This is a genomic window from Streptomyces sp. NPDC051320, from assembly GCF_040682175.1.
GTDB lineage: Bacteria > Actinomycetota > Actinomycetes > Streptomycetales > Streptomycetaceae > Streptomyces.
Genome location: NZ_JBFBAL010000006.1, coordinates 227517 through 282323 on the forward strand (window position 1 = coordinate 227517; position 54807 = coordinate 282323).

Annotated in this window: 59 protein-coding genes (2 of these 59 running past the window's edge); 27 read left to right on the forward strand and 32 right to left on the reverse strand. The window is 69.6% G+C overall.

The window, feature by feature from the left end:
• From AB0M87_RS15810 to AB0M87_RS15820, 3 genes are all read left to right on the forward strand, one after another.
• Nucleotides 1–214 carry the final stretch of an SWF or SNF family helicase gene (locus AB0M87_RS15810; RefSeq protein WP_365853056.1) on the forward strand. The gene continues 1127 nt to the left of window position 1, outside the view, so only the last 214 of its 1341 coding nucleotides appear in the window; its start codon lies beyond the left edge, outside the window; it ends in the stop codon at nt 212–214.
• A gap of 160 nt (nt 215–374) precedes the next feature.
• Complete coding sequence (gene xylB, locus AB0M87_RS15815) at nt 375–1838, forward strand: xylulokinase (RefSeq protein ID WP_365853058.1); 1464 nt, start codon at nt 375–377, stop codon at nt 1836–1838.
• A gap of 506 nt (nt 1839–2344) precedes the next feature.
• Nucleotides 2345–3250, forward strand: coding sequence for an arabinan endo-1,5-alpha-L-arabinosidase (locus AB0M87_RS15820; RefSeq protein ID WP_365853429.1), 906 nt, complete (start codon nt 2345–2347; stop codon nt 3248–3250).
• A 31-nt stretch (nt 3251–3281) separates the two neighbouring features.
• Here the strand turns inward: AB0M87_RS15820 and AB0M87_RS15825 are convergent, their stop codons facing one another.
• Entirely contained in the window at nt 3282–5051 is a 1770-nt protein-coding gene (locus AB0M87_RS15825; protein ID WP_365853060.1) for a SpoIIE family protein phosphatase, read from the reverse strand.
• Between the two features lie 369 nt (nt 5052–5420).
• On the opposite strand from AB0M87_RS15825, the gene AB0M87_RS15830 reads away from it, so the two are divergent.
• The gene (locus AB0M87_RS15830) at nt 5421–6431 is read left to right on the forward strand and encodes a YihY/virulence factor BrkB family protein (RefSeq protein ID WP_365853062.1); all 1011 of its coding nucleotides are present in this window, start codon (nt 5421–5423) and stop codon (nt 6429–6431) included.
• Nucleotides 6432–6449: 18 nt separating this feature from the next.
• Here the strand turns inward: AB0M87_RS15830 and AB0M87_RS15835 are convergent, their stop codons facing one another.
• Nucleotides 6450–7658: an MFS transporter gene (locus AB0M87_RS15835; RefSeq protein ID WP_365853064.1), complete on the reverse strand. Its 1209-nt coding sequence runs from the start codon at nt 7656–7658 to the stop codon at nt 6450–6452.
• A 200-nt stretch (nt 7659–7858) separates the two neighbouring features.
• Between AB0M87_RS15835 and AB0M87_RS15840 the strand changes: the two genes are divergently transcribed.
• The 3 genes from AB0M87_RS15840 (at nt 7859) to AB0M87_RS15850 (ending at nt 9747) form a co-directional block, all read left to right on the forward strand.
• On the forward strand, nt 7859–8263 hold the full coding sequence (locus tag AB0M87_RS15840; protein ID WP_365853431.1) for an SPW repeat protein: 405 nt from the start codon (nt 7859–7861) through the stop codon (nt 8261–8263).
• A gap of 180 nt (nt 8264–8443) precedes the next feature.
• Nucleotides 8444–8614: a hypothetical protein gene (locus AB0M87_RS15845; RefSeq protein ID WP_365853066.1), complete on the forward strand. Its 171-nt coding sequence runs from the start codon at nt 8444–8446 to the stop codon at nt 8612–8614.
• Between the two features lie 236 nt (nt 8615–8850).
• Nucleotides 8851–9747: a DMT family transporter gene (locus tag AB0M87_RS15850; protein WP_365853068.1), complete on the forward strand. Its 897-nt coding sequence runs from the start codon at nt 8851–8853 to the stop codon at nt 9745–9747.
• Here AB0M87_RS15850 and AB0M87_RS15855 read toward each other — a convergent pair.
• Genes AB0M87_RS15855 through AB0M87_RS15865 form a run of 3 tightly spaced genes read right to left on the reverse strand, consistent with a single transcriptional unit; the run spans nt 9696 to nt 12340 of the window.
• A complete protein-coding gene (locus AB0M87_RS15855; RefSeq protein WP_365853070.1) occupies nt 9696–10514 on the reverse strand; it encodes a polysaccharide deacetylase family protein in 819 nt (272 codons plus the stop codon). The two genes, AB0M87_RS15850 and AB0M87_RS15855, sit on opposite strands and share 52 nt — an antisense overlap.
• On the reverse strand, nt 10514–11509 hold the full coding sequence (locus AB0M87_RS15860; RefSeq protein WP_365853072.1) for a DMT family transporter: 996 nt from the start codon (nt 11507–11509) through the stop codon (nt 10514–10516). Before AB0M87_RS15860 ends, AB0M87_RS15855 begins: the two co-directional genes overlap by 1 nt.
• A gap of 12 nt (nt 11510–11521) precedes the next feature.
• Nucleotides 11522–12340 (reverse strand): SDR family NAD(P)-dependent oxidoreductase, encoded by an 819-nt coding sequence (locus AB0M87_RS15865; protein WP_365853074.1) that lies wholly within the window; start codon nt 12338–12340, stop codon nt 11522–11524.
• Nucleotides 12341–12635: 295 nt separating this feature from the next.
• Between AB0M87_RS15865 and AB0M87_RS15870 the strand changes: the two genes are divergently transcribed.
• The 3 genes from AB0M87_RS15870 (at nt 12636) to AB0M87_RS15880 (ending at nt 14706) form a co-directional block, all read left to right on the forward strand.
• On the forward strand, nt 12636–13751 hold the full coding sequence (locus AB0M87_RS15870; protein WP_365853076.1) for a galactosyldiacylglycerol synthase: 1116 nt from the start codon (nt 12636–12638) through the stop codon (nt 13749–13751).
• 119 nt (nt 13752–13870) lie between these two features.
• Nucleotides 13871–14272 (forward strand): phage holin family protein, encoded by a 402-nt coding sequence (locus AB0M87_RS15875; protein ID WP_365853078.1) that lies wholly within the window; start codon nt 13871–13873, stop codon nt 14270–14272.
• A gap of 50 nt (nt 14273–14322) precedes the next feature.
• Complete coding sequence (locus AB0M87_RS15880; RefSeq protein WP_365853080.1) at nt 14323–14706, forward strand: hypothetical protein; 384 nt, start codon at nt 14323–14325, stop codon at nt 14704–14706.
• A 39-nt stretch (nt 14707–14745) separates the two neighbouring features.
• Here AB0M87_RS15880 and AB0M87_RS15885 read toward each other — a convergent pair whose 3' ends face one another.
• The 5 genes from AB0M87_RS15885 to AB0M87_RS15905 form a co-directional block, all read right to left on the reverse strand.
• Entirely contained in the window at nt 14746–15399 is a 654-nt protein-coding gene (locus AB0M87_RS15885) for an endonuclease (protein WP_365853082.1), read from the reverse strand.
• Nucleotides 15400–15404: 5 nt separating this feature from the next.
• A complete protein-coding gene (locus tag AB0M87_RS15890; RefSeq protein WP_365853084.1) occupies nt 15405–15776 on the reverse strand; it encodes a VOC family protein in 372 nt (123 codons plus the stop codon).
• A gap of 71 nt (nt 15777–15847) precedes the next feature.
• Complete coding sequence (locus AB0M87_RS15895) at nt 15848–16036, reverse strand: hypothetical protein (RefSeq protein ID WP_365853086.1); 189 nt, start codon at nt 16034–16036, stop codon at nt 15848–15850.
• Between the two features lie 110 nt (nt 16037–16146).
• Nucleotides 16147–16839 carry an HAD family hydrolase gene (locus AB0M87_RS15900; protein ID WP_365853088.1) on the reverse strand — a complete coding sequence of 231 codons (693 nt, stop codon included), beginning with the start codon at nt 16837–16839 and terminating at the stop codon, nt 16147–16149.
• Between the two features lie 64 nt (nt 16840–16903).
• Nucleotides 16904–17959, reverse strand: a complete 1056-nt coding sequence (locus tag AB0M87_RS15905; RefSeq protein ID WP_365853090.1) for an FUSC family protein — start codon at nt 17957–17959, stop codon at nt 16904–16906.
• A 384-nt stretch (nt 17960–18343) separates the two neighbouring features.
• Between AB0M87_RS15905 and AB0M87_RS15910 the strand changes: the two genes are divergently transcribed.
• Both AB0M87_RS15910 and AB0M87_RS15915 read left to right on the forward strand, forming a co-directional pair.
• The gene (locus tag AB0M87_RS15910; RefSeq protein ID WP_365853092.1) at nt 18344–19318 is read left to right on the forward strand and encodes an LLM class F420-dependent oxidoreductase; all 975 of its coding nucleotides are present in this window, start codon (nt 18344–18346) and stop codon (nt 19316–19318) included.
• A 58-nt stretch (nt 19319–19376) separates the two neighbouring features.
• On the forward strand, nt 19377–20186 hold the full coding sequence (locus AB0M87_RS15915) for a VOC family protein (protein ID WP_365853094.1): 810 nt from the start codon (nt 19377–19379) through the stop codon (nt 20184–20186).
• 27 nt (nt 20187–20213) lie between these two features.
• Here the strand turns inward: AB0M87_RS15915 and AB0M87_RS15920 are convergent, their stop codons facing one another.
• On the reverse strand, nt 20214–20570 hold the full coding sequence (locus tag AB0M87_RS15920; RefSeq protein WP_365853096.1) for a DUF6479 family protein: 357 nt from the start codon (nt 20568–20570) through the stop codon (nt 20214–20216).
• Between the two features lie 94 nt (nt 20571–20664).
• Here AB0M87_RS15920 and ctaD point away from each other — a divergent pair, with 94 nt between their 5' ends.
• From ctaD to AB0M87_RS15960, 8 genes are all read left to right on the forward strand, one after another.
• Nucleotides 20665–22425 carry a cytochrome c oxidase subunit I gene (ctaD, locus tag AB0M87_RS15925; RefSeq protein WP_365853098.1) on the forward strand — a complete coding sequence of 587 codons (1761 nt, stop codon included), beginning with the start codon at nt 20665–20667 and terminating at the stop codon, nt 22423–22425.
• Nucleotides 22422–22811, forward strand: coding sequence for a cytochrome c oxidase subunit 4 (locus AB0M87_RS15930; RefSeq protein WP_365853100.1), 390 nt, complete (start codon nt 22422–22424; stop codon nt 22809–22811). The genes ctaD and AB0M87_RS15930 overlap by 4 nt, the downstream gene beginning before the upstream one ends.
• Nucleotides 22812–22851: 40 nt before the next feature.
• Nucleotides 22852–24513, forward strand: coding sequence for a cytochrome bc complex cytochrome b subunit (locus AB0M87_RS15935; protein ID WP_365853102.1), 1662 nt, complete (start codon nt 22852–22854; stop codon nt 24511–24513).
• 67 nt (nt 24514–24580) lie between these two features.
• Entirely contained in the window at nt 24581–25180 is a 600-nt protein-coding gene (locus AB0M87_RS15940) for an NAD(P)H-dependent oxidoreductase (protein WP_365853104.1), read from the forward strand.
• Between the two features lie 23 nt (nt 25181–25203).
• Complete coding sequence (locus tag AB0M87_RS15945) at nt 25204–26181, forward strand: iron-containing redox enzyme family protein (RefSeq protein WP_365853106.1); 978 nt, start codon at nt 25204–25206, stop codon at nt 26179–26181.
• A 77-nt stretch (nt 26182–26258) separates the two neighbouring features.
• A complete protein-coding gene (locus AB0M87_RS15950; RefSeq protein WP_365853109.1) occupies nt 26259–26942 on the forward strand; it encodes a HemK2/MTQ2 family protein methyltransferase in 684 nt (227 codons plus the stop codon).
• Nucleotides 26926–27126 carry a CDGSH iron-sulfur domain-containing protein gene (locus AB0M87_RS15955; RefSeq protein WP_365853111.1) on the forward strand — a complete coding sequence of 67 codons (201 nt, stop codon included), beginning with the start codon at nt 26926–26928 and terminating at the stop codon, nt 27124–27126. The genes AB0M87_RS15950 and AB0M87_RS15955 overlap by 17 nt, the downstream gene beginning before the upstream one ends.
• A 56-nt stretch (nt 27127–27182) precedes the next feature.
• Nucleotides 27183–28073, forward strand: a complete 891-nt coding sequence (locus tag AB0M87_RS15960; RefSeq protein WP_365853113.1) for an SDR family oxidoreductase — start codon at nt 27183–27185, stop codon at nt 28071–28073.
• 13 nt (nt 28074–28086) lie between these two features.
• Here AB0M87_RS15960 and AB0M87_RS15965 read toward each other — a convergent pair whose 3' ends face one another.
• From AB0M87_RS15965 to AB0M87_RS16010, 10 genes are all read right to left on the reverse strand, one after another.
• Nucleotides 28087–28407: a gas vesicle protein K gene (locus AB0M87_RS15965; protein ID WP_365853114.1), complete on the reverse strand. Its 321-nt coding sequence runs from the start codon at nt 28405–28407 to the stop codon at nt 28087–28089.
• An 8-nt stretch (nt 28408–28415) separates the two neighbouring features.
• Complete coding sequence (locus AB0M87_RS15970; RefSeq protein WP_365853116.1) at nt 28416–28643, reverse strand: gas vesicle protein; 228 nt, start codon at nt 28641–28643, stop codon at nt 28416–28418.
• Nucleotides 28640–29488, reverse strand: a complete 849-nt coding sequence (locus tag AB0M87_RS15975) for a GvpL/GvpF family gas vesicle protein (RefSeq protein WP_365853118.1) — start codon at nt 29486–29488, stop codon at nt 28640–28642. The genes AB0M87_RS15970 and AB0M87_RS15975 overlap by 4 nt, the downstream gene beginning before the upstream one ends.
• Entirely contained in the window at nt 29485–29883 is a 399-nt protein-coding gene (locus tag AB0M87_RS15980; protein WP_365853120.1) for a gas vesicle protein, read from the reverse strand. Before AB0M87_RS15980 ends, AB0M87_RS15975 begins: the two co-directional genes overlap by 4 nt.
• A 35-nt stretch (nt 29884–29918) precedes the next feature.
• Nucleotides 29919–31025 carry an SRPBCC family protein gene (locus AB0M87_RS15985; protein ID WP_365853122.1) on the reverse strand — a complete coding sequence of 369 codons (1107 nt, stop codon included), beginning with the start codon at nt 31023–31025 and terminating at the stop codon, nt 29919–29921.
• Complete coding sequence (locus AB0M87_RS15990; protein ID WP_365853124.1) at nt 31018–31533, reverse strand: hypothetical protein; 516 nt, start codon at nt 31531–31533, stop codon at nt 31018–31020. The genes AB0M87_RS15985 and AB0M87_RS15990 overlap by 8 nt, the downstream gene beginning before the upstream one ends.
• A 25-nt stretch (nt 31534–31558) precedes the next feature.
• Complete coding sequence (locus AB0M87_RS15995; RefSeq protein ID WP_365853126.1) at nt 31559–31816, reverse strand: gas vesicle protein GvpG; 258 nt, start codon at nt 31814–31816, stop codon at nt 31559–31561.
• 37 nt (nt 31817–31853) lie between these two features.
• Nucleotides 31854–32567 (reverse strand): GvpL/GvpF family gas vesicle protein, encoded by a 714-nt coding sequence (locus AB0M87_RS16000; protein ID WP_365853128.1) that lies wholly within the window; start codon nt 32565–32567, stop codon nt 31854–31856.
• Between the two features lie 6 nt (nt 32568–32573).
• Nucleotides 32574–33020 carry a gas vesicle structural protein GvpA gene (locus tag AB0M87_RS16005; protein WP_365853130.1) on the reverse strand — a complete coding sequence of 149 codons (447 nt, stop codon included), beginning with the start codon at nt 33018–33020 and terminating at the stop codon, nt 32574–32576.
• Between the two features lie 79 nt (nt 33021–33099).
• Nucleotides 33100–33411 (reverse strand): gas vesicle protein, encoded by a 312-nt coding sequence (locus AB0M87_RS16010; protein ID WP_365853132.1) that lies wholly within the window; start codon nt 33409–33411, stop codon nt 33100–33102.
• A 223-nt stretch (nt 33412–33634) separates the two neighbouring features.
• Between AB0M87_RS16010 and AB0M87_RS16015 the strand changes: the two genes are divergently transcribed.
• From AB0M87_RS16015 to AB0M87_RS16035, 5 genes are all read left to right on the forward strand, one after another.
• The gene (locus AB0M87_RS16015; protein ID WP_365853134.1) at nt 33635–34591 is read left to right on the forward strand and encodes a TIGR03557 family F420-dependent LLM class oxidoreductase; all 957 of its coding nucleotides are present in this window, start codon (nt 33635–33637) and stop codon (nt 34589–34591) included.
• A 165-nt stretch (nt 34592–34756) separates the two neighbouring features.
• Nucleotides 34757–35083 carry a plasmid stabilization protein gene (locus tag AB0M87_RS16020; RefSeq protein WP_365853136.1) on the forward strand — a complete coding sequence of 109 codons (327 nt, stop codon included), beginning with the start codon at nt 34757–34759 and terminating at the stop codon, nt 35081–35083.
• A 135-nt stretch (nt 35084–35218) separates the two neighbouring features.
• Entirely contained in the window at nt 35219–38314 is a 3096-nt protein-coding gene (locus AB0M87_RS16025; protein WP_365853138.1) for an FAD-linked oxidase C-terminal domain-containing protein, read from the forward strand.
• Between the two features lie 46 nt (nt 38315–38360).
• On the forward strand, nt 38361–40142 hold the full coding sequence (locus AB0M87_RS16030; protein WP_365853140.1) for a glycoside hydrolase family 15 protein: 1782 nt from the start codon (nt 38361–38363) through the stop codon (nt 40140–40142).
• 27 nt (nt 40143–40169) lie between these two features.
• The gene (locus AB0M87_RS16035; protein WP_365853142.1) at nt 40170–41192 is read left to right on the forward strand and encodes an SDR family oxidoreductase; all 1023 of its coding nucleotides are present in this window, start codon (nt 40170–40172) and stop codon (nt 41190–41192) included.
• 11 nt (nt 41193–41203) lie between these two features.
• Here AB0M87_RS16035 and AB0M87_RS16040 read toward each other — a convergent pair whose 3' ends face one another.
• The 4 genes from AB0M87_RS16040 to AB0M87_RS16055 all read right to left on the reverse strand — a co-directional run bounded on the left by AB0M87_RS16040 (nt 41204) and on the right by AB0M87_RS16055 (nt 45635).
• Entirely contained in the window at nt 41204–42673 is a 1470-nt protein-coding gene (locus AB0M87_RS16040) for an FGGY family carbohydrate kinase (protein ID WP_365853144.1), read from the reverse strand.
• 97 nt (nt 42674–42770) lie between these two features.
• Complete coding sequence (locus AB0M87_RS16045) at nt 42771–44096, reverse strand: MFS transporter (protein WP_365853146.1); 1326 nt, start codon at nt 44094–44096, stop codon at nt 42771–42773.
• A gap of 94 nt (nt 44097–44190) precedes the next feature.
• Nucleotides 44191–44994, reverse strand: a complete 804-nt coding sequence (locus tag AB0M87_RS16050) for a DeoR/GlpR family DNA-binding transcription regulator (RefSeq protein ID WP_365853147.1) — start codon at nt 44992–44994, stop codon at nt 44191–44193.
• Nucleotides 44991–45635 carry a histidine phosphatase family protein gene (locus tag AB0M87_RS16055; RefSeq protein WP_365853149.1) on the reverse strand — a complete coding sequence of 215 codons (645 nt, stop codon included), beginning with the start codon at nt 45633–45635 and terminating at the stop codon, nt 44991–44993. The genes AB0M87_RS16050 and AB0M87_RS16055 overlap by 4 nt, the downstream gene beginning before the upstream one ends.
• 161 nt (nt 45636–45796) lie before the next feature.
• Here AB0M87_RS16055 and AB0M87_RS16060 point away from each other — a divergent pair, with 161 nt between their 5' ends.
• Nucleotides 45797–46840 carry a 2-hydroxyacid dehydrogenase gene (locus AB0M87_RS16060; protein WP_365853151.1) on the forward strand — a complete coding sequence of 348 codons (1044 nt, stop codon included), beginning with the start codon at nt 45797–45799 and terminating at the stop codon, nt 46838–46840.
• Nucleotides 46837–48312 (forward strand): FGGY-family carbohydrate kinase, encoded by a 1476-nt coding sequence (locus AB0M87_RS16065; protein WP_365853152.1) that lies wholly within the window; start codon nt 46837–46839, stop codon nt 48310–48312. Before AB0M87_RS16060 ends, AB0M87_RS16065 begins: the two co-directional genes overlap by 4 nt.
• Before the next feature lie 16 nt (nt 48313–48328).
• Here the strand turns inward: AB0M87_RS16065 and AB0M87_RS16070 are convergent, their stop codons facing one another.
• The 7 genes from AB0M87_RS16070 to AB0M87_RS16100 form a co-directional block, all read right to left on the reverse strand.
• Nucleotides 48329–48523, reverse strand: a complete 195-nt coding sequence (locus AB0M87_RS16070) for a hypothetical protein (RefSeq protein ID WP_365853154.1) — start codon at nt 48521–48523, stop codon at nt 48329–48331.
• Between the two features lie 127 nt (nt 48524–48650).
• Nucleotides 48651–49745, reverse strand: a complete 1095-nt coding sequence (locus tag AB0M87_RS16075) for an acyl-CoA dehydrogenase family protein (RefSeq protein ID WP_365853156.1) — start codon at nt 49743–49745, stop codon at nt 48651–48653.
• Complete coding sequence (locus AB0M87_RS16080) at nt 49742–50944, reverse strand: acyl-CoA dehydrogenase family protein (protein WP_365853158.1); 1203 nt, start codon at nt 50942–50944, stop codon at nt 49742–49744. Before AB0M87_RS16080 ends, AB0M87_RS16075 begins: the two co-directional genes overlap by 4 nt.
• On the reverse strand, nt 50941–51909 hold the full coding sequence (locus tag AB0M87_RS16085; protein WP_365853160.1) for an NADPH:quinone oxidoreductase family protein: 969 nt from the start codon (nt 51907–51909) through the stop codon (nt 50941–50943). Before AB0M87_RS16085 ends, AB0M87_RS16080 begins: the two co-directional genes overlap by 4 nt.
• Before the next feature lie 137 nt (nt 51910–52046).
• Complete coding sequence (locus AB0M87_RS16090) at nt 52047–52778, reverse strand: PIG-L deacetylase family protein (RefSeq protein WP_365853162.1); 732 nt, start codon at nt 52776–52778, stop codon at nt 52047–52049.
• Between the two features lie 32 nt (nt 52779–52810).
• Nucleotides 52811–54163, reverse strand: coding sequence for an alpha/beta fold hydrolase (locus tag AB0M87_RS16095; RefSeq protein ID WP_365853164.1), 1353 nt, complete (start codon nt 54161–54163; stop codon nt 52811–52813).
• Between the two features lie 12 nt (nt 54164–54175).
• Nucleotides 54176–54807 carry the 3' end of an L-fucose/L-arabinose isomerase family protein gene (locus AB0M87_RS16100; protein ID WP_365853166.1) on the reverse strand. Its footprint extends 793 nt past the window's final position, so only the last 632 of its 1425 coding nucleotides appear in the window; the start codon falls outside the window, past its right edge; its stop codon occupies nt 54176–54178.

Sequence of the window (54807 nt, forward strand, 5' to 3'; positions counted from 1 at the left end):
CGCCCAGCTCGAGCAGGCCTGGGAGGACGGCGTCCGCCCCGGTCTGGAGGGGGAGCGCGATCGCTGGACCGTGGCGGGCGCGGAGGCGCAACTGCGGTATGGACGGGACGGTCGCTGGTGGCCGTACCGCAAGGACCGCGGCCGCTGGACACCCGTCGGGCCCGGGGATCATGATCCGGCTGCCGCTCTGGCCGTGGTGAACGACGAGGGGTGAGCGCCGCACCGCCCGATGGCACACGTCCGCCTGCACCCGGTCCGCCCCCCGGTATTTCGTCATGGCACTTAACAAATTACTATCCAGGAGCACGCCAGGACGTTGCGGACGCCGCACACCCCGGCACACCTGAGCAAGGCCCCTCAGAGCGGAGAGATCGATGGCAGCACCCGAAGGCCCCCTCGTCATCGGCGTGGACTCCTCCACCCAGTCCACCAAAGCGCTGGTCGTCGACACCGCCACCGGTGATGTTGTGGCCCGAGGGCAGGCCCCGCACACGGTCTCCGGCGACGGCGGGGCCCGGGAGAGCGACCCCGAGCAGTGGTGGCAGGCGCTCACGGCAGCGCTGCACCAGTGCGGGCCGGCGACCGGTCGGGCGGCGGCCATAGCGATCGGCGGGCAGCAGCACGGCCTGGTGCCGCTCGACGCCGCCGGCCGGCCGGTGCGCAAGGCGATGCTCTGGAACGACGTGCGGTCCGCCCCGCAGAGCGCACGGCTGATCGAGCAATTGGCAGGTCCCGATGGTGCGGGTCCCGATGCCTGGGCCGAGCGCACCGGGAGCCTGCCGGGGCCCGCTTTCACCGTCACCAAGTGGGCCTGGCTGCTGGAGAACGAGCCCGAGGCGGCGCGGGCCACGGCTGCCGTCCGGCTGCCGCACGACTATCTCACCGAACGGCTGACGGGACGCGGCACGACCGACCGCGGCGATGCTTCGGGCACCGGCTGGTGGTCGTCGGCGACGGAGAAGTACGACGAGGACATCCTCGCACTGGCGGGCCTCTCCCCCGCCCTGCTCCCCGAAGTGGTGGCCCCCGGGGAAACCGCGGGAATCACCCGCGAGCTGCCCGGCCTGCCGCTTCGGGCCGGCATCCCGGTGGCACCGGGCACCGGCGACAACGCGGCCGCCGCACTCGGGCTGGGGCTGCGCCCGGGGCAGCCGGTGCTCAGTCTGGGCACGTCCGGCACCGTCTATGCGGTGTCGCAACGGCGGCCCGTCGACCCCTCGGGGACGGTGTCGGGTTTCGCCGACGCGCGCGGCGGCTGGCTGCCGCTCGCCTGCACCCTCAACTGCACGCTCGCCGTCGACCGCATCGCCGCGCTGCTCCAACTGGACCGGGAAGCCGTCGAGGGGGGCGGCAGCCCGGTGCTGCTGCCGTTCCTGGGAGGGGAGCGCACGCCCCACCTGCCGCACGCCTCCGGTCTGCTGTACGGGTTGCGCCACGACACATCGGCGGGCCAGCTCCTGCAGGCCGCCTACGACGGCGCCGTCTACGCCCTGCTCGCCGCGCTGGACCGGGTGCTCGACGAGGACGCGGACCCGGCAGCGCCGTTGCTGCTGATCGGCGGCGGGGCACAGGGCACGGCCTGGCGGGAGACCGTGCGTCGCCTGTCGGGGCGGCCGGTGCAGGTGCCCGCGGCGAAGGAACTGGTCGCGCTGGGCGCGGCGGCGCAGGCCGCGGGGCTGGTGCTCGGTGAGGACCCGGCCGATGTCGCGCGGCGGTGGGACCCCGCTCGCGGACCTCAGTACGCGCCCGGTGCGCTGGATGAGGCGGCGCTGCACCGGATCGGCCACACTCTCGCTGATGCCGGCGCACTGCTGCAACAGGAGAACCGGCGCCCGTGAAGCACCGCTTGCCGCGGCACTGCCCACTCGCTCGCACCGGGCCAGGGTGCGAAGGCCCTGTCCGGTACGGCTGTTGAGCCGTTTCGCCACGCCGCACCGAGTCGTACCGTATGGCCCGCGGGCCTCTGGCACGTCGTCGGACACAGGGAGCCGGGTATGGCGGGGGAAGCGGGTCCGGGTCTGAGACGCGGGCGCTGGGCAGAGACCGGGCGGGTGCATCTGGACGAGGACCCGAACGCCGTCAAGGAGACCGGGACAGTGCACCGTTGACTGTGCCGGTGACTGTGTTCGGTGACTGCGTTCGGTGCCAAGCAAGTTGTTGCCTGAACTGTTGACCCGCAACGGGTTCGATTCTACAGTCACGTCCGCAGTTGCGACCAACGTTCGATATATCGACCATAGCGTCTGCTCATGACCCGCAGCTCGAAGGAGATCGCGTGCCCCCCACCATCGCCCGCGCCAGGACCGTCCTCCTGGCCGTCCCCACGGCTGCCCTGCTCGCCCTCATGCCGTCGGCCGCCTCCGCGTACCCGAATCCCGGCCGTGTCACCGGTGACACCGTGGTCCACGACCCCACCATGGTCCGCACCTCGTCCGGCCGGTACCTCCTGTACGCGACCGGCGGCGGCCTCGGCTACCGCACTTCCACCGACCGGATCACCTTCACGGCGGGCAGTGATGCCTTCGCCGGCAAGCCGTCCTGGTGGTCGTCGTACGCCACCGAAGCCTGGGCACCGGACATCTCGTACCACGGTGGCAGGTACCTGATGTACTACGCCGTCTCGACCTTCGGCTCCAACAAGTCAGCGATAGGTCTGGCCACTTCAGCGACCGGCCTGCCCGGATCATGGAGCGACCAGGGGGTCGTCTACACGTCCACCACGTCCAGCGACTACAACGCCATCGACCCGAACCTCTTCGTCGACGACGACGGTACGTGGTGGCTGTCCTTCGGGAGCTGGTGGACCGGCATCAAGATGATCAGGATCGATCCGTCGACCGGCAAGCAGCTGTCCTCCCGCACCACCCGCTACTCACTGGCGTCCCGGCCGACCGGCACCAAGGCCGTCGAAGCCCCGTACATCGTCAAACGCGGGAGTTACTACTACCTGTTCGCCTCGTACGACGTGTGCTGCGCCGGCACCAGCTCCACCTACAAGGTGAAAGTGGGACGCGCCACCAGCATCACCGGGCCGTACTCCGACAAGAACGGTGTCGCGATGATGAACAACGGCGGCACGCCCGTCCTCGAGTCGCACGGCAGCGTCATCGGCCCCGGTGGGCAGTCCGTCATGAAGGACACGGACGGCGATCTGATCGTCTACCACTACTACGACGGCAACGACAACGGCACCCCGAAGCTCGGGATCAACCTGCTCAACTGGACGTCCGGTTGGCCCGTCGCCTACTGATCCGCTACTCATCCGTCCGGCTGCGGCGTTCCTACCGGATGTCCTGTTCCGCCCAGACGATCTTGCCGGTAGGGGTCCGGCAGGAACCCCAGCGCCGGCACAGCATGTTGATCAACTGGAGGCCCCGGCCGCCCTCGTCATCGAGCGAGGTGTGCTGGATCCGGGGCAGGTCCGGCCCCGTGTCCGAGACCTCCACCACCAGGCGGTCGTGGAGCAGCAGGCGCAGATTCCCGGGGGCGCCTCCGTAGCGCAGCGCGTTCCCGACGAGTTCACTGACCACGAGTTCGGTGACGTCCGCCAGATCGCCGAGATGCCAGATGTCGAGCTGCTCCCTGACCAACTTGCGTGCCGCGCCCGCCGCCGAGCCGTTGGCGGGCAGGTCCCAGAGGCACAGATCGGCCCCGGCGAGCGGCCCCCGGGTAGCGGCCACCAGCATGACCGCCTCGTCGAACCGGGCATCTCCGTCGGGCGCGAGGTCACTGAGCGCGCAGGCGTCGAGCTCGGCCGGGCCCATCCCGGAAGCCCTGGACCGCAGTCGCGCCAGCTGGACGTCGATGTCCTCCGTACGCGACTTGATCAGTCCGTCCGTGTAGAGCACCAGCCTGCTGCCGGGCGGGACGGTCACCCGCCGCGAGTCGTACGGGATGACACCGGCGCCGATCGGAGCGCCGACGGGCACGTCCACATACGAGGCAGAGCCGTCGGCGGTGACCAACAGGGGCGGCGGGTGCCCGGCGCTCACGAGGGTGTAACTGGCGTCGGCGGGATCGTAGACAGCGCACAGGCAGGTCGCTACCTGGTCCTCTGCGAGGTCCCGCGCGGCCAGGTCCAGTCGGGCGAGCATCCGTTCCGGGGTCATGTCCAGCGCCAGGAGGGTCCGGGTCACGGCGCGCAGTACGCCTGTGGTGGCCGCCGCCGCGAGGCCGTGACTCATGACGTCTCCCACCACCAGGGCCGTCCGGCCGCCCGGTAGCGGCGCCACGTCGAACCAGTCGCCGCCGACCCCGAGCGGGTCGGCGGTCGGGGTGTACCGGGAGGTGACCCCGAGGCCCGGCGTGCGGGGAGTGGCATGCGGCAGCAGATTCCGCTGGAGCCGCGCCACGTGCTCGCGCTCGCGCCCGTACAACCGCGCGTTGTCCACGTACACGGCGGCCTTCGAGGCGAGTTGAGTGGCGAGCGCCAGGTCTGCCTCGGTGAAACCCGGCCGGCTGCCCACCCGGACGAAGTCGGCCGCTCCGAGGAGTACACCGCGGGCGATCAGCGGCACCATCAGATAGCTGTGCACGCCCGCTTGCCGGAGCTTGTCAGCGGCGCTGTCCGTGGGTGCCACCCGACCGTACTCACGCGGCCCGATCCTGCTCACCAGCACGGGCCGACCGGTGGCCATGGCGCGTGAGAAGTACGTCTCCCGCTCCCGCGGAGCGGAGATCTCGCCCACCTTGTCGGGCTCCAACTGCTCGGCCAGTCCGTCGATCGACGCGACGGCCATGGCCCGCTTGACCGAACGCCCGCTGCCACTCGGGCGTTCCCCTTCCTCCCCTTGCAGCACGGACTCCAGGAGGTCGACGGCAGCCCCGTCGGCCAGCCGGGGGACGGCGAAGTCCGCCAGTTCCTGGGAAGTGGTCAACAGGTCCAGAGTGGTTCCGATGCGCACGCTTGCCTCGTTGAGCCACCCGAGCTGGTCGCGGGCGACCCGGGCCCGCGGAGTCAGGCCCTGGGTCAGCGCCGCGGTGAGCCGACGCGCGACGCGAAGACCCTCGAGTTGTTTCCGGCCGTGCCCCACGTCCACTCTCCCGCCCATCCGCCGGCCCTACCGTTGTCTGCGACTCTGCCGCCCGTCACCCGCTCGGGGCTACCCTATGAGCGATTTGGCGGGCAGGCACCCGAAGATTCGCCGGAGTACTTCCCGTCGTCCGAGGCCCTTGACGTCCGCCGGTACCGGCCGTCGGGCCGGTCCCTTCGTTCGGCCGAATGAAGCTGCCCCGTTGCAGCGACGCCTGTATGCGGTTTTGCTGGTGAACGGCCGGTGATACGCCAGGCAGGCGGGTGCAGCCGAAGTGGCATCCTCAGCATGCGTCCAGCCCGGTTCCGTGAAGAACGACGAGCAGAGGTCGGGCCGCGGCGAACACCCCTCATCGGCCGCTCGACCTCTACCGGAGAGCGGGGAGCCATGTCCGATCCGCAGTCCCCCGGTGGCGGCGGTTCTCACCGCGACGAGAAGACGTCGGGCCGGCGGCCCGAAGGGCCACCGCATACCAAGACCGGCAGCCTGGGGCAGACGCTTCGCCGTACCCTGACGGAGTTCAAGGAGGACAACCTCTCGGACTCCGCGGCAGCGCTGACCTACTACGCGGTCCTGTCCATCTTCCCGGCCCTGATCGCACTGGTCTCACTGGTCGGCCTGGTCATGGACCCGAAGACGATCATTGACAAGGCGACCAACCTGGTCAGTCTGATCGGCCCGGCCTCCGCGGTGAACACCTTCAAGGGGCCCATCAAGGGAATCGCCTCCCACGGGAGCACCGGCACCGTCCTGCTGATCGTCGGGCTGGCCTCGGCGCTGTGGACGGCATCCGGGTACATCGGGGCCTTCATGCGTGCGTCCAACCGGATCTACGAGGTGGAGGAAGGCCGTCCCTTCCTCAAGCTGCGCCCGCTGCAACTGCTCGTCACGCTCCTCCTGGTGCTCCTTCAGGCCCTGGTGCTGGTAGCCCTGGTCATCAGCGGCCCGCTGGCCCGGAAGGTGGGTTCGGCGATCGGCGCGGGCGACGCGGCGGTGACCGCGTGGAACATCGCCAAGTGGCCCGTGCTGATTCTCGTCGTCGTGCTGATCTTCGCGATCCTGTACTTCGCCTCCCCGAACGCCCGTCTGGCGGGACTGAAGGCCGTGTTTCCCGGCGCGGTCCTCGCACTGATCCTCTGGCTGGTCGCCTCCATCGGTTTCGCCTTCTACGTGGCCAACTTCGGCTCGTACAACAAGACATACGGCGCTCTCGGCGGCATCATCGTCTTCCTGGTGTGGCTGTGGATCACCAACCTCGCCATCCTGCTGGGAGCCGAGTTCAACGCGGAGCGGGAACGCGGTCGGCAGCTCGCCGAGGGGGTGCCGGGAGCCGAGCGTGAACTCCAGATGGACGAGCGGGAGAAGCCCAAACGCAAGAAGCGCTCCCGGACCGCGTAGCCCGGGGTACGGGCGGAATCAGGTGCGGCGTACGCGAGTGGCGGCCAGCAGGGCGAGAGCAGCCACCTGTACCGCGGTGACCACCGTGATCAGCACCGGGATCGAGTAGGTGTACAGCGCGCCCGTCATCGCCCCACCGACGAGACTGGCGGCGCCGACCACACCGGCGAAGATGCCGTAGGCGGTGGCCCGGCGCTCGGCTGCGACGAGATCCGCGACGGTGGCACGCAGCGTCGACTCCTGAATGCCCATGGCGGCGCCCCATACCAGCGAGCCGGTCACGGCGATGGCGAGGGTGTTGGTGAAGGCCAGGGCGGGCACCGCCGCAGTGAGCAATGGCAGAGCCACCAGCACCCGGGGCCCCACCCGGTCGTACACCCAGCCGGTGGCCAGCGCGGCCGCCGCGTCGACGGCCATGGCGCCCGCGTACAGCACGGGTACCAGGGACGCCGACAGCATTCCCCGCTCCACCAGATGGAAGGAGAGCACGCCGAACGTGGTGAACCCTGCCATGGTGGCGGCGGTGAAACAGGCGTAGACCCAGAAGTCGCGCGGCAGTCGTCCCGGCACATGGTCCGTGGTGTCCTGCTGCGAAGCCGATGCCGGACCCCGCTCATAGGCTGCCGGGTCCGGCACGCGCCGGCGCAACCACACCAGCACGGCCAGTACAGCGGCCCCGGGCAGGGCGAGCACGGCCAGGGCGGGAGCGTAGTCGTTCCCGGTGAGGGCGAGCACGCCGGCCACGGTGAGCGGACCGATCAGCGCGCCGATCTGGTCCATCGCCTCGTGGACGGCGAAACCGCGCCCGCGTCCCGTCGCAGCCGTCGCATAGGAGAGGAGGGTGTCCTTGGCGGGCGAGCGCACCGCTTTGCCGACCCGCTCGGCGATCACCAGGGCACACGCCACCCACAACGCTCCCGCCAGCCCGAGCAGCGGCACCGAGACGACCGTCAGTGCGTAACCGGCGATCGCCCACGCCCAGAACCGCTGCGTCCGGTCGGTCAACGGTCCGGATACCAGGCGCAGTCCCAGTGCCGCCGCCTCGCCGGCGCCGGTGACCACACCGATCACCGTCGCCGATGCGCCCAGCGAGGCGAGCAGCGGGCCCGTGATGGAGCGGGCGCCCTCATAGACGATGTCCGCGAGCAGACTGACGGACCCGAAGGCGACGACGAATCGCCACGGTCCCATGCCGGGACGGCCCCTATGACCTCGTGGCAGGGTCATCCTGACATCACCTCTGTCGGCAACACGCGGAGAAGACACCGTACGTTCCCGCTACCTCGACGGCCGCACGCCACGTTCATGTCTGTTATGTCACAGGGGACGGTGCGCATGAGGCGTTGTCCCATGGGCACTTGGAGGGGCGTCAGCGATTGGCCGAATGAGAGAGGGAGGTGGCTGCGGTGGCGAAGACGTCACTGAGCATGCACCAGCACCCGGACATCATGGCGCTGCGAGAGCACTCGGAGCAGGCCGCGGTGAGCCCGGCGGCCCAGGGGGTGGAAGCACTGAGCGTGCTGTCCGGCCTGTACCTGGCAGCCTCGCCGTGGATCGTCGGCTTCAACGGCTTCAGCACTCTGACGGTGAACAACCTGATCACCGGTCTGGCGCTGACCGTTCTGGCGGTCGGCTTCGGTTCGGCCTACGAACGCACCCACGGCATGAGTTGGGCGGCCGCCGGGATCGGCGCATGGACGATCATCGCTCCGTGGGCGGTGGCCGGGAACGTCGACACCACATCGACGATCGTCAGCAACGTGATCGTGGGGGCCGTCGCACTCGTCTGTGCTCTCACCATGGCCGGCATGGGCGCAACACGCCGCCGGTGAGGTGACGCCCTACGCGCTCCGGGACCTGTGAAGCCCCGGACCGGTGAGGTGCGTGGAACCCGTAGTGCCTGTGAATAACGGGCACTACGGGTTTCGACGTCGGCGGGGGCCGGCCACCCGGTATCCGTGTCCCGCTGCGAGGTCGGTCTCCGGCAGTGCTGTACGTCCGCGCCCGCGGGCGTGACCGCTGCCATCGGTGCCGGCGCCAACGTGGTCGTGCTCGGCATCGCGGAACGCAACCGCACCCCGATCTTCTTCTGGCGATTCACCACATACGGCCTCACCCTCACCGCCGCCACCCTGGTGATCTCCGCCGCCTATCTCTGGCTGCGCTACTTCACCCTCAGCTGATACCGCCTCCTCCGTCCCGCCCAGTGTCATGCGGATGCCCTATTTCCTTGCCCGGTATCCGAACTGCTGATTCGTAAGATCGGGGGACCGGGGCCTCCAGGTACGGCTGGCATGTGGTGGCCCCCGAGCCACGAACCGGATGCCGGAAAGAGATACATGCCGGAAAGTGATACGCGTGTCCCCCCCACTTGCCACGCTGATCATTCGAGCCGACGCGGCAGAGAGACGGGCCCGTAATGGTGTACGTGTATGGGCTCGCCGCCGCGTGCCTGCTCGGGCTGGGCTTTGTCCTGCAGCAGCGCGCCGCAGAGCGGGCCCCGGTGGCGGACGTGCTGTCCTTCCGCCTTCTGCTCGACCTGGTCCGGGTGCCGTTGTGGCTGGCCGGGATCGGATTCATGATTGCCGGTCAGATCGTCAGCGTCTTCGCTCTCGCGCACGGTGAGCTGAGCCGGGTCGAACCGCTGCTGGGCACCAGCCTGCTGTTCGCGATGGCGCTGGCGCGACGGCTGACCGGGCTACGGCTCGGTTGGACCGGCTGGATCGGCGTGGTACTTCTCAGCGGTGGTGTGGCGGCGTTCATGATCGCGGGTCAGCCGTACAGCAGCACGGCGCTCGGTGGGCCGCTGCGCCACTGGTTGGTCGTGGGCATCGTGCTCGGCGTGGCCCTGGTGCTCGTCGTCCTGGCCCGGCGGCTGGCCGGCTCCGCGGAACCGCCGCTCCTGGCAGCAGCCGCCGGGGCCCTGTACGGGCTGCAGGACGCGCTGACCCGGACCTCCAGTGACATCTTCGACAGCGGTGCGCTGCCGGGCCTGCTGTCGAGCTGGCAGCCCTACGCCGTCGTCGCCCTCGCCCTGACGGGGCTTCTGCTGGTGCAGAGCGCCTTCGAACTGGGGCCGCTGCACATGTCACTGCCCACGCTCACCGCCACCGAACCGCTGGTGGGTATCGCCTGCGGTATCGGCTTCCTCGGAGACCGCCTCCTCGTCACTCCCGTGGCGCTGGTCGGGGAGGCGTTGGGGCTGGGGGCCATCGTTTTCGGGGTTTTCCTCCTCGGTCGTCATCCCATGCTGCCTGCGGGTGCTCATCGGGAGAACGGCGCGCAGAACGGTGTGGAGGACAGCGAGGTTCCGTGACGCAGCGGGCCGACCGCCGCTTCCGGTCGCACGCCGTGTTCCGCGAGGGGCCCCACGGTCAGTCCCGCGGAGCGGCAGCCGTCGACCAGGTCGGGCAGCATCGCGAGGGTGGCCCGCCAGCAGCCGGATTCCGCCGCCCGGTCGGTGTCGTGCAGCAGGACGGTACCGCCGCCCCGCAGATCGCGTCGCACGGTCCGCAGCACGGATTCGGGTGTCGCATCGGCAGTCCAGTCCCGCCCCCAGGCCGACCACAGCACCGGGCGAAGCCCCGAGCGTGCCGCTGCCAGCCACCGGCCGCCGGTCAGGATCCCGTAGGGCGGTCGGTACCACCGTGGTCCGGTGCCCGAGATGTCCCGCACGACTTCGGCGGCCCGGGCAACCGCACGGATGTCCCGGGACGGCACCGGCAGCCAGGGGCGGCTGTGCGTCCAGCCGTGGACGGCGAGTTCGTGGCCACGGCGGGCGATGTCGCGGCCGAGCTCCGGGTGGCTCAGCAGGCTCTCTCCGAGCACGAAGAAGGTGGCTCGTGTCGCCAGCCGGTCCAGGGTGTCGAGGAAACGTGGCGTGGAGTTCGGATCGGGTCCGTCATCGAAGGTCAGCGCGATGTGGCCAGGATCTCCGAGGCCGGCGAGTGCGGGGAAAACCTGTCGGCGCAGCTCCGGCAGCCAGGTACTGGCCGGAACGATGTGCGCGGCGAGGGCCAGCGCCGCTGCCGTGACGGGAAGGTGGCCCAGGACCGGGGCTTTCTGACTCCGGCGGCTCGTCATCAGGGCTGATCTCCTCTGCTGTCCCGCGGGTGGGTGTTGTCCTGTGGGGTGCTGCCGCTCGGTGTGCTGCCCCCTGGGGTGCCGGCCGATGAGCTGCGCGATGTGGGGGCGCCCGTGGCGTCCCAGTCACCGGCCACCGCCGGGGAGTGCGCGAGACCGGTCGTACCGGCCGCGATCAGGCATGCGCCGAGGCCTGCCACCAGCAGATGGATACCGAGCGCGATCCGCTCGTCGAACAACGCCCACCCCAGCGCCACACTCACCAGCGCGTCCCCGAGGGTGAGCGCCGGCTGCGAGGCAGCCAGCGTCCCGGCGCGCAGAGTGACCTGCAGCAACAACAGGCTCAGCAGGCCTGCCCCGCACATCGCGTACAGATGCCACGTGGTGAAGAGGTCTGCGGCGCCGTCCGAGATGTGGCCGGTGACTTCCTTGATCAAGGCGGCCGTGCAGGCGAAACAGACAGCGGTGGCGAACCCGAGCGCCGCGGCGCGCGAAGCGCCGCGGAGCGTCCGGGCGAGTGCGACCAGGGCGACCACCGCCACGGTGGCGCAGATGCCGACCGGCAGCCAGCGGCCCGCGGTCGCGGTCTCCTCACCGGCCGACGGCGCGACGGAGCCGAGAAAGAGTGCCAGACCCACAGCGAGCATCAGGAACGACAGCCACGTAAGAAGGCCCGGGCGGTGATGGAAGACCCAACTGCCCAGCAGCAGGGTGAACAGCAGTTCGCTCGCCAGTAGTGGCTGCACCACGGCCAGGCTGCCGACCGCCAGCGCGCCCGCCTGGAAGACGGCCGACAGACCGAGCGCCGCCGCTCCGGCCAGCCAGATCGGGCGCCGCAGAAGCTGCCCCACTCGACGCATCGTGCGCCGCGCACCCCGCTGTCCCCCCTTCGTCTCCTGTTTCGCCTGGTCGATCGCCGCCCGTCGCTGCAGCACGGACGCCGCCCCATTGGCCAGGGCCGCCAGCAGCGCCAGTACCGCAGTGAGGACGCTCACCGGGTCAGCCGATCAGCCGAAGCGGGCGGCGAGCCGGTGATAGAGCGTAGGGGCGACGGCTCGTACGCACCCGGGCAGCCGCAGCCAACCGGGGACGTACACCTCGTCCTGTCCTCGCAGCAGCGCCTTCCAGATCGCGTCGGCGACGCGTTCGGCGGGGATCGGCCTCGGCCGGGATCGCGTGTACGGCATACCGCGTCGTTCGAAGAACGGCGTGTCCACCACACCGGGGATCACGTGGGTGACGCGCACGCCTGTCCCCTCCAGTTCGTACCGCAAGGCATCGGCGAAGGCGGCCACCGCGGCCTTCGCCGCTGAGTAAACGGCTTCGCCGCGGACTCCGAGGGTGCCTGCCACGGAACCGATCAGCACGATGTCTCCGCGTCCGGCGGCCAGCATGTGCGGCAGCACAAGCCGGACCAGATGGACGACCGAGACAAGGTCCACGGTCAGGACCCGCTCCGCGGCGGTGGCGGGCATCGACCGGAAGGGTCCCGCCCAGCCGACCCCTGCCGCTGCTACCAGCAGGTCGATGCGGCCCGCGACGTCCAGGGCGTTCTCGACCAGCCGCTCGGTGCTGGCCAGGGTGGTCAGGTCCGCACGCAGCGCCACGGACGATGTCGTCGCGGCCACGTCGTCCAGACGCTCCCGGTCCCGGCCGCTGACCAACAGCCGCCAGCCGCCCTCGGCCGCGATCCGTTGCGAGATAGCGGCCCCGATACCGGAGGAAGCACCCGTCACCAGGGCCACACCGCTCGGAGCGCCGTAGCCGTCCAGCGCTTCCCGGCCGGTGGCGTCGCGGGAAGCGATGTCGGGAACGGTCCGTGCCATGGCATCTCCCTGCATCAGCGCTGTCAGTGCGGCGGGCCTGCGGGACACCGAAGGGTGCAGCCGCGCCGGTCGAGGTTCTGCGTAACACGAGGTGAACTAGGAGTAGCCCGAGCGGGACTCGGTAAACACTTCCCACGCCGTCATGGGACCAGGAGAAAGGCAAAATTACGTTTCGGGCAGGACAGGCGGATACTCCGGTATGGTCGGCGACCTCAGAGGTGACTATGCGTCCGTTTCCCGTACAAGCAAGTGCCAGGTTGCATGTGGAGGCATCTCCCGTCGAAACGGCTCGGACATGAGCACTGTTCCGAGGCGCTTCCTGGTTCTGAGCGCCAGCATGGGGTCCGGCCATGATGCGGTGGCCACGGAGCTGACCCGCAGGTTGGAGGCCGCCGGGAACCAGGTCGCGCGGGCCGATGTTCTGGAGCTGCTCCCCGCCGGGATCGGCAGCGGACTGCGGGCCTTCTACCGGACAGTCATCTGCCACCTGCCCGGATTCTATGCGGGTCTCTACGCGGCGTTCTTCCGGTCGGGGGGCGGCCCCCGGCCCGGCAGTGCGCCACTGGCCGCGCTGGCCGAACGGGAGTTGCTCGCCCTCGTCGGGCGCACGCGGCCGGACGTGGTGGTACCCGTCTTCCACCTCGCCGCTCAGCTCACCGGCAGGCTCCGCTCGCGCGGGGCACTGGCCGTGCCGAGTGCTGTGGTGATCACCGACTTCGCCGTGCACCGCCAGTGGTTGCACCCGGGCAACGACCTGTATCTGTGCCTGACACCTGACCTCACCCGCCAGGTACAGCAGGCAGTGCGCCGGCCGGCCGCCACGTCCGGTGCTCTGGTGGCCGAGCGGTTTCTTCGCTCCGCGCCCCCCGATGCGACGCTCACCAAGGACGGCGGCACCGAGGGCCTCTGCACGGCGGCGCCGGACCGGCCGGTGGTGCTCGTCTCGGCGGGCGCCTGGGGCGCGGGAACCCACATGGTGCGCACCGCTCGGTTACTGGAGGCCGCCGGGTACCGGCCGGTCGTGCTGTGCGGCCGGAACACCCGGCTGCGCAGCAAGGTGTCGCGGATAGCGGGCGTCTGCGCGACGGGGTGGGTCGACGACATGCCCGGCCTGATGGCGGGCGCCCGAGCTCTCATCGACAACGCGGCCGGACAGACCGCCCTGCAGGCGCTGGCCGCCGGAGTACCCGTGGTCGGTTACCGGCCCATCCCCGGCCACGGCGAGGAGGGCGTCCGCCGGATGGCCGAACACGGACTGACCGAATACGCACGGGACTCCTGGTCGCTGATCCAGTCGCTGGACACCCTCAGCGAGCCCGGTCCGGCGCGCGAGCAGCGGATCGCCACGGGCAGGTCGCTGTTCTCCGCGGACGCCGTACAGCCGCTGACGGCGCTGGCCTGCCGGGCGTAGGCCGGTGGGACGGGCCCGGTGCGGCCACCGCCTCGCGCGGACATGTTTTGTCCCTGGTGGGACGGGGAACTCCGGCTAACACTCACGCGAACGGCGAGGCCAAGGAGCGGGCAGTGAGCATGGCGGACGACAGCGCGGAAGCGAAGGACGGACGGCGGCTGGGTGACGCTGCGGCCCGGCTGACGGAGGACACCACGGAACTCGTCCGCCAGCAGCTGCGTGAGGTACGTGAGGAACTCACGGCGACCCTGCAGCGCGCCGGTATCGGCGCGGGGCTGCTGGGCGGAGCGGCGCTCTGCGGAGGTCTCGCTGTCGCGGCAGCCCATCAGACAGCCCTGCGCGGGCTGGAGAGGGTGCTGCCCCGCGCGTCCGCCGCCGCCGTGCTGTGTACCGTCTACGGCGCGACCGGAGCTACCCTGGCAGTCATCGGCCTGAAGAAACTGCGAGCCGTCGCCGATGTGTCCGACGCAGCCCTCGACCAGGCACGTCGCAGCACGCCCGGGGAGCCCGGCGCCACCTGACCGGCCCTGGAGAGACCTTCCGGGAGCGTGCCGACGGGCGGACAGGGGTGATGATGAGGAAACGTGAGACCCCCGGCGAGCGAGCGTTGCCGGAGCTGTGTGATGCGTGCGGTACGGCCATTCTGAGCGGCCTTCCGCTCTATGCCTACGTGCCGGATTCGTCGGCGGTCCAGGCCGGGAAGGAGTGGCTGGACGGTCTGCGTTTCCTCGCCGCGTGCTGCGAGGAACATCTCAACGCCCTGCGGGACCAGTATCGTCGGCGGCCGTTCATCGAAGAGGAACTCTGGGCGGGCAAGATCTCCCGTGCCCTGGACCAGCATCCCGACGGTCTCACCGCGGAGGAGCTGGGCCGAACGACCGGACTCATGCTCCCGGACATCAGAAGCGCCATGGCCTGGCACAACCGGTGGATGCATCAGGAGACGCAGCCCTAACGGCACCGCCATGACCGCATCAGCCACGGCGGGAGTCGCTCATCGGTGCTCTGCCGCCTCCTGTACCCGGGCAGCGGCCTTCTTGTCGAGAGCGACGCGTACCAGCGCGGCCGCGAAGGCGGGCAGCACGTCGGTGTCGACGAGCCGTGCCAGTTTGCGGGCGTCCTCGGGCAGCCCGACGGCCGCTGCTCCCTGCAGTGCCTTGGCATCGAGGAGGGGGGCGGCCTCCGTCCAGACGCCTTGCACCTCGCGCAGGAAGATGTTGGCGCCGGCCGGACCGAGCCCCTGGACTTCCTGCAGCAGGCGGCGCAGTTTCCCGACGTCTCCGTCGGCCTCGCCGCGCATCTTCCGCAGGTCGCCCCCGTACTTGTCCAGCACCAGTTGCGCGCCGTCACCCAATTGCGTCGCGGTGCGCTCGTCATACCGGCGATAGCCGCCGCGGCCGAGCGAATCCACCCGTTCCTGCCAGCCGGCCGCACGCATACTGCGCGCGTCACGCATACCCGACTCGCTCAGATCCCGGGCGGCGGCCACGGCGACGCCGCTGCGGATCCGGGCGCTCAGCAGACAGGCGAGTACGAGGAGCCGGTACAGCGGCTGAGGGGTGTCCCGCAGCCCGATGCCTGCCTCCGCGGCGAACGTGCGGCCGCACGTGTCGAGCAGGGCCCTTGTCGTGTCCTGTTGCGTGGGCATCCGTGTCACCGGCAGAGGCAGAACGGATGGCCTGCCGGGTCGGCGTAGACACGGAAGTCACGCTCGCCTCCGCCGTCATCGAGGTCGAGCGGGGTAGCTCCCAGGGCGAGCACCTGTTCCTGTGCCCGGTCCATGTCCACGACCTTGAAATCGAGGTGCAGCTGCTGGGAGTTGGCGTCGGCACGTGGCCACTCCGGTGGCCGGTGCCCGGGGACACACTGGAAGGCGAGTCGCACTCCGTCCGGTGCGTGGAGCTCCAACCAGTTCTCCCCGTTGTCGTGCTTCACTTCTCCCCCGAGCACGTCGGCGTAGAAGCGAGCGAGTGACTCCGGGTCGGGGCAGTCCAATGCCACCAGACAAAACGTGGCAACCGGCATCACAACCTCCAAGGCGTCGGTCTGCGGTCATCCTCGAGTGCCCCCGGCGCCCGCTCGAACCACCCGTGCGGTTACGGGAACAGCGCGACCCCGACGATGATCACTACGATCACGCCGATGACGATGGCAGCCACGGTCCAGGATCCGCGGTGCTGCACCGGTTCCCTTGGCTGGCCTCCGCGCGGCCGGTCTTCCGGGAGCTCTGGATGCTCCGGCCGATCGCGTGCGTAGAACTCGTCGTCGTTCTCGCTGTTCACCACGAGAGCCCCTTCATAGTGGCCTGAGACATATATGTGTAGGTACATTTACCCGCAAAGGGGGCAGCCATGCGCGCCTGTCCCTCCACCCGCGACGGGCCGGCGTATGGCTCTCAGCCCGCCAGTCGCTCCGGACTGCTCAACAGGCTCTGCTCGATCTTCGCCAGCAGGTCCGCCGGGTCGTCATAGACCTCCTCGACGCCCGCCTCCAGGAGTTCCTGGCGGGAGATTCCGCCGGACAGCACTCCCAGGCTGCGGACGCCGACCTGGCGGGCTGCTTGCGCGTCCCACACCGCGTCACCGACGAACACGGCCCGTTCCGGCGGCACGTCTGCCCGTTTCAGGGCCTGCTGCACCAGATCGGGTGAGGGTTTGCTCCTCCGGACATCGTCGCCCTTGGTGCCGGCGTCGATGGCCCTGTCGGCTCCGAGTGCGTCCTTCATGACCTGGAATTCGTCGGCCGAGGCGGAGCTGGCCAGAACAACGGACCACCCCCGGTCGGCGCAGGCCTTCAGCAGGTCGGCTGCTCCGTCCAACGGTTCCAGCCGTGACCAGTACTGGGCGTAGAGAGCATCGTGCGCGGCGCTCATCGCCTGATCGCCGTCCCGCTCGCGGTCTTCGCCGAGCAACCGGTTCAGCAGGTGATCGCTGCCCATGCCGATCGAACGGTGGACGGCGGCCATGGGCACCCGATGTCCGTTCTGCCGCAGCGCTTCCCACCACGCCACCGTGTGCAGATACACGGTATCCATCAAGGTGCCGTCCACATCGAACAGCACTGCGGCACTGTCCTGCTGCTGCCTCATAAGTCACCTCTGTTCGTGTTCCCGAGTGTGCATGGGGACTTCCGCGGGTGCCAACGGGCGCCGGTCACCCCGGGGCGGGCGAGTCGGCCAGCGCTGCCAGTTCACCCAGCAGCTGCTGGGTCTCGACGACGAGTTCGCCACCGACCGCGACCGCTGTTCCGTCTTCCCGCTGAAAGTCGGTGGTAAGCGAACGGTGGGCGGACATTGCCTCCTTCAGCGCGGCGTCCCGCTGGTCCTGCAGGGTTTGTGACCGTCCGGATCCCTCGATGATCTCGGCGTCCACACGGCACACGATCGCTGCCTGCTCCGCCACTTCGGCCCAGCGGGCCAGGTACGCGGACGAAGGAACAGGCAGGGGCGTGTCCTCGTTCGCGGCCCTCGCGAGGGTGCGGGTGATGGCGACGAGATGACCGCCCACCCGCTCCCAGGCCGCGTCCACTTCGGCCGGAGGTGGCAGGGGGACGTGGTGGCGCAGGCGACGGAACGGATTGAACCGGAGGCTCTCCGTGGTCCACTGCCGGGCGTCGGCCAGTGCCTGAGCCGTCTGACCGAGCCGCCAGGCACGGTCGTGCCATCCGGCGGCTCCCGCCAGCCCGTCCTCCGCACAGAGCCCTTCGGCGACCTCGGCCAGGAGCTCCCCGCTGCGGCCGGCCAGCGCCTGCAGATTGTCGTACACACTGCGCAGATGCACCGGCGGGAGAATGAAGGCATTGATGGCGACACCGACCGCGGCACCGATCAGCGTCTCGAGCAGCCGGTGGCCGACATCGCTCAGCGTGGACGCACCGTAGGTGATGACGAAGAGAGCGGTGGTGGCCCCGTACATGCCCTGGCTGCCGAGCCGGCGGTAATTGCCGAGCAGCACCATGAACGGCAGGGTGATGGTCATGGCGCCCAGGGTGGAATTCCCGGTCACGGCCAATGCCCCCGAAGCCCACAGCGCGCCGACCACGATGACCGCGAACTGCTGCACCCCGGAACGCAAGGATCGGTACACGGTGCTGGCGACCAGCGCGACGGCGGTCCAGGGCGCCATCAGCGCCAACGGCGCCTTCAGCCACCAGCCGGTCAGCGTCCAGGCGATGATGGCCGCCGCCGCAGCTTTGAGCGACTGCACCATGGTGTCGCGCTCCGGGCCCGGGTGCCTGACCGCGGAACGGGCGGTACGGCCGACCGCCGCGAGCTCCCAGCCCAGCCACCGAGCCGCAGCACAGCACTGCTCCCGCACCGCCAACCGACCTCACTCCCGTTTCCGCGTCCGCCCACTGTGTTGTCGACCGGCACAGCCACAACCGGCCATCCGGTGGCCCATGGCCCGGTACCCACAGGCGCGGAGCTCATCCACCACGGAGCCGCATGAAGGAGACGCGCCGGGGCACGCGGGACTCAGCCGTCCGCGTTGCGCGCCCGCACGGGGCGGGGCAAGGTCGGGGAGAGCCGTACACCGCCGTACATCGAACGGGCCGTTCCGCCTCTGTCGCGCATGAGTCGAAAGGTGAGCACCATGGTGGACATCGGATACACGATGATGACCGAACAGGCCGGTCCGCGCGAGCTTGTCGATCAGGTGGTCGGTGCCGAACGGGCCGGGTTCGACTTCTCCGTCACCTCGGACCATTACTTTCCCTGGCTCGACAGCCAGGGCCACGCCCCGTACGCCTGGAGCGTGCTCGGTGCCGCCGCCCAGGCGACCACGCGCATCCCGCTGATGACGTACGTGACCTGCCCGACCACCCGTTACCACCCCGCGATCGTGGCCCAGAAGGCGGCGACGATGCAGCTCCTCTCCGGGGGGCGTTTCCGCCTCGGGCTGGGATCCGGCGAGAACCTCAACGAGCATGTCGTCGGGCAGGGCTGGCCCACCGCGCCGGTCCGCCTGGAGATGCTGGAGGAGGCCGTGGAAATCATCCGCGCCCTCTTCGCCGGGGAGGTCGTCCATCATCACGGCAACCATTTCGATGTCGAGAAGGCCAAGCTCTGGGACCTGCCCGACACACCCCCGCCGATCGGTGTCGCGGTGTCCGGGAAGCGGTCCTGCGAGATCGCCGGGCACCTCGCCGACCTGATGATCTCCACCGAGCCGAAGAGCGAACTCATCGACGCCTTCGAGCGGCACGGCGGCGCGGGCAAGCCCAGGGTCGGGCAGGTCCCGGTCTGCTTCGACACGGACCGGGACGCGGCGATCGCGCGGGCGCACGAGCAGTTCCGCTGGTTCGGCGGCGGCTGGAAGGTCAACTCCGAACTGCCCGGGACGGACAGCTTCGCCGGGGCCACGCAGTTCGTGAGGCCCGAGGACGTGGCCGAGTCGATCCCGTGCGGCGACGACGTCGACATGTTCGTGGAGGCCGTACGGCCGTACGTCGAGGCGGGCTTCACCGAGGTAGCGCTCGTGCAGGTCGGTGGCGATCAGCAGGAACCGTACCTGGACTGGGCCGAACGCAAACTGCTGCCCGCGCTGCGCGAACTCCGGGCCGACTGACACCGCGGGTCCGCCCCGGCCAGGCATCCCGAAGAGGACGCCGGAAGAGGACGAGAGAATGACAGTGCACGCAGCTGCCGGCGTGAAGTCGAGCGGCGAGGTCTTCGGGGCGCCCTGCTGGGTGAGTCTGACCGCCCGGGACCTGGACCGCGCCCGGGACTTCTACCGTGCGGTCCTGGGCTGGGAGTACCGGCCGACAGGACTGGGAGACGAGTTCACCGTGGCGGTCTCCGGTGGGGTTCCGGTCGCCAGCATCGGAACAGTGGCACCGTCCATGCAACGGTCCGTCGCGTGGACCTCCTATTTCGCGGTGGAGGACGCCGACCGTACGGTCAGCCGTATCCGCGAACGCAGCGGCACCGTGGCGGTCGGGCCGCTGTCCCTTTCGGTGGGTCGGGGAGCGCTGGCCGCGGACCGGGACGGGGCGGCCTTCGGCATCTGGGAGGGGCAGCTACCGACGGACTGGGCGCTGTGGCGCAGGCGCACCCCGGCTTGGCTGGGCCTGCGCACTCGCGATGCCTTCGACGCCGCGATCTTCTACGGCGAGGTCCTGGACTGGGCCAGCGACCGCCCCGGTTCCTGCCAAGTGGACTTCGAAGGCGGGGAAGTGGTCCTGCGCAGCGAAGGACATACGCTGGCGCGACTGAGTTCCGGCGCCGAAGGGGCCGCGTCGGACCCCGACCTCCGGCCCCGCTGGGACGTTCACTTCCCGGTCGCCGATGTGGCAGCGACCGCCCGGGCCGCGGAACGCAACGGCGGTTCCGTTCTTCCGCGGCCTCATGCGGACGGCACGGACGCCACCGAGGCCACGCTGCGCGACCCCGACGGCGCCCGGTTCACCGTCACCACGCGTCCCTCTCCGGAGTGAGCAGCGGGGCGACACCCGGCCCGGCTGTCAGCCGCCGAGCCCGCCGCTCCCGAAGCCACCGCCGGAGTCCTCGTTCGCATCCCGCGGTTCTTCGGAGGTGCTGCCGCGCGTACTGTGCCCCTTCAGTTGGTGCGGAGTGAGCCGACCGTGCTCCTGGCGTGGCACTTCCTCCGGCTCACGGTTCTCCCTGGTCTCGAACACCGGGCCGCCTTCCGGCAGTCCAGGGTGCTCCTCGGGCAATGGCGTGCGGGTCTGACGAGCCCTCACTCGGCGCTCCCGGACGAAGGCGGCGATGAGTACGCCGACCACGATGAGGCCCACCAAGGGAAAGAGGTAGACGCCCGCTCCTGATGAGGCAGCAGATTCCCAGTACGTCGAGTTCATAGGGGGCGGCTACCCGGAAGAGATGCCCGATAACAAGATATTCCTCGTCCGAAGCGGCGTGGCTTCCCCTTCGATGCTCATCTTTTGCCCCAGTATGTCCGCGACGGCACAGCCGCGACCGGCTGCTGCCGGCGTCGCTGGAGGCCCCGTGAAGGATGTGGACACCCCCCCGGACTCCCGCCTGTCTTCGAGCGAAGGGCGACTGCGGACCGGGCAGGCATTCCTCTCCTATGTGACGACCACCGATCACAAGAAGATCGGCAGCATGTACCTGGTCACCTCCTTCGGCTTCTTTCTGTTCGCCGGCGTGCTGGCGATGGGGATGCGCGCCGAACTGGCCCGTCCGGGGCTGCAGATCTGGTCGAACCAGCAGTACAACCAGCTGTTCACCATTCACGGCACGATCATGATGCTGCTCTTCGCGACGCCGACGTTCACCGGCTTCGCCAACGCGATCATGCCGTTGCAGATCGGGGCCCCCGATGTCGCGTTTCCGCGGTTGAACGCCTTCACCTACTGGGTCTTCCTCTTCGGCGGACTGATGGTGATCGGCGGTTTCCTCACGGCGAACGGTGCCGCGTCGTTCGGCTGGTTCGCCTACGCGCCGCTGAACAGTGCGATCCACACCCCCGGTTCGGGCGCCGACCTGTGGGCGATGGGGCTGATCGTGGCCGGACTCAGCACGATTCTCGGGGCGGTCAACTTCATCACCACGATCGTGTGCCTGCGGGCGCCCGGGATGACGCTGTTCCGAATGCCGCTGTTCACCTGGAACACGCTGTTCACATCAATCCTCGCGCTGCTGGCCTTCCCGGTACTCACGGCTGCGCTGTTCGCTCTGGAATCCGACCGAAAACTGGGCTCGCACGTCTTCGATCCCGCCAACGGCGGAGCGCTCCTGTGGCAGCACCTGTTCTGGTTCTTCGGCCATCCGGAGGTCTATATCGTGGCGCTGCCGTTCTTCGGCATCGTCACCGAGATCTTCCCGGTCTTCAGCCGGAAGCCCACCTTCGGGTACATCGGCCTGGTGAGTGCCACGGCCGCCATCACCGGCCTGTCAGCGACGGTCTGGGCCCATCACATGTTCGCGACCGGGGGGGTACTGCTGCCGTTCTTCTCCCTCATGTCCTTTCTGATCGCTGTCCCCACCGGAGTGAAGTTCTTCAACTGGATCGGCACGATGTGGCACGGCTCGCTGTCCTTCGAGACTCCGATGCTGTGGGCAGTCGGCTTCCTGGTCACCTTCCTGCTCGGCGGGCTCTCAGGTGTCCTCATCGCCTCACCCCCGATCGACTTTCATGTCACCGACAGCTACTTCATCGTCGCGCATCTTCATTACGTCCTGTTCGGGACCGTGGTCTTCTCCATGTTCGCCGGCTTCTACTTCTGGTGGCCGAAGATGACCGGCCGAATGCTGGACGAACGCCTCGGGAAAATCCACTTCTGGACGCTCTTCGTCGGCTTCCAGACCACCTTCCTGGTCCAGCACTGGCTCGGCGCGATGGGCATGCCCCGACGGTATGCGGACTATCTGGCCGCTGACGGATTCACCGCGCTCAACACCGTCTCGTCCATCGGCGCGTTCCTGCTGGGCATGTCCACCCTGCCGTTCCTCTACAACGTCTGGAAGACGCACCGGTACGGCGAGAAGGTGACCAGCGACGACCCGTGGGGGTGGGGCCGGTCCTTGGAGTGGGCGACCAGCTGTCCACCGCCCCGGCACAACTTCCACGCACTCCCCCGCATCCGCAGCGACTCGCCGGCCTTCGACCTCCACCATCCCTCGGTGCCCACCTATGGCCCGGCGACGCCCGATACACCGGACCTGAGACCCCGGCGGGGGGTGACGCGGTGAGGTACGAGTCGTTCCTCTTCTGCGGGATCGCCCTGTTCTTCGCGATCACCGCCGTCATCTACGGCTGGTTCTCCAGGGAGCCGGCCGGCCTCGCCGCCCTCATCGTCTCGTTTCTGATGTCCTCGCTCATCGCCTTCTTCCTGTGGACCCAGCATGTGCGCCGCGGTGAGCGCCTGCAGGACCGCAAGGACGCACAGACATACGAGGCGAGCGGGCCGCTGGCCTTCTTCCCGGCGCGCAGCTACACCCCGCCGCTGACCGCGGCCGGCGCGGCGCTGACCGGCCTCGGCGTGGTCTTCGGGATCTGGCTGTTCTTCATCGGAGTGGGTGTCCTGGTGGCGGGCGTCGCCGGATTCGTCTTCCAGTACAACAACCGAGAAGCGTGACCAGCAGACGGGCACACCGGACGAGGATCGAGGATCAGCCATGCCGTTCGCGCGAAGGAAGGCGCAGCAGAGGAAGGCACAGCTGAAGGCGAAGGCGCGGGTGTCGGCCCAGAAGGGCTTCGTGGTGCTGGACAGTCGTCTGCCGGTGGCCGAAGCGGGCCGAGAGCTGCTGCGCAAGCCGTTTCCCGAGCACTGGTCCTTCCTGCTCGGGGAACTCGCGCTCTACAGCCTCCTCGTCCTGGTCATCACCGGGTCCTATCTCACGTTCTTCTTCACTCCGAGCATGACGGAGGCCCCGTACGCCGGCGCGTACACGCCGTTGCAAGGCGTCCCGGTATCGGAAGCGTATGCGTCCGTACTCCGGATCAGCTTCGAAGTCCGCGGCGGGTTGCTCATCCGGCAGATGCACCATTGGGCGTCCCTGGTGTTCGTCGCCGCCGTCGCCGTGCACATGCTGCGGATCTTCTTCACCGGCGCATTCCGTAAACCGCGTGAGAGCAACTGGCTGATCGGTGTAACCCTGTTCGTCCTGGCTGTGCTCGAGGGCTTCTGCGGCTACTCGCTGCCCGATGATCTGCTGTCCGGAACCGGGCTGCGCATCGCCCAGGGCGTCTTTCAGTCGATTCCGGTGTTCGGCACCTACCTGACCATGTTCGTCTTCGGCGGGGAGTTTCCGGGACACATCATCATCTCCCGGCTGTACGCCCTGCACGTCCTGTTCGTGCCGGGCGCCATCATCGCCCTGGTGGCGCTGCACCTGGTGCTGGTCGTCTACCTCAAGCACACCCAGTGGGCCGGGCAGGGGAAGACGAACAGCAATGTGGTGGGAACGCCGATGTTCCCGGCCTTCACCGTCCGTTCGGCGGGCCTGTCCCTCACGGTCTTCGGTCTGCTCGCGGTCCTGGGCGGCGTCGCACAGATCAACCCGGTCTACGTCTACGGCCCCTACCGCACCGACCAGGTGTCCACTGCTTCCCAGCCGGACTGGTACATCGGTTTCCTCGAAGGGTCGCTGCGCATCATGCCGCCCTTCGAGACCAACCTGTGGGGCCATACGGTCATGTGGAACGTGCTGGTGCCCGCCGTGCTCCTGCCCGGGCTCCTGTTCGGGGCCCTCTACGCGTATCCCTTCATCGAGCGATGGGTGACGCGCGGCGCCGGCGAACACCATCTGTGCGACCGGCCTCGCGACCGGGCCACCCGCACCGGACTCGGCGTCGCGGGCATCGTGTTCTACGCCGTTCTGCTACTGGCCGGCGGCAACGATGTGCTCGCCATGACGTTCGGCATCTCCCTGAACGTGCTGACCTGGATCTTCCGGGTCTCTCTGGTGCTCGCTCCGATCGTCGCGTTCCTCGTCACCAAGCGAATGTGTCTCGCTCTGCAGGCCCATGACCGCGAGCGGGTCACCAAGGGCGACCCCAGTTCCGAGATCGCCCAGGACGTCCAGGGCGGCATGCACGAGGCGCACCTGCCCCTGACGAGCGCGCAGCTGCTGCCGCTCCTGGTGCGCGACCTCCCCGAACCCTTCGCCATCGAGGCCGACCCCGAGGTGGCGCCCTCGCGGCGGAGCCGCCTGCGGGCCGCTCTGAGCCTCTGGTTCTACCGGGATCGTGTGACCACACCCCTCACCCCCGTGCAGCAGCAACACGTCACTGCCGTTACCGCTCCGCCCGCCCTGGCCGAGAAGGAGCAGGAGTGACGGTGGGGCCTCGGCTGGTTATCAATGGCAATCGCCGGGGTACCCGCGTGCCATGCAGAACACACCTTTGCGCGCAGTCGCGCTGGTATGCACCCTGAAGGCGTCCCCTGACCGGTCGAGCTCTCTTCTCCTCGCGACCCAGGTTCTGGAGTCGCTCCACCAGCAGGGCGTGACGGGTGAGGCCATCCGGATCGCGGATTTCGATGTCCGCCCCGGCGTGCAGGTCGACATGGGCGAGGGTGACGCGTGGCCGATGATCCGCGCGAAGATCATGGACGCCCAGATCTTGATCCTCGCCACGCCGATCTGGCTCGGCCATCCGTCGAGCGTGGCACAGCGCGTACTGGAGCGGCTGGACGGCGAACTGTCGGAAACCGACGAGGAGGGCCGGCTGCTCACCTACGGCAAGGTCGCCGCGGTGTGTGTGACCGGCAACGAGGACGGCGCGCACAAGATCAGTGCCGACCTGTTCCAGGCTCTGAACGATGTCGGATTCTCGATGGCGCCCGGCGCCGCCACCTACTGGGTGGGTGAGGCCATGCAGGGCACCGACTATCAGGATCTGCCGGAGACACCGGAGGCCGTAGCGGCGACGACGAAGCAACTGGCCGTGAATGCCGCCCACTTGGCGAGTCGACTGCAGGCCGACCCCTATCCGGCAAGCTGACGCCGCCGAGGCGGGTGAAGAACATGGGAAACATCCGGAACGAGCCGGCCCTGCCCACGGCGCGGGGCGAAATCTCCGCAGCCGTCATCAGCTTCCTCCGCGGCGATGGAGAGCTGCTCCCTGCCCCAGGGTCCGTGGCGGCTTCGGACGCCTACGGCGACGATCTCCAGTTGGCCCTGTATCTCTGTTACGAACTCCACTACCGCGGCTTCGCCGGCGTGGACCCCGCTCTCGAATGGAACCCGGCGCTGCTCACCGCCCGGGCCGCCCTGGAGCGGCGCTATCTGGAAGCGCTCCGCACGGACGTGACGGGTCCGACCGACGTGGACGACGCGCTCGCGGGCATCCTCGTCGAGCCGGCCCATGGCACCGGGGTGCCGCACTTCCTCGAGGAGCGCGGAGAGCTGTGGCAGGTACGCGAGTACGTGATGCAGCGGTCGCTGTACCACCTCAAGGAGGCCGATCCGCACGCCTGGGTGCTCCCCCGGCTGCACGGGCGCGCCAAGGCCGGCATGGCCGCCGTCGAGTACGACGAGTACGGCGGCGGGCGAGCTGAGAGGGTCCACGCCCAGTTGTTCGCGAACCTGATGGCCGGCCTGGGCCTCGACACCACGTACGGCGGTTATCTCGAGGACGGACACGCGGAGATGCTGGCGCTGGTCAATCTCATGTCGCTGTTCGGGCTGCACCGCCGCCTCCGTGGCTCGCTCGTGGGCCACTTCGCCGCTGTCGAGATCACCTCGTCGCCCGCCTCCCGCCGTCTGGCCGCGGCGATGAAACGCACCGGCGCGGGGCCCGCCGCCGAATTCTTCTACACGGAACATGTCGAAGCCGATGCCGTCCATGAGCAGGTGGTCCGCCACGAGGTCATCGGCGGGCTTCTCCAGGAGGAGCCGGAGCTGGCGTCGGATGTCGCGTTCGGCATCACCGCGACGTCCTATGCCGAGGACCGGCTGGCCGAGCGTCTGCTGGGGGCCTGGCAGCGTCCCGGAATGCGCTGAGATGAGGATGCTGGTTCGCTGAGGAGACCCGCACCTCTGCGTCCGAAGGAGTGATCGCACTTGATGGAGCCGTCGTGATGTCCACTGAAACAGCCACCCTGTCCGGACCGGGACGCCTGCTGACGCTTCCCGGTGTGTACGCACCGCAGCACGACACGCGAATCCTCCTGGCGGCCATGGGCCGCGAGGAGGTCGGTCCCGGTATGGATGTCCTGGATCTCGGCACGGGTACCGGTGCCCTGGCCGTGCGCGCTGCGCGACGAGGCGCGCGAGTGACGGCGGTGGACATCGCCTGGCGGGCCGTAGTGACCACACGGCTCAACGCGCTGCTCTCCCGTCAGCGCATCAGGGTCCGCCACGGCGATCTGACCGCATCGCTGACCGGCCACGCCTACGACCTGGTGATCTGCAACCCACCGTACGTACCGGGGCCGGCCTCGCGGCTTCCCGCGCGGGGCGCGGCGCGCGCCTGGGACGCCGGGAACGACGGCCGCGCCGTCATCGACCGCGTCTGCAGCGCGGCGCCCTCGGTGGTGCGGCCCGGAGGTGTCCTGCTCATGGTGCACTCCTCCCTGTGCGATCCCGCACTCACCTTGGATCGCCTGTCGTACGGCGGGCTGAAGGCCGAAATCAGCGACCGTGCGTTCGTGCCGATCGGGCCGGTGCTGCGCTCCCGGCGCGCATGGCTGCACGAGCAGGGTCTGCTGGCAGCCGACGAACACAAGGAAGAGCTGGTGGTCATCCGTGCCGAACGACTCTGAGCGCCCTCGCCGCATCACACTCAACGACGACGGCCCCCTGCTCGTCGAAGGTCCGGTCGAGGTGGTCGACGCCGACGGCCGGGTCACCGTCTCGGACCGTTGCGTCGTCGCGGTCTGCATGTGCCGCCGCAGCCGCATCTACCCGTGGTGCGACACCAGCCACCGCCGCCGAGCGAAGGCATAGGCAGCCGAGCACGGACCACCGCGAGAAGAATTCGGAACCCAACGGAAGGAACAGAGGTGTCGAACGCAGCCGGTCCCCCTCAGGACCCCACGAATCTGCACCCGCAGCCGGAATTCCCCCAGCAGGACCAGCCGCATCCGGGGTGGACCGGCCCCATGGACCCGCCACCCGACCACGGGGAGGATTCCTACCGAGGCAGCGAGCGGCTGCCGGACCGGAAGGCCGTGGTCACGGGAGGCGACTCCGGTATCGGCCGCGCCGTCGCCCTCGCGTACGCGAGAGAAGGCGCCGATGTTCTCTTCACCCACCTGCCGGAGGAGGAGGACGAGGCGCGGGAGACGTCACGTCTCGTGGAGGGGGCCGGCCGTCGAGCGGTGGCCGTCCCCTGCGACATCCGCGACGAAAAACAGTGCCGGTCGCTGGTCGAGAAGGCGGTGTCGGAGTTCGGACGGATCGACGTTCTCGTCAACAACGCCGGTTATCAGATGGGGCAGCCGCAGGGCATCAGCGCCATCTCCACCGAGCAGTTCGACCGGGTGGTGCACACCAACCTCTACGGCATGTTCTGGCTGTGCAAGATGTCGCTGCCGCACATCCCGGCCGGCGGATGCATCATCAACACCACCTCGGTGCAGGCCTACAAGCCCAGCCCCCATCTGCTCGACTACGCGATGACGAAGGGTGCCATCGTCACCTTCACCCAGGGCCTGGCACAGATGGTCGCCTCGGACGGAGTGCGGGTGAACGCCGTCGCCCCGGGCCCGGTGTGGACCCCGCTGATCCCGGCGACGCTGGAGGACACCGCCAAGTTCGGCAAACAGAGCCCACTCGGCCGCCCGGCCCAGCCGGCCGAAATGGCGCCTGCCTACGTCTTTCTGGCGTCGGCGCAGGCCGGCTTCATCACCGGCGAAATCATGAACGCAACAGGGGGGACGCCACTGCCCTGACCCCCTCGGGCGCTCATGACTCGTTGCGGGGAAGCAGGGAACCCAGCGGCCCCAGGTCCAGGTTGAGATCGTCCATGGTCAGTCCATAGCGCTCGCACAGTTCGGACATGCGGTCCTGCAGGATCATCAGGGTCAGCCCGATGCGTTCCTCCTGGTCGTCACTCAGGTCGCCCTGGTCCACTCGGTGCAGGGCGGTTCTTTCCATGAGTTGACGGAGCAGTTCCACGATGGTGAGCACCAGTTTGATGAGGTCACGTTCCACCGTTTCGGGATCTGTTCCCAGACGCCGTGCGATGTCGGCTTCACCGGTCTGCCGGGGCTGCTGGGTCGTCATGTCACTCCTCACCAGGGGGCGGGTTCGTCGGACGTGATGGAGCGGATGACCGCACGCAGATTGATGTGCACCAGGTCGACATCGGCGATGGACAGGACGAGGTCGCCGGTGAGGACCGCCCCGCCGTTCAGCAGACGGTCCAGCAGATCGATGAGGGCGACCTGGCGTCCTGCGGGTGACTCCGCAGCGGGGAAGCCCCCGACGCCGACGTCACGGGCGGGCAGCGCGTCGTTCACTGTGGGTCCTCCGTACGTGCCGCAGTGGCGGGTGGGGTGGCGAAGGAGTACGGCGCCCAGGGGCCGGTGACCTCGATCCGTACCCCGGGCACGTCATCGGCCAGCGCGCACAGCGCACTGCGAAAGCCCGCCACACCGTTCGCAGGCACCAGGTAGGCCTCATTGGCGATGTTCTCACCCGCGGCAGCGGCCAGTTCTGCCTGCTGCGGCCGGTGCACGACCCTGGCAGTGACCAGGGCGGCCACCCGGTCGGGCACGGCGGCAGCGAGCGAGCCGGCCGCTCGGTGCGCATCCTGATGGCTGCGCCGCGCCGCCCTGCGCTGCTGCAGATAGGCCCGTCCGGGCGAGGCGGGCGAGGCCGGGACGAGGGTGCCGGTCGGGGCTTGCGCGTCCCGGCGGCCGGTCTCCCGGGGGTCCGCGTACACCTTGACGCCCAACTCGACGTGGTCTTCCAGCCGGCTGAGCAGCTCACCGAACTCCCGGTGACGCTCCTGCAGCATGGTGGCCACCCGTGCGTCATCCAGATAGACCGTCGCCAGGCGCATCGGCAGGACCGTCGCGCACGCGTAGGCGGCTTCCACCACCGCGTGGTGCGTACGGGCGATCGCCTCCAGCCGCTCCAGGTCCTCCAGTTGCGCCTGCATGCCCTCGCTGCTGAAGGTGTCCCGCGGCACGGACGACACCCATGCGACCAGACCGTCCGCGTGCACCGTGCGCAGCCTGCCACCGTCCAGACCGGCCGCCCGATCGGCCGCGCCGTCCAGGGGCGTCCCGGCGCGGCCGACGGCGTAGACGTAGGAGAGCTCCGCTGCAGAGGTCGTGGGGGCCGGGGAAGGGGTACTCACTGCCGTTCTCCTTCGCTGTCGGCCCCCGCAGCCCTGCGGAGTTCGGCCAGCTCGGTCTTGAGACGGGCGTTCTCCTGCACCAGTTCCTCACCGGCTGCCGGGGCACTCTGCCGGTCCACCTGTCCCGGTGGGCGGGCGCCGGAGGAGAGCGAGGGATCGTGCTCCCACCAGTCGATGCCCATTTCCTTGGCCTTGTCCACGGATGCGACCAACAGCCTGAGTTTGATGGTCAGCAACTCGATGTCCAGCAGGTTGATCTGGATATCGCCCGCGATGACGATGCCCTTGTCCAGGACACGCTCAAGGATGTCTGCCAAGTTGGCAGAGGACCCCTGCTGGCCGTAAGGAGAAATGCCGGAAGGGGACCCCATACGGCCCGCCAGTGAATCGGACACGTGAATTCAGCCCCTGTCTTTGCTGTCTGCTCGAATCAGCGACGAGCCGATGCGGTACGGCGCCGGGTACGGGCCGGCCGGTCTTCTTCCTCTTCTTCCTCTTCGTCCTCGTACCGGTCCTCGGCCTCGGGTGCCGGTTCCGGCTCGGCCTCGGCCTCGGCTTCCGGCTCGGCGTCGGCCTCCGATTGCGCGTCCGCTTCCGGGGCGGCGTCCTCCTCGGCCTCGTCGTCCTGCTCATCGGGGAACTCGTCGTCCTCGGCGTATTCCTCGTCGAGGTCTTCGTCTTCCGTGGCGCGTGCCTCCTCGTCCTCCACCGCGTCGTCGTGTTCCACCACGACCTCGCCGTCCCGGATCTCCCCGCGCCAGCCGTCGGTGGCCTCGCCGCGCATCATGATGAACTTCCGGTAGAGCTTGAGGTCGAGTCGCGCACGGCGGCCCTGTGCGCGCCATATGTTGCCGGTCTTCTCGAAGAGCCCCTTGGGGAAGTATTCGAGGACGAGCAGTACCCGCGTCAGGTTGTCAGTGATGCGGTGGAAGGTGACTACGCCCTTCACTGTCCCCTTCGCGCCCTCCGTGGTCCACGTGATCCGCTCGTCGGCCACCTGCTCGGTGACATTGGCCTTCCAACTCCGCGTGGACTTGGCGACCTTCACCTTCCAGTTGCTACTGGTGTCGTCGGCCTTCTCGACGCTGACGACGCCCTTGGCGAAGGTGCTGAACTCCTGGAACTGGGTCCACTGGTCGTACGCCTCGCGCACCGGCACGCCCACGTCGATGTCCTCGACGATCGTCACACTCTTGGACTTGCCTCCGCCGCCCTTGCGACCCTTGCCGAACATGCCCTTGACCTTCTCCCCGAGGGTGTCCTTGAGGTGGGATGCCCCCACCGAGAGCGCCGCCTGGGCCGGTGACTTGCCCTCGCTGATGGCGCGTCCGCCCTTCGCCAGACTCCCGGCCAGCCCACCGGTGGCCTGCCCGGGCTCGGCGAGCTTTCCGACGCTCTCCCCCAGCTTCTGACCGAGACGCGTGACGGTGTGCTCGGCACGGGCCCGCAGATAATCGTGCAGCTCTTCCTTGAGCCGGTCGGTGGCCGGATTCCGCGCCACCTCGTCCTTCCACTTGCCGAAAGCGGAGTCACTCATCGCGGCCTCCCCGTGTCTTCGTCGTACGGGTTCGTGAGGCGGCCTTACGCGTGCCGGAAGTGGACTTGCCTGCCGCCGACGCGCTCTTACGGGCACGCCCCGACGTGTTGCGGGCGCGACGGGCACCGGACGAGGTCTTTTCCCCGGCCGAATCATCCGTTTCTTCCCTGTCGTCCGACTCATCGCGATCGCTCGGTCCGTCCCGGTCATCCGGTTCGTCGAGTGCTCGCGTCCGTTTCTGGAGCGAATCAGCCAGTCCGGTCGCGCGTTGGGTGAGGGCCGAGGTGGCAGCCGACTTCGTGGCCTCCACCAGTTCCTTGCGCACCTGGCCGTTGAGACGGCCGAGGGCCGGCGAGTCAGCCACCAGCCTGCCCAGCTGCGCCGGGTCCAGACTGAGCTTCTTGCCCGCCAGGAACATGCCCAGGCCGATGGCCATCTTGGCCTTCTTGGTTCGGCCCAGCAGGTAGCCCCCCGCCAGGGCCACCCCTATCTTTGCGTTGCCTTTCATCTCACGTCACCTTTCTCATGCATCGTCAGGTGGGGCTCTGCAGGCGCCGGTAGTGAGCTTCGAGCCACTCCAGGCGGTCCAGCAGCTCGTCCTCGCGGCGGTCGAACTCGTCCTCGTCGATGCCGCCGCTCAGGAGCTCCCGCTCGAGCGCGGCCAGTTCTTGGCGCACCGGCGCCGGGTCGTAGTACTCCCGCTCGGCGGTCACCAGCAGTTGGTCGATGACCCAGGCCGTGCCGCGCACAGGTGCCAGCGGGAGCGTCAGGATGTTGGTGATGAGGCCCATGGCAGGGCCCTCCCTCCAGCAGACTCGGCCGACGGGATCAGACGAAGCTGTAGGGCGGCAGCGGCCCGTTCACGGAGAACGTATAGACGTCGCCCCGTTCCTCGGCTTCTTCGTGCACCGACTGGGAGAAGGTGGCCGCGTCCTCCTGCCTGACCAGGAAGGAGGCATTGAGGAAGTAGGTCTTGGCCGGCTCGCCGATCGAGACCCTCGCTGCGTGCCGCGTCAGGCGGGCCACGAGCTCCTGGCGCGCCCGCTCCTCGCGAGCCTGCACCTCGGCCGAAACGAGCTCGCCGAGAGCCACCTTGCCGTCGTGTGCCGCCGGGTCCTGACGGGTCCTGTCGTTCAGCTCCCGTATCTCGTCGGACTCGGAGACGATCTCCCGCAGGAGGTCCTCCTCATCCCGAGCCACTTTGACGTTGTACTCGCGACACCCGGCCACCTCCTTGAGCCGGTCCAGGTAGGCGTCACGCTGCTCCCCCAGGACCGCGATCACCTGATCGTCGTCGGGTCCCACGAGGCCGAACCGCATCGGCAGCGTGGCGCCGTCGGTCATCAGCCGCTCCAGCACCGTCTGGTGCGCGACCAGATCACGCCGCTTGGCCCGCAGGTCCGCCGGTGCGTCGCTGACGACGGCGATGAGCTCCTTCGTCCTGACCGTGCGAAGTCGCGCGGCCGGCTCTCCGACGCCTGCGACGTCGGCCAGGTTCACTGGGTGGTCGGCTGCGGTGATGGCGTAGACGTAGGTGGACACTGGGGACTACTCCTCTCGGCGGCTTGCAGTACGGCGACTGCTCGACGCGGACTTGCGGGCGGGGCGTTCTTCCTTCTCGTTCTCGTCCGATCCGTCCCGGCCGCGCTGCAGGGAGTCGCTGAACGCCTCGACGGCGCCGGTCAGCGCCCCTTTCGACTTGCCCTTGGCTCCGCTCTCAGTCGCCTCTCCGACCAGGTCGGTGAGCTGGCTCGGTGCCTTGCGCCCGGATTCGAGGTCCAGCCGGTTGCAGGCCTCCGCGAACCGCAGGTAGGTGTCGACGCTGGCTACCACGACCCGCACGTCGATCTTGAGTATTTCGATGCCGACGAGGGAGACCCGGACAAAGGCGTCGATGACGAGCCCCCTGTCAAGAATGAGCTCCAGGACGTCATACAGATTGCCCGAGCCGCCTCCGCTGCTGCTCACTGAACTGGATTGCTGCACCATGCTCATGGTGAATGTCCTTTCCGCTGGAACCGTTGGTGATCTTCTCCGCGGGACTCCGGTCGGTATGCGTCGAGCCGATCGAGGATCAGCGGTCGATCTGGCCCCTCGCGTACCGACGAGTGCGTTCGTATCCGACGAGTTGACCCTGAGGGTCGAGCGAGACACGGTAAGTAGCCATCACGCTGGCGGTGTCGGGGATCTTCTCGATTTCCACGACCTCTACGTCCACGGACCAGCCCTGGTCCGTGGCCTTCAACGACGAGACGGAACTGGGCTCACGCTGCAGCAATTCGGCAAGTTGGGCCGCAGCGCGGCGGATTGCGGTGGAGACATCGAGGCGCTCCTGACCATTGCCGCCGTCCTTGTCATCCGTCGTCGCCATGATTCCGCCCGTCATATGCAGTGACTTCTCGTCGCGTCTCCCAGGACTTCTTGTGAAGTCCGGCGTGCCGCCATGTGCGGCTGACAGAGCGCGTGCCCGGGCTGTTCGAACGTATTCGTCCGCGTGACGAAGGCGGGGCTTCGTCCGCGTGACGAAGGCGGGACCACGACGCGCGGGAGGATGTTTCCGCACCGGGCAGCCGGTCACCCGGTGGGCAACCTTGCCCGCAGGAGGAGTTATGACGGATTACGGCTATTTTCTGTCCAGCGAAGAGCACAGTCCGGCTGCCCTGGTCGATCAGGCCAGGATGGCTGAACAGGCAGGCTTCACCTCACTGTGGATTTCTGACCACTTCCATCCCTGGAATGACGAACAGGGAGAGTCCCCCTTCGTCTGGTCCGTGATCGGTGCGCTCTCCCAAGCCGTATCGCTGCCGGTGGAAACAGCGGTGACCTGTCCGATGATTCGTACGCATCCAGCAGTGGTGGCGCATGCCGCAGCCACCGCCGCCGTCCAGCTCGAGGGGCGCTTCCGCTTGGGCGTGGGTACGGGCGAAGCCCTCAATGAGCACGTGCTGGGTGGTCCGTGGCCAGAAGCATCGGTGCGGCTGGAGATGCTCGAGGAGGCGGTCCAGGTGATGCGGATGCTGTTCACCGGCGAACAGAGCAGCCACCGGGGCACGCACTACACCCTGGAGAACGCCCGCCTGTACACCTGTCCCGACGAACCGGTCCCGATCGATGTGTCCGCCTTCGGCCCGCAGGCCGCGGCCGTCGCAGGCCGGATCGGTGACGGGCTCATCACCATGGCACCCGAATCCGAGTCCATCGAGCACTTCCGGCGCAGTGGCGGCGGCACGAAGCCGGTCATGGCCGGCGTCAAGGTGTGCTGGGGTACGGACCGTGAGGAGGCTGTACGGACGGCACACCGGCTGTGGGCCAACGAACAGCTGCCGGGCGAGCTGCCGCAGATCCTTCCGACTCCCCGCCATTTCGAGCAGGCCAACGAACTCGTCACCCGCGACCGGATCGCCGAGAACGTCGTCTGCGGGGATGACGCGGACGCCCATATCGCGGTGCTGAACACATACGTGGAAGCCGGATTCGACACGGTCCACATCAACCAGATCGGGCCGGACCAGCGCGGATTCTTCGACTTCTACCGCACCAAGGTGTTGCCGCAGCTGACCGGCTGACCATGTGGAGGCAGCGGCTATTCGTCCGTCTGCCCCACATGGTGTGGGGGTGTTCTCACCGCACGATGTGATACCTGCGCCGCAGCGGGCACTCGTTGACCGAAGGCCTTTTTTCGGCCCTTCTGCCCGACGATGCCCGACCCCGAAAGAAGGAGGAATCACGCCATGCCACGAGGATCCAGCGCGAAGCGCGAACGACAGTACGAGCACATCAAGGAAGGCGCGGAGGAGCACGGCGCGTCCGAGAAGCGCGCGAAGGAGATGGCGGCGCGAACGGTGAACAAGGAGCGAGCCCGGTCGGGCGAGTCCAAGCAGGCATCGAAGACCTCCACCAAGGACAGCAAATCGGCCCCCCAGCGTGGCGGCGAGCGCTCACACAGCGGCTCCGAGGGTCCGACCCGTGACCAGCTGTACGCCGAGGCCAAGAAGCGCGGCGTCGACGGACGGTCCAGGATGAACAAGGCAGAGCTCGCCAAGGCCGTCGGACGCTGAGGTCCTCCGCAGGACCCAGAACCGACACGGGCGCGATCGCGTAACGGTGATCCGGCCGGGTAGTCGCGCGAAGAGACACAACAGTGCGAGGCCCGGAAGACCCCTACCCGGCAGACCCTTACGAGGAAGGTGCCCATGACCGCGACACGCAAGGCATCACCCGACGGTGAAGGTGCGGCGAGCAAGCAGGCCGAGCTGGACGTCACGGCGCTGGAGAGGGTGTTGCGTGAGCGGGTCGACGGCGAAGTGCGGTTCGACGCGGGCAGCCGGGGTGCCTATGTCACGGACGGTTCGAACTACCGGCAGGTGCCGATCGGCGTGGTCGTCCCGCGCAGCGTCGATGCGGGGGCCGAGGCGGTCGCGGTCTGTGCTCGGTTCGGCGCGCCGGTGCTCTCCCGGGGAGGCGGGACCAGTCTGGGCGGCCAGTGCACGAACACCGCTGTCGTCATCGACTGGACGAAGTACTGCAACAAGGTGGTGTCGGTCGATCCCGAGCGCAGGACCTGTGTCGTCGAGCCGGGGCTCGTGCTGGACGAGCTCAACCGGCAGCTGGCGTCACACCGGCTGAAGTTCGGTCCCAAGCCGGCCACGCACAGTCACTGCACATTGGGCGGGATGGTCGGCAACAACTCGTGCGGTGCGTCTGCCCAGGCGTACGGCAAAACCGTCGACAACGTGCGCCGCCTGGAGATCCTGACCTACGACGGTTTCCGGTCGTGGGTCGGTCCGACCTCTCCGGAGGAGCTAGCGGATGCGGTGACGGCCGGTGGACGGCGGGGCGAGCTCTACGGCGGCCTCAAGACACTCATCGACGGCTGCATGGCCGACGTCCGGCGCGGTTTCCCGGACATCCCGCGCCGCGTCTCGGGGTACAACCTGGATTCGCTGCTGCCGGAGAACGGCTTCCATCTCGCCCGGGCGCTGGTCGGCAGCGAGGGGACCCTCGTCACCGTGCTGCACGCCGAGCTGGACCTGGTGCCGGCTCCGCCGTACGAGTCCATGGTGGTCCTCGGTTACGACGACATCTGCACCGCAGCCGACGACGTACCACGCCTCCTGGAGCACTGCACTCCGACCCAGCTGGAAGCCCTGGACGGGCGGATGGCGCAGCTGATGCGCGAGGAGCATGCCCACCTGGAATCCCTGGCCGCCTTCCCCGAAGGGGAGAGCTGGCTGCTGGTGCAGTTCAGCGGCGAGAGCCAGGACGACGTCGACGAACAGGGCCATGCGCTGCTGCGAGCGCTGGGACGCAGCGAAGACGACGGAACGGTGGCGTTCTCCGACGATCCAGCACGCGAGCAGAAGATGCTCAAGGCCAGGGAGGCCGGCCTCGGCGTGACCGCCAGGCCGCCGGACGACCGCGAGACCTGGGAGGGCTGGGAGGATTCGGCCGTACCGCCGGACCGGCTCGGTGACTATCTGCGCGATCTGAAGCAGCTTTTCACCGAGTTCGACTACGATCACCCCTCCCTGTACGGGCACTTCGGGCAGGGTTGCGTGCACACCCGCATTCCGTTCGCGCTGAAGAACGCGGAGGGCGTCGCGGCGTTCCGCGAGTTCCTCTTCCGGGCAGCGGACCTGGTTGCTTCCTACGGGGGGTCGCTGTCGGGCGAGCACGGCGACGGGCAGGCGCGCGGTGAACTGCTGACCCGGATGTTCGGTGAGCGGCTGGTCGGCGCGTTCGGAGAGATGAAGGCGCTGTTCGACCCGGACAATCGGATGAACCCCGGCAAGGTGACCGCCCCCTATGCGGTCGACGAGAACCTCCGCCTCGGAGCGAGCTGGCGGCCGGAATCCTTGGACACCCACTTCGGGTATCCCGAGGACGACCACTCGTTCACCCGGGCGGTCATGCGGTGCGTCGGGATCGGTAACTGCCGGTCGCACCGCGGCGGGGTGATGTGCCCGTCGTACCGGGCGACCGGGGAGGAGGAGCACTCCACCCGGGGGCGGGCCCGGCTACTCTTCGAAATGCTGGGCGGCCACGCGGACTCCGCCATCACCGACGGCTGGCGCTCCACCGAGGTCAAGGATGCCCTCGATCTCTGTCTGGCCTGCAAGGGCTGCAAATCCGACTGCCCGACCGGCGTCGACATGGCCACGTACAAGGCGGAGTTCCTGTCCCACCACTACGCCGGGCGCCTGCGTCCGGCCGCGCACTACTCGCTGGGCTGGCTTCCGCTGTGGGCACGTCTGTCACGGCTCGCTCCACGGCTGGTCAATGCTTCGTTGCGGGCTCCGGGACTCGCGCGCGCCGGGAAGGCCCTGGCCGGGGTGGCGGCGGCGCGAGAGGCGCCGGTCTTCGCGCAGGAGTCCTTCGTCCAGTGGTGGCAGAGGCGCCAAGTCGAGGAGCCGGACCCGGCCGACCCGCGCACCGTCGTGGTGTGGCCCGACACCTTCAGCAATTACTTCCATCCGGACATCGCGAAGTCGGCGGTGCGGGTACTGGAGGACGCGGGATTCCGCGTCGCGGTGCCGACCGAAGCGGTGTGCTGTTCCCTCACCTGGATCTCCACCGGACAGCTGGCCACGGCGAAGCGCGTTCTTCGCCGCACCCTGGATGTCCTGCGGCCCTGGATCGAGGCGGGCACCCCCGTCATCGGTCTGGAACCGTCCTGCACGGCCGTCTTCCGTGCGGACGCCCCTGAGCTGATGCCCGACGATCAGGACGTTCAGCGGCTCTCCCAGAAGTTCCTGACCTTCTCCGAACTGCTCCTCAACCACGCCCCGGACGGCTGGCAGCCGCCGAACCTCACGCGCTCCGCCACCGTGCAGACGCACTGCCACCAGCACGCGGTGCTGAAGGACGACGCGGACCGGGAACTGATGCGGCGGGCCGGTATCGACGCCGATGTGCTGGACGAGGGGTGCTGCGGTCTCGCCGGGAATTTCGGATTCGAACAAGGCCACCACGACCTGTCCATGACGATCGCCGAGCAAGGGGTGCTGCCCGCGGTACGCGACACCGCTCCCGGCGCACTGGTGCTCGCGGACGGTTTCAGCTGCCGTACCCAGATCGAGCAGGGCGGATCAGGGCGGCGGGCCATGCATCTGGCGGAGGCGCTGGCCCTGGGCCTGGACGGGCACCTGCCCGTTGAGCACCCGGAACGGCTGCTGGCCCGCCCGCAGGCATCGGCGTCCGACGCCCGGCTCGTCGCAGCGGGGGCCGCGTCGGCGCTCGCCGCCACCGCGGCCCTGGCTTACGGCGTCGTGCGCCGCAGGCGTGGATGAGCGGCGGCCGAACAGCGTGGGACGGACGGTTGAAGGAGCGACGACGATGAGCAATCTGCGGCCGCAGGCCGACCATGATCTGTATCCGCCTCAGGCGCTGCGTGACTACGCCATGATCGCCGACGGCGAGCGCGGCGCGCTCATCGGCCCTCGTGGGGAGATCTGCTGGCTGTGCGCGCCGCGCTGGGACAGCGACGCCGTCTTCTCCACTCTCATCGGCGGCTCCGGTGTCTACGCGGTGACGCCCGAGGGCCGGTTCGTACCCGGCGGGCACTATGAGGAGGGGTCGCTGGTCTGGCGCAGCCGCTGGATCACCGAAACGGGCATTGTGGAGTGCCGGGAAGCGCTGGCTATGCCCAGCGCTTCCGACCGCCTCGTCATATTGCGGCGGGTCACCGCCCAGGAGGCGCCGGCCCGGGTCCATGTGGTGCTGCACCCACTCGGCGGGTTCGGCAGCGAGCCGGTGCGCGAGGCCAAACGGGACGGCGGGGTATGGACGGCCCGGGTGGGCGACCTGTATCTGCGCTGGACGGGCGGGCAGCAGGCCCGAATCTCCACCACCGACAGCGCCGGGCCCCAATTCCTCCTGGACCTCGCGCTCGACGCGGGCGACCACCATGATCTCGTGCTCGAAATCGGCACGAAGCCGCTGACGGGCAGGCCCGTCGAAGCCGCCCGCGCCTGGGCGTCCACCGAGCAGGCGTGGGACGCCGACGTGCCCGCCCTGGACAACACGATCGCGCCCAATGACGCCCGGCAGGCGTACGCCGTACTGCGCGGCATGACCGGGGCCGGCGGTGGCATGGTCGCAGCGACGACGACCAGCCTGCCCGAGCGTGCCGAAGAGGGACGCAACTACGACTACCGCTACGTCTGGATCCGGGACCAGTGCTACGCGGGCCAGGCGGTGGCCGCCGCGGGAGCGCACCCGCTGCTGGACGATGCGGTGCGCTTCGTCGGGGCCCGCCTGCACGCCGACGGTCCGAAACTGTCCCCGGCCTACACGATCAGCGGCGGTCCGGTGCCCTCCCAGCGCGAACTCCACCTGCCCGGTTACCCCGGCGGCTACGACCGGGTCGGCAACCATGTCAACCGTCAATTCCAACTCGACGCCTTCGGGGAGGCGCTGTTGCTCCTCGGAGCCGCGGCACACCGGGACCGGCTCGACGAGGACGGCTGGGCAGCGGCGGAGATCGCCGCTAGCAGCATCGAACAACGGTGGCAGGAGAAGGACGCGGGCATCTGGGAACTCAACGACCGGGCGTGGACGCAGAGCCGCCTGATCTGCGCCGCGGGTCTCCGCAGGATGGCCGGAGCCGGAGCCGGCCGGTCCCGCGCCGAGCGCTGGTCCGGCCTTGCCGACACCATCCTTGCCGATACCGATGCCCACGCGCTGCACGCCGACGGATACTGGCAGCGCTCGCCCGAGGACCCGGCGCCGGACGCTTCGCTGCTGCTCCCTCCCGTGCGCGGCCTGCTGCCGGCCGACGATCCCCGGGCCCGGGCCACGGTGCGCGCCATCAAAGAACACCTGGCGGTCCGTCATTACGCCTACCGCTTCCGGCACGATGACCGGCCGTTGCAGGAAGCCGAGGGGGCATTCGTGCTCTGCGGCTTCGTCATGGCCATGGCCGAATACCAGCAGGGCAACGAGAACGAGGCGCTGCGCTGGTTCGAATGCAACCGTGAGGCGTGCGCGACATCGGGACTGTACTCGGAGGAGTACGACATCACCCAGCGGCAGTTGCGCGGCAACCTCCCCCAGGCGTTCGTCCATGCGCTGCTGCTCGAGAGTTCGGCCTACCTGGCCGGCGGTGCCGAGTTCTGACGCCCCTTTCCCGTATCGATGGAAGGCATGACAGTGGAACGGACAGTCGTCATCACCGGAGCGAGCGGCGGGATCGGTCGCGCTGCGGCCCGTCTGTTCGCCGAGCAGGGCGCCAACGTGGCGCTGCTCGCCCGCGGACAGGCCGGCCTGGACGCCGCCGCGGCGGAGGTCGAGGAAGCCGGCGGCCGGGCGCTCGCGCTGCCCACCGACGTAGCCGACTACGCGCAGGTGGAAGCCGCCGCCAAAGCGACGGAGAGCACCTTCGGACCGATCGACGTGTGGGTCAATGTGGCGTTCACCTCGGTGTTCGCCCCCTTCACCGAGATCGGACCGGAGGAGTTCAAACGCGTCACCGAGGTCTCCTACCTGGGGTTCGTGCACGGCACGCGCGTCGCTCTCAACAGCATGCTGCCCCGCAACGCCGGATCCATCGTGCAGGTCGGCTCCGCGCTGGGCGACCGGTCCATCCCGCTTCAGTCGGCCTACTGCGGCGCCAAACACGCGGTCAACGGCTTCACCTCGTCGGTCCGCACCGAACTCCTGCACCGCAAGAGCCGGGTGCACATCACCGTCGTACAGATGCCGGCGGTCAACACCCCGCAGTTCTCCTGGGTCCTCTCCAGGCTGCCCAACCACCCGCAACCGGTGCCGCCCATCTACCAGCCGGAGGTCGCCGCCCGAGCCGTCGTGCACGCGGCGGATCATCCGCGCCGCAAGCAGTACTACGTCGGTGCCTCCACCGTGGCGACCATCCTGGGCAACAGGGTGGCCCCCGCCCTGCTGGACCGCTACCTCGCCCGCACCGGATTCGATTCCCAGCAGACCGGCGACAAGGCATCACCCGACCGGGTGAACAATCTGTGGCAGCCGGCCGACGGTCGGCGGGGGCACGACTACGGAGCCCACGGCGTCTTCGACGACCAGGCCGCCGCACGTTCCCCGCAGACGGAACTGGCCCGCCACCCCGCCCTCACCGCAACCGCACTGGCCGGTACGGCCCTGGGCGCGGCGGCGGTGCTGCGAGGCATCCGTCGCCGCGTCAGCTCGTAGCCGCCCCGGTTTCAGCCGAAATCGAGCCAGCCCCTGGCGTTCAGTTCGGCGACGAACCGCTGGTAGGACTCGGCGAGCGCGGCCTGCTCCGCCGGCACCGGATCGACGAGCCGCCCCGGTCCGGTCATCGCCGCCGCGCTCGCCGGCAGATCCGGGTGGAGCGTACCTGCGGCGGCGAGCAGCGCCGCGCCGAAAGCGGTCTCGGCCCGGTCCGCGATGCGCAGCGGCCGGTTGAGCACGGTGGCCCGGATGCGGCTCCACAGGGCGCTGCGGCTACCGCCGCCCGCCGCGTGCAGCGGCCCGTGCACCTCGATGCCCAGTGCCTGCACCCGGTCCAGCGCGAGTCTCTCCAGGAAGGCCACCCCCTCCAGAGCGGCCCGGTGCTCGTCGGCCTCGTCCTGCGGTGCCCCGGCGGTGAAGCCGCGGGCGTCACCGGAGACGAACGGGAACCGCTCGCCCTCCCGGCGCAGCGGGTAGGCCAGGCAGGAGGCCGGGCCGCGGGCGCCGGCCGCCGCGTCCAGGCCGGGCAGGCGGGCCTGATCCACCGCGGCCAGCGCCTCACCACCGGTGTTGGAGGCACCGCCCGGCAGCCACCAGCCGTCGGGATGGCGATGGCTGTAGAGGGCACCGGCCGGGTCGGTGACCAGCTCACGGGTGACGCCTTTGAGGACGTACGTGGTACCCAGCACGCCGACGAACTGACCGGGACCCACCGCGCCGGTGGCGATCTGGCCGGCGCATCCGTCGGTCATGCCGAGACGGACCTCGCACCCGACGGGCAGTCCTGTTTCCGACGCGGCCGTGGCCGAGACCGAGCCGACCGGAGTGCCAGGGGCCTGCACAGCGGGCAGCAGGGCTGAGGGAACGTCGAAGGCGTCGAAGATCTCGGTTGCCCACTCCCCCGCCCGGGGGTCGTAGCCGGTCTTCAGCGCGTGGCTCCAGTCGAGAGCCACCTGATGGCCGGTCAGCCTGCGTCCAAGCAGGTCCGGGGTGTGCAGAACGAGTTGGCCGGGCAGCGCCCGGCCCGCGCAGCTGACCAGCTTCCCCAGCGACGCCGTCGGCCCGACGGAAAGGCCGAGGGCCCGCCAGCGTGCTGCGCCGAGTTCCTGCGCCTTGGCGTTGAAGTCCGCGGACCGCCGGTCGTCGTACATCAAGGCTGGGCCCACCGGTTCGCCTTCCGGGGTGGCCAGGACCAGGGTCCCCGAGGTGGCGGAGACCGCGACCGCGATCACTTCCCGGCCGCCGCCCGGCAGCGCGGCGGTGGCCTGCCGAAGGGCGGCGGCCGTCGCCGGCCACCAGCTGCGGGCGTCCTGTTCACTGCGGCCGCCCGCGCCGCGTACCGGCTGGGGCAGCGGCGCCCGTCCCTCCGCGAGGATCCGTCCGCCGGCGTCGGCGCACAGCACGCGTACCGCGGCGGTCGCCACATCGATACCGGCCACCACGGCGTCGGCGGTTCGGGGGGCATCGGCGGCGGGGCTCATGGGCGGGACGGGTTCCTCTCGGGCGGGGACGCGGGCACGGACACGGGCGGAATGGGTCAGAGGCGGGGGGATACACACGGGACGCGCCCGCATCGGGTCAGGTGGCCGGGGCAGTGAGTGGGTCGGCCGCTTCGTGGAGGTTCTTGCCCTGCTGGATGGCCTCCTCCGACACCCTGGGCAGCTTCAGGAAGAGTGTGAGCACAGCGGCCAGGACATACAGCCCGGCGAAGATCAGTACCACGCCGTCCCGGCCGAGCGGGCCGAGGAAGACCGAAACAATGGCGGGACCGACAAAGGCCGCGCCGCCCGCGCCGAGGTTCAGCAGGGCCATCGCGCCGCCCTTGTTCTCCGGGGCCAACGACGGCATCAGCGCGGAAATCGGCACGAACCCCGCGAGCGTGGCGCCATAGATCATGCCGACACCGACCGCGACCCAGTAGTTGCCGGTCATCAGCTTGGGCACGAAGTACAGGGCGAGCACGCTGAGCGCGCAGCCGACCGCCCCGAACCAGCCGATGGTGGTTCGCCAGCCGATCCGGTCGCTGACCACACCGAACAGCAGATTGAAGAAGATGTTCGTGGCGAACATGATCGACAGCAGCCGCAGCCAGTCGCCGTCGGTGAAGCCCATCTCGTCGGTGAAGAAGGCCGGGAGGATGACCCAGAGGCCGAACTGCGGGGCGGTGTTGATGATGCGTACCACGCAGCCGACGGCGACCTTGGGGTTGGTCCAGGCGATGGAGAGACTCCGGGTCAGCGACTGGACCGGGCGAACCCCGGGCGGAGCGAGCCGGGAGAACCCGGTGCGTTCGCGCACCCCGAGCAGACAGCAGGCACCGCCCACGGCAATCAGGCCGAGCGCGACCCAGAGCGTGCCGAACTTTCCGAGCAGGGGGTTGGTGACGGACGCGGTGAGCGATCCGAGGGTGGGCAGACCGCCGGTGAATGCGAAGTAGAACCATCCGACGGCGGCGCCGAGCCTGGCCACCGGGGCGGTGGCCGTCACCCACACCAGGAAGGAGAAGGCGAAGAGCGGGTAGCCGAAGCCGCGCAGCCCGTAGAAGACCAGCATCAGCGCGTAGTTGCCCTGGGCGGCGCCGAGGGCGAGGAAGAGCGCGTCGAAGACGATCCACACGGCCAGGCCGATCTGCATCACCCGCCGAGGGCCCCACAGTTCGGACAGCGCGCCCGACAGCCAGGAGGCGAGCATCACTGTGACGCCGTACGCGGTGATCACATAGCTCGCCCGGACTTCGCTGCCCGCGCCGTTGTCCTCGATGAACGGGGCGATCAGCCCGGACTCGACGCCGTCGCCGATCATGAAGATGAGGACCCCGACGAAGCCGAAGAGGAGCGGTCGCGGGATGCCGATGCGGTCCCAGACCGGTCCCTTGTGTGCGGCGGATGCGGCGGTGTCGCTCATTGCTCGTGCCTCCACAGTGCGGTGTCATGGGCCCGCGGACGTAGAGCCGCGACGAGAACGCATCATGACCTCTGTGAAATTAACACGCAAGACTTTAGGAAGCCCGGTTCCGCGTCGCGGCCCTGTCGGCCGTGGGAGCGACCCGGACGTCCGTGCGCTCCCGCAGCGCCGTGAGCAGCTCCGCGTCGACCCGGTCATCCACCACCAGATGGTCGAAGTCCTCCACCGGGCCGAGCCGGTGCAGCGCCGTCCTGGCCATCTTGGTGCGGTCCATCAGCAGCACCTTGCGGGTCCCGGACGCCAGCATCGCTCGCTTGACCAGCACCACGTCCTGCTCCTGGTGATACGTCATCCGGGCGTCCATCGCGGAGGTGGAGACCAGCACCATGTCCACCGAGAGCGCCTCGATGGCCTCCAGACAGGCGACACCCAGGAAGGAGTCGTGCGGGTGGGAGTACTCCCCGCCCAGCGAAATGAGGCGTATGCCGTCCCGGCCCACGAAGAGGTCAATGACCCGCCGGGCGTTGGTCACCACCGTCAGCGGGGTCTGCTCCACCAGCAGGGCGGCCAGCGCGAGCGCGGTCGTGGAGTCGTCCAGCATCACCGAGACGCCCGGCTCGACGAGCTCGGCAGCCGCTCTCGCGATGGCTTCCTTCTCCACGGTGTTGACCCCGAGCCGGTAGTCCAGGTTGGACTCGAAGACCGTGGAGGGCAGCGCGGAGACCCCGCCCCTGAAGCGCCGCAGCACCCCTCGCCTCGCCAGCTCGTCCAGATCCCGGTGCACGGTCATCAGGCTCACCCCGGTGAGCTCCGCCAACTCGGCGCCGCTCGCCGACCCGTGCGCCAGGACGTGTTCGGTGATGATCTGTCTGCGAGCTTCCGCGCCGGTCGTCGTCATGCGTCCAAGTTTCCCGCACCACCGGTGAGCGGCGCCCTGGCGGGGACGTTCATCGAGCACAGCGCGGTCCTGGCGCCCGTGACCTCGATCTCGGTGACGGCCGCGTTGTCCAGCCGGGGGAAGACCAGCCGGTAGCGGCCCACCGGAATGCCGAGCAGCGTACACAGCGCCATGCGCAGCAGCGTGTTGTGGGCCACCACCAGCACGGTGCCTCCCGGGTACCTCCCGGCCAGGCCGCGCAGCGCGGCGGACGCCCGCGCCGCGGCGGCGGACGGTGGCTCGGACCCGGGGAAGGCCCCGGCCTCGGCATCCTCGCGGAAGCGTCGTACGGCCTCCGGGTCCTCGGCCGTCATTTCCGCGATGGTCCGGCCTTCTCCCCAGCCGAAGTCCACCTCGCGCAGCGCATCGACGGCCTCGGGCTCGCGGCCGAGGGCCCGGGCGGCGGGCCGGGCGGTGAGCAGCGCCCGGCTGACCGGCGAGCAGGCCACGGCGTCGATACCGCGCTGCCGCGTCCAGCCGGCCAGTTCGTCCGCCTGGCGCAGTCCCCTCGCGGTCAGCGCGACGTCGGAGACCCCGGCGTACCGGTTCTCCGCATGCCATTCGGTCTCGCCGTGCCGGACGAGCAACAACCGGGTTGCCATCGCAATCCCCTCCCTCGCAGCCGGCCGGCCCGCGCGGGGAGGCGTCGCCGGCGCATTGATTCTGCAAAACAATGATGTTAGATCTATCAATGTCAATGATAGTGGTGAGGCGGGAGCACTCCTCCAGCTGCACCACCGTGACCCGAGGAAGGGCCCGCTCGATGCGTATCCTCGCCGCCGGCGATCATTTCGTCCGCCCCGGCCTCCTCCGCGCCGCCCTGCTCGACGAGCTCGGCGATGCCCAGGAGATCACCGAACTCACCCTGCCCTGGCCGCACGAGCCGTTCGGTCCGGTCGGCGACGTCCAGGAAGCCAGTGGCACGGAGGACGAGGTCATCAAGGCGCTGGACGGCGCCGCGATCTGTGTGACCCAGATGGCACCCTTCACCGAACGGGTGTTCGCGTCCTGTCCCGCTCTGCGCCTGGTCGCCGTCTCTCGCGGCGGTCCGGTCAACGTCGACCTCCCTGCCGCCACCCGGCACGGCGTGGCCGTCTCCTTCGCGCCGGGCCGCAACGCCCCGGCGGCCGCTGAGTTCGCCATCGGGCTGATGCTCACCGCGATGCGGCGGATCACCACCGCCGACGCCGAGCTCAAGCGCGGCAAGTGGCGCGGTGATTTCTACGCGTACGACGAGGCCGGCATCGAGCTCGACGGGGCGACCGTCGGGCTCGTCGGCTATGGAGCCATCGGCCGCATCGTCGCCCGGGTACTGCGGGCCTTCGGCGCCCGCGTCCTGGTCAGCGACCCTTATGCCGACCCGGCGGCGACGCGCGCCGACGGCGTCGAACCGGTCGCTCTCGACGAACTGCTGCGCCGCAGCAGTGTGGTGAGCCTGCACGCCCGCCTCACACCGGAGACCCGCCACCTCATCGACTCCGAAAAGCTGGCGCTGCTCCCCCGCGGGGCCGTACTGGTGAACTCGGCCCGCGGTGGCCTGCTGGACTACGGCCCGCTGCCCGAAATGCTGAGGAGCGGCCGGCTCGGCGCCCTCGCCGTGGATGTCTACGACATCGAACCGCCGCCCGCCGACTGGCCGTTGCACCGGGCCCCGAACGTCGTCACCGCTCCGCATCTGGCCGGCGCCACCCGGCAGACCGCACACCGCGCCGCCGCCATCACCGCTGCCGAGGCGGGCCGCTTCGTGCGCGGGGAGAAGCTCGCGCACCCCGCCAACCCCGAGGTCCAGGAGGGCCCGCGGTCATGAGCGTGCTGATCGGTGTCGACGTCGGGACATCCGTCACCAAAGCCGTCGCCTTCGACAGTGGGGGCACCCAGCTGGCCTCGGCGACCCGCCGCAGCCGGCTTACGCAGTTGTCGGGCGGCCGGGTGGAACAGGACCTCGACGACGTCGTACGCACGGTCGTCGAGGTGGTGCGGGAGACCGCGGCCGCACTGGGCGGGCCCCCCGCGGCACTGGCTCTCACCGGTCAGGGCGACGGCTTGTGGCTGCGCGACGCCGACGGCCGGGCGGTCCGCCCCGCCATCTCCTGGATGGACGGCCGGGCCTCCGAACGGGTGGCGGGCTGGTTGGCGGACGGCACCGTCCAGGAGGTGTACCGGCGCACCGGCTCCGGCATGTTCCCGGGCTGCCACGCCCCGCTCCTCGCGCACCTGCAGGAACACGAGCCGGAAACCCTGGCACGTGCTGCTACCGCCGGCTACTGCGTGGACGCCGTCGCCCAGCGGCTCACCGGCCAGGTCAGTGTGGACGCGTCCGATGCCACGCTGCCGTTCCTCAACCCCGTCACCCGCTCCTACTCCACCGAGGCGCTGGCCGCGTGCGGCATCAGTGACCAGGCGCGTCTGCTGCCCGCCCCCGCCGCGCCGGGAACGGTACTGGCTCTCGACGCGCAGGGCGCCGAACTGCTGGGGCTGCCCGTCGGCCTGCCGGTCACCGCCGGACCGTACGACCTGCCGGCCTGCGCGGTGGGCAGCGGCGTCCGTGAGGTGGGCGACGGGCTGCTGATCGTCGGCACCACGCTGGCCTGTCAGGTGCTCACCGACTCCGCGCTCACCGGCCCCGGTGGCTCCGCGGAGCCCGCCGGTATGTGGTTGTGCACGCCGGCTCCCGGCCGCTGGCTGCGCGCCATGCCGGCCATGGTCGGCACCGCCGCCCTCGAGTGGGTGCTCGCCCTCACGGGTAGCACCACGGCCGATCTCGACGAGCTGCTCGGCGCCAGCCCGCCGGGGGCGCACGGCGTCACCGCGCTGCCCTTTCTCTCCGGGGCCGGGGAGCGGGCCCCGTTCGTGGACCCGGAGGCCCGCGGACGCCTCGACGGGCTCAGCCTCGCCCACACCCGCGCCGACGCGGTCCGGGCCGTCTGCGAGGCCATCGGCTATGCGGCCCGCCACTGTCTGGAAACGGCCGGTCTCACCGGGACCCTCGCCGCCTGCGGAGGTGGCACCCGCTCCGGGCCGTGGGCACAGCTCTTCGCGGACATCCTGGGCCGCGAGATCCGTATTCCGGCCGAGACCGAAGTGGGTGCGCTGGGGGCGGTGCGGGTGGCACGGCTCTTCCTCGGCGAACCGGCGGAGACCGAGCCGCAGTTGTTCCGCACAGTGGAGCCGCGCCCGGCATGCCGCGGGGTGTACGAGGACGGTTACGCCACCTACCGTGCCGCCCTGGACGCGGCCCGTGCGCAGTGGGGCGGGCCGCGGTGGACGGCCGAGGACTGAGGCGTCGGCACGAACATCAGGGGTGGATGGTGCTGACCATGCGCGCGGTGCCGGTGACGGCCTGCTGGATGGTCGGCGCGATGCTCGTGCTCGCCAGTGTGAAGCCGAGCAGGGCGCAGACGATCGCATGGGAGATCTTCAGCCCGCCGCCGCGCAGGAAGATGATCGCGAGGACCAGCAGAAGCAGCAGCAATGAGACCGAAATGGCCATGGTCACCCTCCTCCGCCGCACCGGATATGCGGCTTTCGGCCGCCAGTGTGGCGGAGGAGACACCCAGTGCCGGCATAAGATCTGTACGCCGTACGGGTGTTGACTCACGGTGACCGTCGTCCGGGCGCTATCGCGGCGCCGGCAGGTCGACCAGCGACGCCAGCTCCGTCCGGTGCGCACCGGGTGAACCCAGGGCGACCGCGTCGGACTTGGCCCGCTTGAGATACAGATGCGCGGGGTGCTCCCACGTCATGCCGATGCCGCCGTGCAGCTGGACGCACTCCTCGGCGGCGTGTACCGCGACCCGCCCGCAGTACGCCTGCGCGACCGCAACCGCGAGCTCGGTCTCCGGGCTGCCGGTGGCGAGGGCGTCGGCCGCGTTGCGGGCGGCGGCACGGGCCGACACGACTTCCAGCCAGAGCTGGGCCATCCGGTGCTTGAGCGCCTGGAACCCGCCGACGGCTCGGTTGAACTGATGCCGCTCACGGGTGTACCTGACGGTCTCCTCCAGGCACCACTCGGCCAGACCCAGCTGTTCGGACGCCAGCAGTCCCGCACCGGCCAGCAGTCCCCGGCGCACCGCGGCCAGCGAAGTGTCCGGGTCGGCAAGGAGGTTGCCCCGCGCACGGTCGAAGGTGACGGCGGCCAGGGGGCGGGTGAGGTCGAGCGCGACCAGCGGTTCGACGGTGACACCCGGTGCCTGGGTGTCGACCGCGTACAGCCCCTCCTGCGTGGGCACCAGCAGTACCTGTGCGGCGATCGCGTCGGCGACCCCGGTGACCGCGCCGGTCAGGCCGGGAAGCAGCGTCTGCGCCGCGCCGGGTGCTGCGGTCAACGGCAGGGTGAGGACAGCGACGCCCTCGCCCGAGGCGAGCCGGGTCAGCAGTTCGGCGACCGGTGCGCTCCCCGTGTCGAGACCGAGCAGCACCTCCGTCGCCATGACCGCACCGGTGAGATAGGGCGCCGGGACGACGCTGCGCCCGAGTTCCTCCAGCACGACCGCGGCCTCCCGGTGTGAGGCGCCCTGACCGCCGAGCTTCTCCGGCACCAGGAGCCCCGCCGCGCCGATGTCCGCGGCGAGCGATGCCCACAACTGCGGGTCGTAGGGCGTGTCGGACTCGACCGCGACCAGCAGGCCCGGCGTGTCGACGCGGTCCGCGAGCAGCGACCGGACCGCCGAGCGCAGGTCGTCCTCGGTCTCGGAGTAGAGCAGGTCGGTCATCGGGCCAGGTCCTTCCAGGCGGCGTCCTTGTCGTTGCGCGGCTCGGACGGCAGCCCGAGTACCCGTTCGGCGACGATGTTCAGCAGCACTTCGCTGGTGCCGCCCTCGATGGAGTTGCCCTTCGAGCGCAGATAGCGGTAACCGGCGTCGCGCCCGGTGAAGTCGACGTACTCCGGACGGCGCATGGACCAGTCGCTGTACAACAGGCCCTCGTCGCCGAGCAGTTCGACCTCGAGGCCACTGATCTCCTGGTTGAGCCGGGCGAAGGCGAGCTTCATGCCGGAGCCCTCGGGGCCCGGCTGGCCTGCGACGAGCTGCTGGCGCAGCCGTTCAGCGGTGAGCCTGGCCACCTCGGCGTCCACCCAGAGGGTCAGGAGGCGCTGGTGCAGGTCGTGGGTGCGCAGCTCGGGCCGCTCGCGCCAGGTCCGCGCGACGGATCCGATCATGCCGCCCTCACGCGGGATGCGGGCGCCGCCGATCGAGACCCGCTCGTTCATCAGGGTGGTCTGCGCGACTTTCCAGCCGTCACCGACCGGGCCGAGCCGGTGTGCGTCGGGGATCCGGACATCCGTCAGGAAGACCTCGTTGAACTCGGCCTCACCGGTGATCTGGCGCAGTGGCCGCACTTCGACGCCGGGGTCGGTCATATCGCAGATGAAGTAGGTGATCCCCCGGTGCTTCGGCACGTCCGGGTCGGTTCGCGCGATGAGGATCGCCCACCGGGCGAGGTGCGCGCTGGATGTCCAGACCTTCTGCCCGGTGACGATCCAGTCGCCGCCCTCTTCGCGCACCGCGCGGGTGGCGAGCGCTGCGAGGTCGGAGCCCGCACCCGGTTCGCTGAAGAGCTGACACCACACCTCTTCACCGGTCCACAGCGGGCGCAGGAAGCGCCGCTTCTGCTCGTCGGTGCCGTAGCGCAGGACGGTCGGCGCCGCCATGCCGAGTCCGATGCCGATGCGGCGGGGGTCGTTGTCCGGCGCGTCCGCAGCGGCGAGTTCGGCGTCCACGACGGCTTGCAGCGAGCGTGGCGCGCCGAGTCCGCCGAGGCCTTCGGGGTAGTGCACCCAGGCCAGCCCGGCGTCGAACCGGGCCCTGAGGAAGTCGCTGTGGCCGGTGGTCGCCGGGGGATGCGACGCCAAGAGGTCCCGGGTACGGCGGCGCAGGTCTTCGGCGTCCGGCTGAGGTCCGTTGTCCGTCATCGGGCGGCTCCTTCCGGGATGATCACGACGCGACCGGTGGTGACGCCGTCAGCGACACGCTGTACGGCGGCTGCCGCGTCCTTCAGTGCGACACGCTCGGAGACGAGCGGCTTGATGGCGCCCTGCGCGGCGAGCTCGGTCAGCTCCGCGTGGCAGCGGCCGATCGACGCGGGGTCCTTCTGGGCGTAGAGCCCCCAGTGCAAACCCATGATCGTGTAGTTCTTGACGAGCGCGTGATTGAGTGCCGGACTCGGGATCGCGCCGCTGGCGAAGCCGACCACCACGATCCGCCCCTCGAACGCGACGCACTTGGCGGACTTGGCGTAGGCGTCGCCGCCGACCGGGTCGTAGACGACGTCCGCTCCCTTGCCGCCGGTGAACTCCTTCACCTTGGCGATGATGTCCTCGGACCGCCGGTCGATGACCAGGTCACAGCCGAGTTCCGTCGCCGTCCGCGCCTTGTCAGGGCCGCCCACGACGCCGATGACCGTGGCGCCGGCCGCCTTGCCGAGCTGTACGGCGGCGCTGCCGACCCCGCCCGCGGCAGCGTGCACCAGCAGGGTCTCGCCCGCCTGCAGACGGGCGCGGCGGTGCAGGCCGAACCAGCCGGTCTGGTAGCCGATGTGCAGGGCGGCCGCTTCCGCGTCGTCGAGCGCCGGCGGTGCGGGAAGCAGGGTGGCCTCGTCGACGACGACGTACTCGGCGAAGCCGCCGTGCGGCAGCGCCGGGTTGGCGATCACTCGCCGGCCGTCCGCGGTCCGGCCGCAGATCTCCACGCCGGGGGTGAAGGGAAGCGGCGGGCGGACCTGGTACTGGCCCCGGCAGAGCAGCGCGTCGGGGAAGTTGATGTTCGCGGCCAGGACCTTCAGCTTGAGCTGCGCCGGTCCGGCCTCGGGCTCCGGCACCTCGTCCAGCCGCATCACCTCACCGGGCTCGCCGTTCTCGTGCACTTGCCATGCCTGCATCGCGGGCCTCCACACCGTAGGCTGAACTGCGCTCAGCGCATACTAAGCGGTCGCTTGCCTCGTTGTGAACCCGTTCCCGCCCACCGCCTGTCCGGCCGTGCGGCTGGAGGGGCCGACCGGCGGGATGACTGTTCGGTTCAGCGGCGGAAGAGCTCGAAGGTGACGGCGGGCCTGCCGCCGAAGCTTCCGGCCGCGGCCTCGGCGTTCCCGGTCAGAAAGGCGCGGCAGTACGTCTCGGGATCCTCGTCGGTCAGTACCTCGATATAGCTGCGGTGCTCCAGCAGGGACCGCACCGACCGCTCGAGCCCCGCGGTCGCGTCCACCGCGTGGGTCGGCGTGGAGGATCCCGCCACGGCCACCCAGCGCACCCCGTTCCACGGCTGGAGCCCCTGTGCGGTCAGCTCGGAGAAGATCCACCGGTTTCCGGCGTCTCCCGCCGCGTCGAGTACCGCCCGGCCGACCGCCACATGGTCCGGCGTGTTCCAGGCGACCCCGCCCCAGGTGTCCCGGTGGTTGAGCGTGATGACCAGCTCGGGCCGGTGCCTGCGGATGGCGGCCGCGATGTCCCTGCGCAGGGCGGTGCCGTACTCGACCACGCCGTCCCGGTGGTCGAGGAACTCCACCGCGTTCACCCCGACGACGGCCGCACTCGCCCGCTGCTCACGCTCACGCAGCGGGCCGCACTCGGCGGGTGCGATGGTGTCGATACCCGCCTCACCCCGGGTGGCCAGCACATAGGCCACCTCGCGTCCCTCGTCGGTCCACGTGGCGACGGCGGCGGCGCAGCCGTACTCCAGGTCGTCGGGGTGCGCCACGACGGCGAGTGCGCGCTGCCAGTCGGCGGGCATGGGCTCCAATGGGTCTGTCATGGCCGCAGGATAGGACCTCGGGTGGCGTCCCGTCAGACTTCGCCGCGGACCAACGCCAGCAGCCGGTCGAGCACCCGCGGGCCGCCGGCCCTCAGACCGTCGTGCTCGTACTCGTCGGTGACCCAGGTGCGCAGGCCGCGGATGGCCCGGGCGGTGCGCAGGGCGTGGCCGGTGTCGACGTACATGTCGTCGTGGTAGATCGCGGCGGCGACCGGTACGTCATTGGCCGCCAGGCGGGCCCGGTCGTACAGCGGGACCCAGTCGGTACGGGCGGCCAGCAGTTCTGCGGTCTCCCGGAGGGGTCTCAGGGCCGGGTCCACCTCGAAGTGCCAGGGGTGCACGGACTCCCCGGTGAGCGGCAGCGGCGCGTCACCGGCGAGGGCCGGGCCGGCGTCGAAGGCGGGGAATTCGGCGCGTACCCGCTCGGCGGACCATGCGGTGGGGCGGGTGTCCTGGCCGTAGATGGACTCGTGGACCACGGCGTACAGCGGGTGCGCCGCGAAGGACAGCGCGGCGTGCACCTGCTCCTGGAAGGCATCGGCCAACTGCGGGCCCTGCGGCGTCCGGACGAAGGCGTCCGCCAGAAGGTGGTGCACGGTATGGCTGCCGTCGCCGGCGCCGAGCATGATGCCCAGCGACTGGAAGGCCTCGACGGTGAGCCGGTATCCGCTGTTGAGCACCGGCCGGTGCGCACGGAGGTGGGCGGCGATCTCGCGGGCGCGTTCGATGTCCTGCGGATAGCGCGTGTAGTGCGCAGCGGTCTTCCGGGCGATACGGGGGTACGCGGCCCGGTAGACGTCATCGGCGTGCGCGTCGAGCGACGGCAGACCGCCGGTGATGAGCGCGGCGGTGAGCCCCTCGGGGGCCGCCGACAGGTAGTGGACGGCGCAGAAGCCGCCGAAGCTCTGACCGAGTACGGTCCAGGGTGCACCGCCGGTCAGCTGCGGCCTGATGAGCTCGCAGTCGCGGACGATGGAATCGGCCCGGAAGTGCGCCAGGTAGTCGGCCTGCTCCCGAGGGCCGCCGCGCAGCGGCAGCGTCTGGCGGTTGGCGGGCGTGGAGGCACCGGTGCCGCGCTGGTCGAGCAGCAGCACCCGGAAATCCTGTACCGCCCGCCCCAGCCAGGCCTGCTTGCCGGTGAACCGGTTGGCGCCGAAGCCTGGGCCACCCTGCAGATACAGCAACCACGGCAGCCCCGCCCGGTCGGAGGCGCCCTTGCCGGAGGCGACGACCTCACGGGCGTACAGCTCGATCTGTTCGCCGCCCGGCCGCGCGTGGTCCAGGGGCACCCGGAAGCGGTGGTCGGTGAGGACGAGGCCGGGCTGGCGGTAGCTGGTCACGGGGGCTCCTGGTCGTACGGCTGGACGCCCCTCATCGTCCACCATCACCAGGACGGGTCAGACAGTGACCTCCACCAGGTCGAGACCGGTCAGGTCGGCCACCGCCCGCAGGTCCGGCAGCAACTTCCCGGTGGCCAGCGCCCAGTGGTGCCCGACACCGCTCGCGCTCCAGGCGTCGGTCCACTCCCCCGGATCGGCCCCGAAATCGACCCGCGAAGTGGTGTTGCCGATCCGCAGCAGCGGTCCGCCCACGACCTCGCCCTCGGCGGCGACGATCCGGTACCGGCCGTCACGACTCTGGCCCAGCCCCACCAGGGTGACCGGCCCGTGCCGGACGTCGAACTCGACCGAGACGCCCCAGCCGCGCTTGCCGTGGAAGACACCGAGGCCACGTAGCACCGGACGGCCCGCGCTGATCGCCAGGTGCCCCGGGCCGTCGTGGCCCATCTCGACCACACCGTCCCGGAAGTTCAGCGCCTGGAGTTCGGTGAAGGAACCACCCGCCCCGAGCCGGCCCGTGATCAGCATGGCGAGCGAGGTCCGCAGTTCGTACTCGCCACAGGCCGGCACTCCGCGCGCGGTGAGCAGCGAGGCACCGAGGATGAGGCCGGCTCCCAGGCGTTCGTGGATGTCGCCGTCGAGACCGCGATGGTAGTACGCGAGGGAGTCGAGGCCGAAGTCCGCGACCA

Excerpts from the sequence above, each read along its gene's own strand:
- xylB (WP_365853058.1), top strand. The coding sequence starts at position 375 with ATGGCAGCACCCGAAGGCCCCCTCGTCATCGGCGTGGACTCCTCCACC.
- AB0M87_RS15820 (WP_365853429.1), top strand. The coding sequence starts at position 2,345 with ATGCCGTCGGCCGCCTCCGCGTACCCGAATCCCGGCCGTGTCACCGGT.
- AB0M87_RS15825 (WP_365853060.1), bottom strand. The coding sequence starts at position 5,051 with ATGGGCGGGAGAGTGGACGTGGGGCACGGCCGGAAACAACTCGAGGGT.
- AB0M87_RS15830 (WP_365853062.1), top strand. The coding sequence starts at position 5,421 with ATGTCCGATCCGCAGTCCCCCGGTGGCGGCGGTTCTCACCGCGACGAG.
- AB0M87_RS15835 (WP_365853064.1), bottom strand. The coding sequence starts at position 7,658 with ATGACCCTGCCACGAGGTCATAGGGGCCGTCCCGGCATGGGACCGTGG.
- AB0M87_RS15840 (WP_365853431.1), top strand. The coding sequence starts at position 7,859 with ATGCACCAGCACCCGGACATCATGGCGCTGCGAGAGCACTCGGAGCAG.
- AB0M87_RS15850 (WP_365853068.1), top strand. The coding sequence starts at position 8,851 with ATGGTGTACGTGTATGGGCTCGCCGCCGCGTGCCTGCTCGGGCTGGGC.
- AB0M87_RS15855 (WP_365853070.1), bottom strand. The coding sequence starts at position 10,514 with ATGACGAGCCGCCGGAGTCAGAAAGCCCCGGTCCTGGGCCACCTTCCC.
- AB0M87_RS15865 (WP_365853074.1), bottom strand. The coding sequence starts at position 12,340 with ATGGCACGGACCGTTCCCGACATCGCTTCCCGCGACGCCACCGGCCGG.
- AB0M87_RS15870 (WP_365853076.1), top strand. The coding sequence starts at position 12,636 with ATGAGCACTGTTCCGAGGCGCTTCCTGGTTCTGAGCGCCAGCATGGGG.
- AB0M87_RS15875 (WP_365853078.1), top strand. The coding sequence starts at position 13,871 with ATGGCGGACGACAGCGCGGAAGCGAAGGACGGACGGCGGCTGGGTGAC.
- AB0M87_RS15880 (WP_365853080.1), top strand. The coding sequence starts at position 14,323 with ATGATGAGGAAACGTGAGACCCCCGGCGAGCGAGCGTTGCCGGAGCTG.
- AB0M87_RS15885 (WP_365853082.1), bottom strand. The coding sequence starts at position 15,399 with ATGCCCACGCAACAGGACACGACAAGGGCCCTGCTCGACACGTGCGGC.
- AB0M87_RS15890 (WP_365853084.1), bottom strand. The coding sequence starts at position 15,776 with ATGCCGGTTGCCACGTTTTGTCTGGTGGCATTGGACTGCCCCGACCCG.
- AB0M87_RS15900 (WP_365853088.1), bottom strand. The coding sequence starts at position 16,839 with ATGAGGCAGCAGCAGGACAGTGCCGCAGTGCTGTTCGATGTGGACGGC.
- AB0M87_RS15905 (WP_365853090.1), bottom strand. The coding sequence starts at position 17,959 with ATGGTGCAGTCGCTCAAAGCTGCGGCGGCGGCCATCATCGCCTGGACG.
- AB0M87_RS15910 (WP_365853092.1), top strand. The coding sequence starts at position 18,344 with ATGGTGGACATCGGATACACGATGATGACCGAACAGGCCGGTCCGCGC.
- AB0M87_RS15915 (WP_365853094.1), top strand. The coding sequence starts at position 19,377 with ATGACAGTGCACGCAGCTGCCGGCGTGAAGTCGAGCGGCGAGGTCTTC.
- AB0M87_RS15920 (WP_365853096.1), bottom strand. The coding sequence starts at position 20,570 with ATGAACTCGACGTACTGGGAATCTGCTGCCTCATCAGGAGCGGGCGTC.
- ctaD (WP_365853098.1), top strand. The coding sequence starts at position 20,665 with ATGTCCGCGACGGCACAGCCGCGACCGGCTGCTGCCGGCGTCGCTGGA.
- AB0M87_RS15935 (WP_365853102.1), top strand. The coding sequence starts at position 22,852 with ATGCCGTTCGCGCGAAGGAAGGCGCAGCAGAGGAAGGCACAGCTGAAG.
- AB0M87_RS15945 (WP_365853106.1), top strand. The coding sequence starts at position 25,204 with ATGGGAAACATCCGGAACGAGCCGGCCCTGCCCACGGCGCGGGGCGAA.
- AB0M87_RS15950 (WP_365853109.1), top strand. The coding sequence starts at position 26,259 with ATGTCCACTGAAACAGCCACCCTGTCCGGACCGGGACGCCTGCTGACG.
- AB0M87_RS15965 (WP_365853114.1), bottom strand. The coding sequence starts at position 28,407 with ATGACGACCCAGCAGCCCCGGCAGACCGGTGAAGCCGACATCGCACGG.
- AB0M87_RS15985 (WP_365853122.1), bottom strand. The coding sequence starts at position 31,025 with ATGAGTGACTCCGCTTTCGGCAAGTGGAAGGACGAGGTGGCGCGGAAT.
- AB0M87_RS15990 (WP_365853124.1), bottom strand. The coding sequence starts at position 31,533 with ATGAAAGGCAACGCAAAGATAGGGGTGGCCCTGGCGGGGGGCTACCTG.
- AB0M87_RS15995 (WP_365853126.1), bottom strand. The coding sequence starts at position 31,816 with ATGGGCCTCATCACCAACATCCTGACGCTCCCGCTGGCACCTGTGCGC.
- AB0M87_RS16005 (WP_365853130.1), bottom strand. The coding sequence starts at position 33,020 with ATGAGCATGGTGCAGCAATCCAGTTCAGTGAGCAGCAGCGGAGGCGGC.
- AB0M87_RS16010 (WP_365853132.1), bottom strand. The coding sequence starts at position 33,411 with ATGACGGGCGGAATCATGGCGACGACGGATGACAAGGACGGCGGCAAT.
- AB0M87_RS16015 (WP_365853134.1), top strand. The coding sequence starts at position 33,635 with ATGACGGATTACGGCTATTTTCTGTCCAGCGAAGAGCACAGTCCGGCT.
- AB0M87_RS16020 (WP_365853136.1), top strand. The coding sequence starts at position 34,757 with ATGCCACGAGGATCCAGCGCGAAGCGCGAACGACAGTACGAGCACATC.
- AB0M87_RS16025 (WP_365853138.1), top strand. The coding sequence starts at position 35,219 with ATGACCGCGACACGCAAGGCATCACCCGACGGTGAAGGTGCGGCGAGC.
- AB0M87_RS16030 (WP_365853140.1), top strand. The coding sequence starts at position 38,361 with ATGAGCAATCTGCGGCCGCAGGCCGACCATGATCTGTATCCGCCTCAG.
- AB0M87_RS16035 (WP_365853142.1), top strand. The coding sequence starts at position 40,170 with ATGACAGTGGAACGGACAGTCGTCATCACCGGAGCGAGCGGCGGGATC.
- AB0M87_RS16040 (WP_365853144.1), bottom strand. The coding sequence starts at position 42,673 with ATGAGCCCCGCCGCCGATGCCCCCCGAACCGCCGACGCCGTGGTGGCC.
- AB0M87_RS16045 (WP_365853146.1), bottom strand. The coding sequence starts at position 44,096 with ATGAGCGACACCGCCGCATCCGCCGCACACAAGGGACCGGTCTGGGAC.
- AB0M87_RS16050 (WP_365853147.1), bottom strand. The coding sequence starts at position 44,994 with ATGACGACGACCGGCGCGGAAGCTCGCAGACAGATCATCACCGAACAC.
- AB0M87_RS16055 (WP_365853149.1), bottom strand. The coding sequence starts at position 45,635 with ATGGCAACCCGGTTGTTGCTCGTCCGGCACGGCGAGACCGAATGGCAT.
- AB0M87_RS16060 (WP_365853151.1), top strand. The coding sequence starts at position 45,797 with ATGCGTATCCTCGCCGCCGGCGATCATTTCGTCCGCCCCGGCCTCCTC.
- AB0M87_RS16065 (WP_365853152.1), top strand. The coding sequence starts at position 46,837 with ATGAGCGTGCTGATCGGTGTCGACGTCGGGACATCCGTCACCAAAGCC.
- AB0M87_RS16070 (WP_365853154.1), bottom strand. The coding sequence starts at position 48,523 with ATGGCCATTTCGGTCTCATTGCTGCTGCTTCTGCTGGTCCTCGCGATC.
- AB0M87_RS16075 (WP_365853156.1), bottom strand. The coding sequence starts at position 49,745 with ATGACCGACCTGCTCTACTCCGAGACCGAGGACGACCTGCGCTCGGCG.
- AB0M87_RS16080 (WP_365853158.1), bottom strand. The coding sequence starts at position 50,944 with ATGACGGACAACGGACCTCAGCCGGACGCCGAAGACCTGCGCCGCCGT.
- AB0M87_RS16085 (WP_365853160.1), bottom strand. The coding sequence starts at position 51,909 with ATGCAGGCATGGCAAGTGCACGAGAACGGCGAGCCCGGTGAGGTGATG.
- AB0M87_RS16090 (WP_365853162.1), bottom strand. The coding sequence starts at position 52,778 with ATGACAGACCCATTGGAGCCCATGCCCGCCGACTGGCAGCGCGCACTC.
- AB0M87_RS16095 (WP_365853164.1), bottom strand. The coding sequence starts at position 54,163 with ATGGTGGACGATGAGGGGCGTCCAGCCGTACGACCAGGAGCCCCCGTG.